Below are 57,671 nucleotides of genomic sequence, written 5' to 3' on the forward strand. Positions count from 1 at the left end.
ACCGGGACTTCAGGCACCCGGCATACCCGAAGGTATCCCGCGCACAGCCGCCATGACACAGGCATAAAAAAGCGCCCGTTTTCGGATGGTGGACGCTGTGCGTCTGAAGTTTAACCGGGCTGCGAAACCCGGTCGCTGATTTTTGCAGCGACGGCCAAAGGCTAGAGATCGCACGTCCGACGGACAACCTGAAAAACATGTGGGAAGGTTCTGAGTTTTCGTCACACCGTTAAACAACTCTGCTTTTCAGATCGCCTTCGCGAGCAGGCTCGCTCCCACAATTTGAGTTCGGGGCATTCAGATAGAAAACCGGGAGCCTATGAGGACGCCATCGCTGGCAAGCCAGCTCCCACAATTTCGGCCGCGCGCATTCAGGCAGAGATCGGTCGGCTGTCAGGCCGCCTTCGCGAGCAGGCTCGCTCCCACAATTTGGGCTCGGGGCATTCAGATAGAAAACCGGGGGCCTGACGGACGTCATCGCTGGCAAGCCAGCCCCCACAATTTCGGCCGCGCGCATTCAGGCAGAGATCGGTCGGCTGTCAGGCCGCCTTCGCGAGCAGGCTCGCTCCCACAATTTGGGCTCGGGGCATTCAGATAGAAAACCGGGGGCCTGACGGACGTCATCGCTGGCAAGCCAGCCCCCACAATTTCGGCCGCGCGCATTCAGGCAGAGATCGGTCGGCTGTCAGGCCGCCTTCGCGAGCAGGCTCGCTCCCACAATTTGGGCTCGGGGTAGTCTGATAGAAAACTTGGAGCCTGTCAGGACGCCATCGCTGGCAAGCCAGCTCCCACAATTTCGGCAGCGCGCATTCAGGCAGAGATCGGTCGGCTGTCAGGCCGCCTTCGCGAGCAGGCTCGCTCCCACCATTTGGGCTCGGGGCATTCGGATAGAAAACCGGGAGCCTGTCGGACGCCATCGCTGGCAAACCAGTTCCCACAATATCGGCCGCGCGCATTCAGGCAGAGATCGGTCGGCTGTCAGGCCGCCTTCGCGAGCAGGCTCGCTCCCACAATTTGGGCTCGGGGCATTCAGATAGAAAACCGGGAGCCTGTCAGGACGCCATCGCTGGCAAGCCAGTTCCCACAATATCGGCCGCGCGCAATCAGGCAGAGATCGGTCGGCTGCCAGGCCGCCTTCGCGAGCAGGCTCGCTCCCACAATTTGAGCTCGGGGCATTCAGATAGAAAACCGGGGGCCTGACGGAAGCCATCGCTGGCAAGCCAGCCCCCACAATTTCGGCCGCGCGCATTCAGGCAGAGATCGGTCGGCTGTCAGGACGTCATCGCGAGCAGGCTCGCTCCCACAGAAAAACAAAAGCCAAAGCCAAAGCCAAAGCCAAAGCCAAAGCAAAAACAGCCCACCCCCCGCCCCGCTTCGCTTCTCACCACTCAACAGGATGAGCGTTAGCTCGGCTGCAGCTCTTGATCTTGCCGTACCGGCCCCTTCGGCAGGCTGAGTGGAGGGATTGATCCGGGGGTGGGCGCGAAGCGCCGTTCGACGAAGTCGAATACATCGAAAGGAGGTGCAGCGAAGCAAACCGGAAGCGATGCCCCCGGATCAATTCCGGAACGAAGGAACCCCGAGCCCCAGCGAGCGGGCCGAACGCCGGGGCCCAGACCTTTGGTTCCTTTGGGGCGTTTGCCAAAGGGACTCGCTGTAAGAGCGAAACCGCCAGCGGCAACACCCGCAGAAACGGATATTCACCCAAAAACCCCACAGCATGGTCGGCCCAAAGGCCGCCAAGGCTCACCCCTCCCGACGCACCCGAAACCAAGCCGCATACAAAGCAGGCAAAAACAAAAGCGTCAGAGCCGTAGCCACAATCAACCCGCCCATGATCGCCACCGCCATCGGCCCGAAAAACACACTGCGCGACAACGGAATCATCGCCAGAACCGCCGCCAGCGCCGTCAACACAATCGGCCGAAAACGCCGCACAGTCGCCTCGATAATCGCCTGCCAAGGCTTCAAACCCGAGGCAATATCCTGCTCAATCTGATCCACCAGAATCACCGAATTGCGCATGATCATCCCCGACAGCGCGATCGTCCCCAGCATCGCCACAAACCCGAACGGCTGACGGAACACCATCAAAAACAACGTCACCCCGATCAACCCCAACGGCGCCGTCAAAAACACCATCGCCGTGCGCGAGAAGCTACGCAGTTGCACCATCAGCAACGTCAGCACCACAACGATGAACATCGGCACCCCGGCGTTCACCGACTTCTGCCCACGCGCCGAGTCCTCCACCGTACCGCCGACATCCAACAGATAACCGTCCGGCAATTCAGCGCGAATCGAATCCAGCGTCGGCATGATCTGCTTCACCAGCGTCGCTGGCTGCTCCTTGCCATAAATGTCCGCACGCACGGTCACGTTCGGCAGGCGATTACGGTGCCAGATGATGCCTTCTTCAAAACCATATTCGAGCGTGGCGACCTGCGACAACGCCACACTGCGACCGTTATCAGTCGGTACCGCCAGGCTCGGCAACAACGACAACTCAGTGCGCTCATGCACCGTGCCGCGCAGCAGAATCTCGATCAATTCGTTGTCTTCGCGATACTGACTGACGCTCGATCCGGTTAACGAACTTTGCAGGAATTTCGCCAGATTGGCGGTGCTCACCCCAAGTGCCCGAGCGCGATCCTGATCGATATTCAGGTATACAACCTTGCTCGGTTCTTCCCAATCCAGATGCACATTGGCCACATGCGGGTTCTCGCGAACCTTGGCCGCCACCTTGCGCGCCAGCACGCGGACTTCTTCGATGTGTTCACCCGTGACGCGGAACTGCACCGGATAGCCAACCGGCGGGCCGTTTTCCAAACGCGTGACTCGCGACCGCAGTGCCGGGAATTGCTCGTTGAGCGTGCTGATCAGCCAGCCCCGCAGCGCCTCACGCTCCTCGATGTTTTTCGCCAACACGACAAACTGGGCGAAGCTCGCCGCCGGCAGTTGCTGATCCAGCGGCAGGTAGAAACGCGGTGACCCAGTGCCGACATACGCCACATAGTTGTCGATACCGGCGTGCTCCTTGAGCATCGCTTCAAGGCGTTTGACTTCGCCAGTGGTATTGGCCAGCGACGCACCCTCGGCCAGTTTCAGATCGACCATCAATTCCAGCCGATTGGAGGCCGGGAAGAACTGCTGCGGCACGAAACGGAACAACACCACCGAGGCGATAAACAGCCCGACCGTCAACACAATCACGGTTTTGCGATGCGACACACACCACTCCACCACACGTCGAACCCGCTGATAGAACGGCGTGCCATACGGGTCTGCCTGACCATCGGCAGTGCCATGTTTAGCCGCATGAATTTTCGCCAGATCCGGCAGGAGTTTTTCCCCCAGATACGGCACGAACACCACCGCCGCCACCCATGAAGCGAGCAACGCGATCGTCACGACCTGAAAAATCGAACGGGTGTATTCGCCAGTACCAGACTGCGCCGTGGCAATCGGCAGGAAGCCTGCGGCGGTGATCAACGTACCGGTAAGCATCGGGAACGCGGTGCTGGTCCAGGCGTAGCTCGCCGCGCGAATGCGATCGAAGCCCTGTTCCATTTTGATCGCCATCATTTCCACGGCAATGATCGCGTCATCCACCAGCAGCCCCAACGCCAGCACCAGCGCACCGAGGGAGATCTTGTGCAGGCCGATGCCGAGGTAATACATGCAGGCGAAGGTCATCGCCAGCACCAGCGGGATGGTCAGCGCCACGACCATGCCGGTGCGCACGCCAAGGGAGAAGAAGCTCACCAGCAACACGATCGCCAGCGCCTCGACCAACACTTGAACAAACTCGCCGACCCCGGTTTTTACCGCTGCTGGCTGGTCGGAGACTTTGCGCAATTGCATGCCGACCGGAAGGTTTTTCTGGATCCGCGAGAACTCGCCTTCCAGTGCCTTGCCGAGCACCAGAATGTCGCCGCCGTCCTTCATCGCCACGGCCAGACCAATTGCGTCTTCAGCCATGAAGCGCATGCGCGGCGCCGGCGGATCGTTGAAACCGCGCCGCACGTCGGCAACATCGGAGATACGGAACGTTCGATCGCCAACGCGGATCGGGAAGTTCTTGATCTCGTCGACTGTCTGAAAATTCCCCGTGACCCGTAGCTGCAAGCGCTCGCTGCCCGTCTCGAAGAAGCCAGCAGTGGACACCGCGTTCTGCTCTTCCAGCGCCTGTTGCACCGCCGCCAGCGGCAAACCGAGAGTGGCGAGTTTGACGTTGGACAGCTCGACCCAGATCTTCTCGTCCTGCAAACCAAGCAAGTCGACCTTGCCGACATCCTTGACTCGTTGCAGCTGAATCTGGATGCGGTCGGCGTAATCCTTGAGCACGGCGTAGTCGAAACCGTCGCCGGTCAGCGCGTAGATATTGCCGAAGGTGGTGCCAAATTCATCGTTGAAAAAAGGCCCCTGAATGCCCGGTGGCAAGGTCTGGCGAATGTCGCCTATCTTCTTGCGCACCTGATACCAGAGCTCGGGAATGTCCTTGGAATGCATCGAGTCGCGAGCAATGAACGTGACCTGAGATTCGCCGGGACGCGAGAAGGAAACTATGCGTTCGTACTCGCCGGTTTCCATCAGTTTCTTTTCGATGCGCTCGGTCACCTGGCGCGACACTTCCTGCGCCGTCGCGCCCGCCCAGCGTGTCTGGATGACCATGGCTTTGAAGGTGAACGGCGGGTCTTCGCTCTGGCCGAGCTTGGTGTAGGACAACGCACCGACGATGGCCAGCAAAAGCATCAGGAACAGTACGATCTGGCGATTACGCAGCGCCCATTCAGAAAGGTTGAAGCGCATCGGGGCTTACTCCTTGTCCGCCAGATTGACCACACGGTTGGAGCGATCAACGGGTCGCACCTGCTGCCCTTCGAGCAGTACATGCACACCAGCGGCGACCACCCAATCATTGGCGTTCAAGCCTTCGAGCACCGGCACGACTTTCTCGCCAAACGGGCCGACGCGCACCGGGGTTTTCTTCAATGTGTTGTCGGCGCCAACGACCCAGACATAGGTCGCGCCATTTTCAGCGGTCAGCGCCGAGAGCGGCACCGACAGCGACACGGCATCGGCCGATTGCACAAACACCCGGGCGCTCTGACCCAGTTCGGCCGGGACCTTGCCGCTGGTAAAGGAAATTCGCGCGGCGAAGGTGCGCGATCTTGGGTCGGCAGACGGCGACAGCTCACGAATCTGCCCGGCGAAGCGCTGATTCTGCTGGGTCCAGAGTTCCACCGACACCGGTTGCCCGACCTTGAAGCGGCCGAAGCTTTGCTCCGGCAGGCTGATCAGCACTTCACGTTCGCCATCGGTGGCGAGGGTGAACACGGTTTGCCCGGCGGCGACCACTTGCCCTACTTCGACCGAACGCTTGGCCACCACGCCATCCTGTGGCGCGCGCAGCACGGCGTAACTGGCCTGATTGGTCGAGACGTTGAATTCGGCTTTGATCTGTTTGAGGCGGGCTTCGCCGGAGCGGTAGAGATTTTCGGCGTTGTCGTACGCCGAGCGGCTGACCATCTGCCGATCCATCAGGGTTTTGTAGCGGTCGCGCTCGGCACGGACGAGGTTGAGATTGGCTTCAGCGGCGGAAACCTGAGCGCGGGTGGCTTCCAGTTGCAGGCGCACGTCCTGCGGATCGAGTTCGGCGAGGGGCTGATCTGCCTTCACACGCTGACCTTCATCGACCAGTCGTCGGCTGACTTTGCCTCCAATGCGGAACGCCAGATCGGGTTCGTAGCGAGCGCGCACCTCGCCCGGATAACTTTCCATCGCCTGCGCCGAAGGCTCTGGGTGCACCACCATGGCCGGTCGTACGGTGACTTGCGCCGCCTCTTCCTGGCCGCACGCGGACAATAAAAAAACCAGACTGACTGGCAATGCAAATGGCCACGTGAGGTGCAGTGCATGGCGGAACATGATGACGGACCTTTCGCTAATGGTGCTTGGAATAATTATACTGGCGGGTATGTTATTAATAGCAAACTCACCAGTCCAGTAATAAAAGCGAAGAATGTCGAACAATCTTTCAGCTCCAAACGGCCCGGGCCGCCCCAAGGATCTGGCCAAGCGCCAGGCCATCCTCGATGCGGCGAAAACTCTGTTTCTGAGTCACGGCTATGCCAACACCAGCATGGACGCGGTGGCCGCCGAGGCGGGGGTTTCTAAACTGACGGTCTACAGCCATTTCAACGACAAGGAGACACTGTTCTCTGCCGCCGTGATGGCCAAATGCGAGGAGCAATTGCCGCCGCTGTTCTTCGAATTGCCGGCCGGCATCGCCGTGGAAAAGGTGTTGCTGAACATTGCCCGAGGCTTTCATCAGCTGATCAACAGCGACGAATCGGTGAATCTGCATCGCCTGATCATGGCGCTGGGCAGTCAGGATCCGAAGCTGTCGCTGATCTTCTTCGAGGCAGGTCCGCAGCGCATGGTGCAGGGCATGGAGCGGCTGTTGACGCAGATCCATGACAGCGGCGCGCTGAGCATTGATCTGCCTCGCAATGCGGCGGAGCATTTTTTCTGCTTGATCAAGGGCGCGGGGAATTTTCGCTTGTTGTATGGCTGTGGTGAGCCGTTGGGTGAGGAAGCTTCAGAGAGCCACGTGCGGGAAGTGGTGGGGTTGTTTATGCGGGCGTATCGGCCCTGACTTTGCGGCGACTGGACTGACGCCATCGCTGGCAAGCCAGCTCCCACAGGGATCATCGTGTGACCAGTAGTGCACACTCCCCCCTTTGGGAACTGGGTGCGAGCACAACTTGTGTGCACAACCGCAAAAACCTGTGGGGACTGGGTGTGAACACAATTTGTGTGCACACCGCTAAAACCTGTGTGGCTTGCCAGCGATTGGCAGCGACTCGGTATTAAGGTTTGAGCGCTTTCTTGGGGTAGATGTCATACCGGCTGGACTTGCCATCCAGCGCATGACTCGGCTTGGGCCCCTCAATACACGGTGCCTTGCGCGGGCGCTTGACCACCACGCGGTGCGTCGCCAGCGCCAGCGCCGCTTCGAGCAACGCGGGCGCATCCGGATCATCGCCGACCAGCGGCCGGAACAGGCGCATTTCCTTCTTCACCAGTGCGGTTTTTTCGCGATGGGGAAACATCGGGTCGAGGTAGATCACCTGCGGCGGCTCGCCTTCCCAGTTGCGCATGACCTCGATGGAGTTGCCCTTGAGCAACGTCATCCGCGCCACGATCGGCGCCACATCGAAATCTTCCGCCGCCCGCGCCAGACCATCCTCCAGCAAGGCACCGATCAGCGGCTGACGCTCGATCAGGCTCATCTCGCACCCCAGACTGGCCAGCACGAACGCATCCTTGCCCAGACCCGCCGTCGCATCCAGCACCCGCGGGCGCACGCCTTGAGCGACGCCGACAGCCTTGGCGATCATCTGCCCGCTGCCACCACCGTACAACCGACGATGCGCCGCGCCACCCTCGACGAAGTCCACGCGCACCGGCCCCGGCGCGTCCGGGCCCAGTTGTTGCAGTTGCAAACCCTGCTCGCCGACCTGCAAGGCAAACTCGCCGTCGACCACTTCAAGCGGCAGGCCCAGGCGCTCGGCCCACTGCTCGGCTTGCGCTGCGTACGTCGGGCCGAGAGCTTCGACATGGATGCGGCAGGCCGCGGGTTGCTCAGTCATGGAAAACACGCTCAAAAATTTAAGGATCGGCAAAAACCGCCGATAACTCATTCAACGCGCATTTTGCCAGAGCTGAGCGTCAACCGAAAAAAATGTCAGGCATTCTTCCCACATCGATTGGCTACATCTCGCCCCATGGCGATTTCAGCCGTCATAACACTCAAGCACTGAGCGGCGTCAGCCACCTGTGGCAGGATTTCTTTGCCCAGGCGATGGCCGAACAGACGAGTGATGTGGTGCCGGCCTGCGGCACGTTTCCCCCGGTTGACCTGACCAGCCCAGAAGAACCGACCGTCGGCAGCGAACTGCACGCACACATCATCAGCCAGCGCGAATGCGATGTGGTTGAAACCCAGATGCGTCCGCCAGAGCCGCTGTTCCTGCCGATCGCCGAGTTCGAAATGGAGCTGCTGGACAAACCGTTCCCACCGTTCCCGCCAGAAGAAATCAAGGCTCAACAAGGGCAACAGGACTTCGACAGCAGTTGGGTTCGTCCGATCGTGATCAACAACGGTCAACCGATTCCGGAACCGGGTGCCGCGCCGCAGAAGCGTCCGCTGTATTTGCCGATTGCCGAGTTCGACCTGGACCTGCTGCAAAAGCCTTACCCGCCATTCCCGCCGGAAGAAATCGTCGAGCAGCAGAAAGCGCTGGACTTCGATAACGGCTGGGCACGCCCGATTGTTCTGCAGAACCTGCGCATCGCCGCTTAAACCTCAGCGACACACGCTCCAGCGCCCGACATCGACATGAAAGTGATTGCGATGGGCGGCGTTGTAATCCGGACTCAACACCACACTGAACGCCTCACAGGCGCCGTCGCGCACCTGACGCAGAAACTGTGCGTCCTGATTTTGCTTGGGCCAGTCTTTGAGCACGCTGACGGTCCGGCCATCGGCCAGCCGAAAACCGGCAATATCCAGTGCATCGGCACTGGCATGGCGGCTGAGCGCGCCACTCTCGCGGTTATAGATATTACGACAGGCAAAGCTGCCGAGGTGATCGAGACGCGCGACGTTCTGGCCGTAAATGGCCTGTGCAGCGGGTTGCAGCGAGTGCCGTTCGAACATCGCGTACGCGACTGCCAGCGGACAACTGGCGAGAAAGCTGCTGCTCAGCGCCACCTCGCCGCCCTGCACGCGCAAAGCGCCGATCAGCGGGCACTTGGCACCGGGGCTGTCGGACTGCGGCGTGACGCGCAATGCGGAACTGCGCAGTGCCTGGGCGCAGAGTTCGGGATCGCCGCGCAAGCGCATCAGCTTGTAGCCGGTCAGCCAGTTAGGCGGGGCTTTCACGTCCAGCGGCGCCCACGGATTAAATTGCGCCGGCACCTCCAGCCAACCACGCCAGACACTGATCGCAGCGCCGCCGATGCTCAGCAGAATAAACAGCGCAATCCAACGTCCCATGCTCAGCCTTTGAAAAACTGATTGGCTTTGGCGTACGGCATCGACTGCGAAGTGAAGCCGAAGGTGCCGGACTGCTGGATCTCTTCAGCCGCACGGAAAAACTCACCGAACGCCGCCAGTGCAAGTGCAGAACCGGTGCTGATCCGGCGCACGCCCATTTCTTCGAGTTGCTGCACAGTGAGTTTCAAACCGCCGGACATCAACACATTGACCGGTTTCGGCGCCACCGCCTGCACCACTGCAATCACCTCTTCGGCGGTGCGCAAACCCGGCGCATACAGCACGTCGGCGCCGGCCTCGGCAAAGGCCTGCAAGCGGCGGATAGTGTCGCTGATGTCGGGATTGCCGTGCAGATAGTTTTCCGCCCGCGCCGTCAGGAGAAAGGGAAACGGCAGCGTGCGCACCACGGCAACTGCGGCTTCGATGCGCGCCACAGCGTGTTCGAAGCAATAGATCGGCGCGTCTGCGCGGCCCGTTGCATCCTCGATCGAACCGCCAACCGCGCCGGCCTCTGCTGCACGCAACAAGCTCTTCGCGCACTCGGCCGGGTCGTCGGCGAAACCGTTTTCCAGATCCACCGCCACCGGCAAATCGGTCGATGCGACTATCGCCCGGACGTTGGCCAAGGTGTCATCCAGGCTCAAGGCACCATCGGCTTTACCCTGGGAAAACGCATAACCTGCGCTGGTGGTCGCCAATGCCTGATAGCCCAGGCTTGCAAGCATCTTCGCCGAGCCGGCATCCCACGGATTGGGAATGACAAAAATCCCAGGACGCTCATGCAGGGCCTTGAAGGCTTGGGCTTTACGGGCTTGTTCTGTAAGGGCTTGCGCGTCCATCGGCTGGCTCCTGGGCAGGAAAACGAATCTGCCTCAGAGCAGGCCAAGTTGCTCCGCGGCGGGCTCTCTGTATAGCTCAGGCAGAGATGGCAGGCCAGGCAAACGTTGCATCAGTTGTGCGTGAAAACGTTGCGCGAGCTTTGCTGCCAGCAGATTGTCGGCGGTGTGCAGGAAGATGTATGGCGTGCGGCCCTCTTCAATCCACTCGGCAATTTTCGCCACCCAAGGCACAAGAAACGGATCGTTGGCTTCCAGTTCCGGATGGCCGATAAAGCGCACTTGCGGGAACTGCGTGAACGCCGCCGGACGCGTCGGTACTCGTGGTTTTTTCGATTGTGCGTGGATGACCGAAGAGTCGGTCGACAGGCAGCTGAACAGCGCACGCGGATCGAGGCAGATACGCTCCACGCCCCGATCAAGCAGCAGACGATTGAGCAATCGCTCACTCTCGCCCTTGGCGAAGAACTGCTCGTGGCGCACTTCCACCGCCAGCGGGCAGTCCAGCGCATCGATGAATGCCGCCAGTTCCGGCAGCCGATGCGGTGCGAAACCTTTCGACAGTTGCAGCCACAGCGGCGATACACGCTCGCCGAGGGGTTTGAGTAATTGCAGGAAGGTTTCGGCGGCGGTCAGTTGTTCACGCAAATCGCCGCCGTGACTGATGTCGCCGGGGAACTTGGCGGTGAAGCGAAAATGCGCAGGCATGATCTCGGCCCAACGCTGCACGGTGGCGGGCGAAGGGCTGGCGTAGAACGTCGTGTTGCCTTCCACCGCGTTGAACACTTGGGAATAGAGGCTGAGGAAATCGGAGGTTTTTGCATCTACCGGGTAAAGATACTCGCGCCAGGCGTTTTCACTCCAGGACGGGCAACCGAGGTAGTAAGGCAGATCCATCAGATGTACAGATCGAGGCCCAGCACATCCGCGTCCCAATCCACAAAACCGGCGGTGCTGAGGTAGCTGGCCAGAGCCATCGCTACACTTTTCTTCATCGTTCGGTGGTAGATCATGTCTTGCTGACGGGCGGGCAGATTGGCCAGGCGTTGCGCAGAGGCTTTGGCAGCGCGGGCGGCCAGTTGCTCTTCAGTCGGGAATTCCAGCTCGCCGTCGATATCATCAACGGATTCGTCCAGCGCCGGATTGCCTTTGCGAGGCTTGCGCTTGATGGGGTAGGACTGAGTGGAAACGCCGTCTATACGCATAAAGTCATGCTCGGTATCAATGATGGCAATTTAGCGGCACTTGACCGACTTAGCAAACTGCCGAGTGATAACTAGAACACATAAAGAGCAAAAGGTTTAAAACGCGGGATCAGAAACTGACGATTGGCGCCTGGAAGATCAAAAGATCGCAGCCTTTGGCAGCTCCTACAGTTGGAATACGACCCCTGCAGGAGCTGCCGAAGGCTGCGATCTCTTAAAGGCTTAACGGGCTTTTGGAGTGGCCACTTTGTCGCGCAGGTAAACCGGTTGTGCATCATCCGCCGGGATCGCCTCACCACGCTCCCAGGCAAATCGCGCCAGCGTCAGCAGGTCTTCAGCGTGAGGCAGCATGCCGGCATCGGAGCCGGTCGGATTGACCGCGATGCGCTCGGCGTAACTCCAACCGGTGCCCGCACCGAACCAGTCGCCGCTGGCATCGGCCGGCAGTGCCGCGACTTCCGGCGGCAACACCGCTTCAGCTCCGACCAGACGCATCTCACCCGCCGTTTCGCGGTAGCAGCCCCAATACACTTCATCCATCCGCGCATCGATGGCCGTGGCCACCTGGCTCACGCCATGCTCACGAAATGCGCGCTGCGCGAGCACGGCAAGGTTGGACACCGGCAACACCGGACGATCCAGCGCGAACGCCAGCCCCTGCACCACGCCAATGGCGATGCGCACACCCGTAAACGCACCCGGGCCGCGGCCGAAGGCAATTGCGTCAACCGCTTGCAACGTGGTGCCGGCGTCGGCCAGCAATTGCTGGATCATCGGCAGCAGTTTCTGCGCGTGCAGGCGCGGGATCACCTCGTAATGGCTCGTGACCTTGCCGTCATGCAGCAAGGCAACGGAGCAAGCTTCAGTCGCGGTGTCCAGGGCCAGCAAGGTGCTCATCGATGTTTCCAAAACAGGTGGGAAAAAAGTGCGTCAGTATAAACAACTACGGCCCGCAAGCGGGCCGTGGATGATGCCGCCACTCAGACTTTTCAGCTCAGCGCTTCAAGCACCTTGGCGGTGATGGCTTCTACCGAACCAACGCCCGGGATGTGGCTGTACTTTGGCTTGCCGTTGGCAGCGGACAGCTTCTGATAGAAGTCCACCAGTGGCTTGGTCTGCGAATGGTAGACCGACAGGCGATGACGCACGGTTTCTTCGGTGTCGTCCTTGCGCTGTACCAGCTCGTCACCGGTGATGTCGTCTTTGCCGGCAACTTTTGGCGGGTTATAGACGATGTGGTAAACGCGGCCGCTGGCCTCGTGAACGCGACGACCGGCGATGCGTTGAACGATCTCTTCGTCTTCAACGGCGATTTCAACCACGGCGTCCAGTTCGACACCGGCGGTCACCAATGCTTCAGCCTGCGGAATGGTGCGCGGGAAGCCGTCGAACAGGAAACCGTTGGCGCAATCAGGTTGAGCGATGCGGTCTTGAACCAGTGCGATGATCAGGTCATCCGACACCAGGCCGCCGGCATCCATGATGCTCTTGGCTTGAACGCCCAGCGGAGTACCGGCCTTGACCGCTGCACGCAGCATGTCGCCAGTGGAAATTTGTGGAATGCCGAATTTCTCGGTGATGAACTTAGCCTGAGTACCTTTACCGGCCCCGGGAGCTCCCAGCAGAATGACGCGCATTAGATGTGCTCCTCAATTTTTTTATAAAAAGCTTTTACAAAACAAAGGCCTCGCCTCTTGGGACGAATCCTGAAAAATACGGGTCGTGGCCGCACAAACGGCCAAAGGCTGATCAAGATACACAGCAGGCTGCGCCCACACAAGACGCCAAAAGTCGGAGAAACCGACGCCCGCCGCGACTTTGGGACGCGGTGACCCAAGTCGCAACCCCATCATTAACTGTCGCTTGGCGAAACATTTGCTGAAAATATTCAGCAGCACCCGACGCATGCACCGGGTGCCCTGCCCCGCCGAAAAAACCTTAGCCGGTATTACGCAAACCGGCGGCAATCCCCGCCACAGACACCAGCAACGCCTGCTCCACAGGGCTGCCCTGCTCGACATTCTGCTGTCGCGAACGGGCGAGCAATTCGGCCTGCAATAGATGAAGCGGGTCGAGGTAGGTATTGCGCAGGCGGATGAATTCCAGGGTGTCCGGACTATGCGCCAGCAGCTGCGACTGCCCGGTCAGCCCTAGCACGACTGCGCACGCCTGCGACAATAGGTCGCGTAACTGCGCGCCCAACGGCAGCAGGTCCGGCTCGACCAGGCGCTGGTCGTAGGACAGCGCAATATCGGCGTCAGCCTTGGCCAGAACCATTTCCAGCATGTCGATGCGCGTACGAAAGAACGGCCATTGTTCGCGCATCTGCCCGAGCAATTCGCCTTCGCCACGCTCCAGCGCTTTGCTCAGCGCCGACTCCCAGCCGAGCCAGGCGGGCAGCATCAGCCGTGTTTGTGTCCAGCCGAAGATCCACGGGATCGCCCGCAGACTTTCGATGCCACCCGCGCGGCGCTTGGCCGGACGACTGCCCAATGGCAAGCGCCCCAGTTCCTGCTCCGGAGTGGACTGGCGGAAATACTCGACGAATTGCGGATTTTCCCGCACGACCTGGCGATAGGCGCTGACACCATCAGCGGCCAATTCGTCCATCAAGTGGCGCCATTCCGGTGTTGGCGGCGGCGGTGGCAACAGCGTCGCTTCGAGCACCGCCGCCAGGTACAGATTGAGGTTTTGCTCGGCGATGTCCGGCAGGCCGAATTTGAAACGAATCATTTCTCCCTGCTCGGTGGTGCGGAACCGCCCCGCTACCGATCCCGGCGGCTGCGACAGAATCGCCGCGTGTGCCGGACCACCGCCACGGCCGACAGTGCCGCCCCGACCATGGAACAACAGCAGTTCGACTTGCTGCTCACGGCAGATTTCCACCAGCCGTTCCTGGGCGCGATATTGCGCCCACGCCGCTGCGGTGGTGCCCGCATCTTTGGCGGAATCGGAGTAACCGATCATCACTTCCTGAGGACCTTGCAAGCGTGCGCGGTACCCCGGCAGCAGCAACAGACGCTCCATCACCGGGCCTGCGTTGTCGAGGTCGGCGAGGGTTTCAAACAATGGCACCACACGCATCGGCCGCAGCACGCCGGATTCTTTCAGCAGCAACTGTACGGCAAGTACGTCGGAGGCAGCGCCCGCCATCGAGATCACGTAGGAGCCCAGCGAAGCGCCGGGCGCGGCGGCGATCTCCTTGCAGGTGTTGAGTACTTCGGCGGTGTCGGCGGACGGCTTGAAATGCGTTGGCAGCAACGGTCGACGATTGCTCAGTTCGTGGGTCAGGAAGGTAATGCGTTGCTCTTCGTCCCAATCCTCGTAGCGACCAAGGCCCAGGTAATCGGTGATTTCAGTCATTGCCGAACTGTGCCGTGTCGAGTCCTGACGCACGTCGAGGCGCACCAGGAACAGGCCGAACGTCACCGCCCGGCGCAGACAGTCAAGCAATGGGCCGTCGGCGATCACGCCCATGCCGCATTCATGCAACGAGTTGAAACACAGCTCCAGCGGATCAAGCAGGTCACGATTGTTTTGCAGCACATCCGCTGGCGCCGGCGTCGGTGCGGTCAGCGCTGCATGGGCCCAGTTGCGCGTGGAGCGCAGGCGTTCGCGCAATTGCTTGAGTACCGCCCGATAGGGTTCGGCGCTGTCACCCGCCTGGGCCTTGAGTGCGTCGCTGGCCTGCTGCATCGACAACTCGGCAGCCAGATGATCGATATCGCGCAAGTACAAGTCAGCGGCCATCCAGCGCGCCAGCAGCAACACTTCACGGGTCACCGCAGCGGTGACATTCGGGTTGCCGTCACGGTCGCCGCCCATCCACGAGGCAAAGCGAATCGGCGCAGCCTCCAGCGGCAAACGCAGGCCTGTCGCGGCATGCAATGCCTGATCGGCCTTGCGCATATGGTTGGGAATCGCTTGCCACAGCGAGTGCTCGATGACCGCAAAACCCCACTTGGCCTCATCCACCGGCGTCGGGCGGGTGCGGCGGATTTCTTCGGTGTGCCAGGCTTCGGCGATCAGCCGCTGCAGGGTGTTGTGAATCTGCTCGCGTTCGGCGCTGGTCAGGTCGCGATGATCCTGTGCGGCGAGTTGCGCGGCGATGGCGTCGTACTTCTGGATCAGCGTGCGCCGCGCCACTTCGGTCGGGTGAGCGGTCAGCACCAGTTCGATTTCCAGTCGCCCAAGTTGACGGGCGAGGGATTCGGCGCTGTGGCCTTCGGTGCGCAAACGAGCGAGCAACTGCGGCAATACACGGGATTCGAACGGCGCGGGCTGCGACTCTTCGCGACGATGGATCAACTGATACTGTTCGGCGATGTTTGCCAGATTGAGAAACTGGTTGAACGCCCGCGCCACCGGGAGCAATTCGTCTTCGCTCAATTGATTGAGGCTGGCGCTCAGTTCTGCATCCATCGAGCCGCGGCGGTCGGCCTTGGCGCCCTTGCGAATCTGCTCGATCTTGTCGAGAAATTCCTCGCCGTACTGGTCTCGAATGGTATTGCCCAACAGCTCTCCGAGCAGGTGAACATCCTCGCGCAAGCGTGCATCAATATCGGTCATCAGCAGTTCTCCAGCGGTAATCCGGGCGGCCTAGAAACGAGTGCATGACTGAGAGAGTGCCGCTCTACAGCGCTTCTTACAAGCAGGCGACGAAGGGACTTTAAACCTTGTGGCCGAAAGCTAGTCTCAACAGTAAGCCGCATAAAGGCTTGCCGCCGGCCCCGCCGGACACTCACCCAAGCCTGCTACAGCAGGTGCGACATGAGGTCATCATGAAAATCCGTGAACTCGCCCAGCATTGGGAAGAAAACGCCAAGGGTCGCCTGACCGACACTGGCTACACGATTCATCTGGACGTCGAGGCCGCTGCGCGTCTGGCAGCGATTGCCGAGATGTACCCCAAACGCCACCCTGAAGAACTCCTCGGCGAACTGATCGGTGCAGCCCTTGAAGAGTTCGAAGCGAGCCTGCCGTATGTGAAAGGCTCGACTGTGGTTGCGACGGATGAGGAAGGTGATCCGTTGTATGAAGACGTCGGGCCAACGCCTCGCTTCCTGGCGCTGTCGCGGCGGCATTTACAGGATTTGTCATCGGCTGAAAACAAGCAGAAACACTGACGGAACAACACAAAACCTGTGGGCGCTGGCTTGCCAGCGATGGCGTCAGTTCAGTCCCTGACATACTGAATCTGATGACCTCATCGCTGGCAAGCCAGCTCCCACGGGGAACATATTTGTCCTTCAATACAGCGTCGCTTTCGTTCATTTCTTACGCCGCGCGTACCACTCCACCTCGCCAAAGTTCCCGCCCTAGAGCCTTGTCCATTCGGTCAAAACTTTTTTTGGCGATAGGCCATCTTTTCTGAACTTTTGAAAACCGCCGCCGGTCGGACCCTGTAACCACTCCTGGAACGAGCGTTTCAAAAACGCGCTGTTGCAAGACGCTTAAGGCTCCTCGACCAGGATGGATTCAGATGTATTCAGGAGATGCCTAATGGAGTTGAAGACCATGAAAAACCAAACCTCGTTTACCCACCTGCGCGGTCTGAAACTGGCCGCCCTGGCAATCGGCACCAGCTTCGTACTGGCCGGTTGCGCCGGTAATCCACCGACCGAGCAGTACGCTGTGACCCAATCTGCGGTCAACAGCGCCGTCAGCGCCGGTGGTACCGAGTTCGCTGCCGTTGAAATGAAGCAGGCGCAGGACAAACTCAAGCAAGCCGAAATCGCCATGCACGACAAGAAGTACGAAGAAGCTCGCACGCTGTCCGAGCAAGCTGAGTGGGACGCCCGCGTAGCAGAACGCAAAGCTCAGGCGGCCAAGGCTGAACTGGCTGTGAAGGATTCCCAGAAAGGTGTTCAGGAACTGCGTCAGGAAAGTCAGCGCACCGTGAAGTAAGCGCGCATCCCGACCGCAAAGCTGAAACTCTTACCGATAGAAAGGACGACAAATTATGCGTAAGCAACTGATGATTCCCGCTCTTCTGGCCGCAAGCGTTGCCTTGGCTGCCTGCTCCACCCCGCCTAATCCGAACCTGGAAAACGCTCGCACCAACTACGCCGGCCTGCAAGCCAACCCGCAGGCGAGCAAAGTAGCGGCGCTGGAAACCAAAGACGCCAGTGAGTACCTGGACAAGGCCGACAAGGCCTACCTGGACAAGCAAGACGCGGCCAAGGTCGATCAACTGGCTTACCTGACCAACCAGCGCGTGGAAGTGGCCAAGCAGACCATCGCCCTGCGTACCGCTGAAAACAATCTGAAGAACGCCGCTGCCCAACGTGCTCAGGCGCGTCTGGATGCTCGCGATCAACAGATCAAACAGCTGCAGGACAGCCTCAACGCCAAGCAGACCGATCGCGGTACGCTGGTGACTTTCGGTGACGTACTGTTCGCCACCAACAAGGCTGACCTGAAGTCCAGCGGTCTGGTGAACATCAACAAACTGGCCCAGTTCCTTCAGGAAAACCCTGATCGCAAAGTGATCGTCGAGGGTTACACCGACAGCACTGGCGCCGCCAGCTACAACCAGACCCTGTCGGAGCGTCGCGCCAACTCCGTGCGCACTGCACTGGTGAAAATGGGCGTTGATCCAGCGCGCATCGTCGCTCAGGGCTACGGCAAGGAATATCCGGTTGCCGAGAACGGCAGTGTTTCCGGCCGTGCGATGAACCGTCGCGTGGAAGTGACCATTTCCAACGACAACCAGCCAGTGATGCCACGTTCGGCTGTCAGCTCGAACTAAGCTTCACGCTGCAACGCAAAAGCCCCGCCTGACTCAGTCAGGCGGGGCTTTTGTTTGTGCGCCCAGTACGACTGCTCGTCTGGACCTGTCAGATATGACAGTAGGCGGTTTGAAACGAATCAGATACTAGTAAGGCTACACCCGACTCATGGGTATCAAGGGACATAACCATGCAAGTGCGCGTAGCTCTTTCATCGCTGTTGGCGGCGATAGTCTTATCAGGTTGCACTCAGTTAAATGAATCGCCTTCTGATTCCAGGCCGGGAAGCAGTTTTGAATATGGCGACAGGGACGCCATACCTAATGACATTCCCTTGCCAACGCCGGGCGTTAACCAACGCCCCATAGTAGGTAATAAAAAAATGTTGGTAACCGTCGTCCACTGGCAGGACGGTGACGGAGTAAGAAAAGATCTGAATGAAAAATTCACGCTATCCAACGATCCTGACTCGCTGCGTTCTTACCTCTACGCAGCTTCAGGGGGCAAGCTGGACCTTAGCGGCCAAGTAGTGGAGTTCACATCAGGTCGCCGTCCCGAGCTATGTAAGAGGGGTTCCCCCTTGCCTTTAAATCTGGCCCACTCCGAGGCAGTTAAAGCGGCATCCGCATTGGGAATAGATCGGAACAATTTCGACTATTTCATAAACATTATTGATTGCGGAGGAAGCGCGTCCGCCTGGGTACCCGGAAATACTATGGGGGTGTACGGCCAGGCAGGCGGCCCCCATGTATTCAAACATGAGTTCGGGCACAACCTCGGATATCACCATGGTTTCACATACAAGCGATGCAAGAAAAACGGTGATGCCGTGCTCGCGCCAACAGGATGTCAGACCATCCTATACGGTGACCTGGGCGATTCGGTCTCGGGCGGGGGAACACTTTATCCTGCGAATAATCGCTGGTACTCGGGCTGGCTGGATGACTCGCAAGCTGCCGTTGTCAACCGTACCGGGCTTTATCGTCTGGGCGTGCTTGGCGCAGAGGGGCCGCAACTCTATTTGATCAATCGTAAGGGCCTGCAGCCCGCTCAACTTGCGCTGGAATATCGTAAGCCGACCCGGTTCGATAACTTCCCACCCGGTGATAATAAAGTGAATGGTGTCTGGGTGAGATACACAACGATGACAGGCTCACTCGTGAATACCCAACTCGACGGCACTCCGGAGACGGCGACGACAGCAGATCCGTCTTTACTACCCGGGAAGATGTTGAGGGATGAACCCGCCGGAATAACTATCGAGGTATGCAGTGCCAACTTGGATGGAGCCACCGTTGCGATTGGGGTAAATCGAGAGGCTGGGAGTTGCGCGTGGCCAGAGTTAGCTGCCCCCGTTATTACTTCACCTGCGCAGGGAGCGCCAGCAATTCAAAATCCTGCCGTAGTTTCTGGTACTGCCAGACCCGGGGCTAGTATCGGAGGGGCGTACAGGGCATTGGGAGGCTGGTATGTGAGGAACTTCTCCGTTGTCGCCGACGCTAAAGGTAACTGGAGCACGACCTTGGAAAATCTCCAGGCTGGCAGCCACGTAGTATGGGTAAGCCAACAGATGGGTATCAGCGGGTCCCCCATTAGCGATCGCAGCTTCGTGATTGCGCCCTGAAACATCGGCTACTCCCCGATTTCACACATGAAAAAGGGGAGTACAACTCACCGCTTCGCTTACGGTTGCAGCTTCTGCGGAGTTTCTTCGCCCATGCAGCGCACGGCCCTCTTCTTGCTGTTGATCAACACGCCGCTCAGCCCTTTCTGTTCAGTATCGAACATTACCAACACACCATCGATGCACTGGGCCACCTGCGCCGCCGGCTCCAGCGATACTTTGTAGTCTTCGCCCGGCACGGTCTTGAGCATGGTGAAGTCGCTGAGCAACAAGGCATCTTCAGGCTTGGCGAAGTGCAGGTAGCCGTAGTACCACAGGGCGCCAACGGTGCCGAGGATGCTGCAGATACCCGTGATGATCAGCGGGATGGCGTTACGTTCTTCACTCATTGCGGACTCTCATCTTCAGAATTCGGGGGTTGCGGGTAATTGGGGATTTCGCCGAGACGGCGCAGGCCGTTGAAGTGCTCGGGGTCATCAAGATAGCGCAGCATCACCTGACGCCAGACCGGGTCGCCAAAGGTCTGCACATGACCGCCGCGCGTCAACTGCAATACGCGCGGAGGCGGCGCAGCTTGATACAGACGGATGCCATTGGATAGAGGCACCAGCGGATCATCAATGCTGTGGAAGATCAGTTTCGGCACGCCGTTGAGTTGCGGCATTGAATTGATTGCGCTGTCGCCATCCGGCACCAGCCACGACAGCGGCACCTGAAACGGCCAGGTCAGCCACGAAGTGCTGAGGGCATATTGGCCAACGCTGCGATAACTGGCGGGCACACCGTCGAGCACCAGGGCCTTGAGTTGCTTCTGCCGCTCGGGATGCTGCACCAGCCAATGCACGGCCATAGAGCCGCCGAGGCTTTGCCCGAGGAGAATCAGCGGCTTGCCTTTGATTTCGGGTGCCTTGTCCAGCCAGGCGAAGGCCGCATCGATGTCCTGATAAATCGCCGGCAAGCTGGGTTCACCCTCGGACAAGCCATAGCCGCGATAGTCCACCAGCAACACTTGATAGCCATTTTTCGGCAACCACCAGCTCCCGCCCAAATGCATCGGCAGATTCCCACCGTTGCCATGCAGGTGCAGAACCGTACCTTTGACCTCGACACCCGGTTTGGCCGGCAGCCACCACGCGTTCAGCTTGAGGCCGTCGGCGGTGGTCAGGGTGACGGTGCGGTATTCGAGCCTGGCTTTTTCCGGGGTGAAGATTTGGCCCGGCTCGGGATAGAACAACAGTGAGCTGCAACCACCAAGGGTCAGGAGCAGGCAGAAGATGCCGAGGATTCTCATCCGGTGAAACCTCGCGAATGTTCGGGTTGGAACACAATAATGGTGGCAATAAACAACCCTGAGGGAGCTGGCTTGCCAGCTCCCTCAGGATTTGCGTCAGGTCTAAAGGATGTTTGAGTAATCTGCCTCGATCCGATCCAGACTCAAATGATTAAGGAAGTTGGAGAAGCACATCCACGCCGACAAAGCATTCAAATCACGGAACTGGTCCGGCAGATATTTCGGCGCCACCACCAGCCCCTCATCCACCAATTGGCGCAAGGTGCGCATGTCTTCCAGGGTGGTCTTGCCGCAGAACAACAGGGGAATCTGCTCAAGCTTGCCCTTGCGCACGGCCAACTGAATGTAGTTGTAAACCATGATGAAGCCCTTGAGGTAGGACAAGTCTTTGGTGAATGGCAGACCCGTCGGCGTCGAGCCACGGAAAACCCGACTGGCGTTGCCATAGCTTTCCGCCATTTCAAAGCCCTGCTCACGGAAGAACTCGAACACCTGCAAGAAGTCCGCCCCCTCCTCGACCATGTGAATGGCGCGAGTACGGTTGGTCAGTTTGCGCAGACGGCTCGGGTAGGAAGCGAAGGTGATGATTTCCATCAGGATCGCCAGGCCTTCCTGAGTCACCGTTGACGACGGCGGGCCCTTGGAAAGAAAGGTGCAGATCGGCTGGTTCAAACCATTGAGCGTAGTACCGACGTGCACCAGCCCCTCGTGAACTTCGAGTGCGCGCACGTCGCGATCGTTGAACATCGCGTCGGTGCGGATCTTGATGTAGTCGGCGCCCGCCGCCGCGTCGGCAACGATACCGTCGGACTCGAACACGCGAATGGTTTCCTCGGCCTCGCCGAACACTTTGTTCAGACGGGTTTGCAGCAGGTGCACGGCGTCCTTGGCGGTGAGGGTTTTTGGCTCGTCCTTCAGGTCGCCACGGCCATCGATGTTGTTCAGATAGTCGGACATCATCAGGCCGAGGTCGGCCAAGGTCGGGTCACCGGCGTGGAATGCGTCGGATGCAGCACCGTACAACTCTTGGGAGATCAGACCGAAATCTTCGGTGCCGCGCGCTTCGAGCATACGCACCACCATGCGGTATTCCTTGCACATGCGCCGCATGATCTGCCCGACCGGGTTGAACTGGCCGAGCTGGCGAGTGATGTCGCGCTCGATGTTCTGGAATTCCAGTTTGACCTTGCTCGAATCGAACGCCAGCGGCCGGTTCAGGTAGTAGTCGCGATCCACCGCCGGCATTTCCTTGCCCTTGGCCTTGAGAAACCCCTTGCGGATGCTTTCGTCCCACTTGACCGCGTCAAGAACACGGATCGGCGTCTGCGCCAGCACAATGCGATCGGACAATATGCGTATCGACTGCTGGTAATCGTCCACCCGAAACTCCTGTAAAAAACGTGACTTACTGAATTATTTGGCGCCGGCCCTGCGCTGATAGCGCGCCGCTTCGACAAAGACATCGGAATTGGCCGGATCGTCGAGGTAAGCGAAGACTTTGTCGAGGTTGCTGTCGACCAGAACGCCATCGCCGTCATCGGTCTGGAAGGCCTGACCGTCAAGGGCTTTGTGCTGGATTGCCTGATTGATCTGCTCGAGATCGAGGTTGTACACCACCAGTTCATGTTTGTCGGTAAGTTCGAAACCGGCGATGGTGTAGTGGCCACCGAACTGCGCCGGCACTTTCGCCGACAGGTACCAGCGATTGCCACGATGCGAGACAGTGAACGGATAGGCTTCGCGCTCGCGGGGTTTGGCTTTGAAATAGGTGACGGCCTGATAGCGGTCGTTACCCAGACGGGTCAGCTCAAGGTTCATCGGCTCGCCCCAGGCATTGACGCTCGTCCACTTGCCGAGCAGGCCTTGGGGCGCCGGATCACTGGTGGACAAAGGCGACTTGAACGTCACCAGACAGCCACTGAGCAGCAGGAACGACAAGGCGATCAGCACGCCACGCCAGGCTTTCATTCGACACTCCCTATGAACCTGAATCACCTACCCCTGTAGGAGCTGCCGAAGGCTGCGATCTTTTGATCCTGATCTCAAAAAGCAAGATCAAAAGATCGCAGCCTTCGGCAGCTCCTACATTGGGATCGGCGTCAGACGAACCACATTGCGTTACACCGAAGCCAGCACCAAATGCATATACCGCGTCAGAATGCCCAGCATCTCTTCCTCGGCCAAAGGCTCGGCGTCGTTGAGCAGGCCCTGATATTCCATCCGTCCGATAATCGCCGTCAACACCTTGGCATCTTGCTGCGGTTCACGCGAGCCCAATACCTGAAACAACTGGCAGGTGCCCTGCAGCAAAATCTGCTGATGTGAGCGCACCAGAATCGCCAGGCGCGGGTTGAGCAGCGCTTCCTGACGGAATGCCTGCTCGGCCATCAAATGCTCGCGACGGTTGAGTAGCTGTCGTTGCACGTAATCGGCCATCAACCGCGCAATATTATCGGCCAGTTGCGAGCGCGACTCGGGACTGCCGTCGCCGCTGACGACCATATCGCGTAGCAGCCCTTCGTTGTTGTTCCACAGCTTGGCCATGTATTCGGCACTGCGTTCAACGTATTGGGCGAAGGTATCGGTGAGCAGGTCATCGATGTCCTTGAAGTAATAAGTGGTGGCCGAGAGGGGCACCGCCGCTTCGGCAGCCACGGCACGGTGGCGTACGGCGCGCACGCCATCACGCACGACAATGCGCATTGCCGCGTCGAGAATGTCCTGACGACGCTGCTCACTGCCCTGTCGGCTGGCCTTGCGACCCTGGTACTGAACACTTTCAGCGACCGCAGTGGCGATACCCGCTGCACCTTCTTGAGCGATTGCAACCATCACGACAGGCATTCCTCTGTTATTTGAAAAGTAACCAAACGATACATTTGTACCAGACGGGCAATAAAAAGCCGCCTGTTTTAGGCGGCTTTTTAACTGAAACGTTTACGCTTGCGGTCGCATGTGCGGGAACAGGATCACATCGCGAATCGACGGCGAGTTGGTCAGCAACATCACCAGGCGGTCGATGCCGATACCTTCACCGGCCGTTGGCGGCATGCCGTACTCCAGCGCGCGAACGAAGTCGGCGTCGTAGTGCATGGCTTCGTCGTCGCCGGCGTCCTTGTCGGCCACCTGCGCCATGAAGCGTTCGGCCTGATCTTCCGCATCGTTCAACTCGGAATAGGCGTTGGCGATTTCACGGCCACCGATGAACAGCTCGAAACGGTCGGTGACGTTCGGGTTGTCGTCATTGCGACGCGCCAGCGGCGACACTTCGAACGGGTACTGAGTAATGAAGTGCGGCTGCTCCAGCTTGTGCTCGACCAGTTCTTCGAAAATCATCACTTGCAGCTTGCCCAGACCTTCGAAGCCCAGCACCTTGGCGCCGGCCTTCTTGGCGATGGCGCGAGCCTTGTCGATGTCGTTCAGATCATCGGCGGTCAGCTCAGGGTTGTACTTGAGGATCGAGTCGAACACCGACAGGCGCACGAACGGCTCGCCGAAGTGGAACACCTTGTCGCCGTAAGGCACGTCGGTGCTGCCCAGAACCAGCTGCGCCAGTTCACGGAACAACTCTTCGGTCAGGTCCATGTTGTCTTCGTAGTCGGCGTAAGCCTGGTAGAACTCCAACATGGTGAATTCAGGGTTGTGACGGGTCGAGACGCCTTCGTTACGGAAGTTGCGGTTGATCTCGAAAACCTTCTCGAAACCGCCAACCACCAGACGCTTGAGGTACAACTCAGGCGCGATACGCAGGAACATTTCCATGTCCAGCGCGTTGTGGTGGGTTTCGAACGGCTTGGCCGCAGCGCCGCCGGGAATGGTTTGCAGCATTGGCGTTTCGACTTCGAGGAAGTCACGCTGCATCAGGAAGCTGCGAATGTGCGCAATCACTTGCGAACGTACGCGGAAAGTCTGGCGCACTTCTTCATTGACGATCAGGTCAACGTAGCGCTGACGGTAGCGTTGTTCGGTGTCGGTCAGGCCGTGGTGCTTGTCCGGCAGCGGGCGCAGCGACTTGGTCAGCAAACGCACGGTGGTCATTTCAACGTACAGGTCGCCTTTGCCCGAACGGGCCAGGGTGCCTTCGGCAGCAATGATGTCGCCCATGTCCCAGGTTTTCACCGCGGCCAGGGTTTCTTCGGACAGGGTCTTGCGGTTGACGTAGACCTGAATGCGACCGGTCATGTCCTGGATCACCATGAACGAGCCACGGTTGAGCATGATGCGACCGGCAACCTTGACCGGGATTGCAGCCTCTGCCAGCTCTTCCTTGGTCTTGTCCGCGTACTGTTTCTGCAACGCATCGCAGTAGTTGTCGCGGCGGAAGTCGTTCGGGAAGGCATTGCCCTTGGCGCGCTCGGCAGCAAGCTTTTCCTTGCGCAGGGCGATCAGGGAGTTTTCTTCCTGTTGCAGGGCTTGCGGATCGAGTTGTTGGTCGCTCATGTCTTTAGATATTCCATCAGGTTCGTTGCCCCCGGGCCTTGCAGCCCGGGGATCGCCAGCAGGGCTGGCTCCTACAGGGATCGCGTTGAATCAGCCGATCCTGTATTGCGTCTTTTACAGCCCCGATTTCAGGCTGGCTTCCAGGTATTCGTCGATGTCGCCATCGAGCACCTTGTCGCAGTCGCTGCGTTCGATGTTGGTCCGCAGGTCCTTGATTCGCGACGCGTCGAGCACGTAAGAGCGAATCTGGTGACCCCAGCCGATGTCGGACTTGGTGTCTTCCAGCGCCTGGGAAGCGGCGTTGCGCTTCTGCATTTCCTGCTCGTACAACTTGGCCCGCAGCATTTTCATGGCGGTGTCCTTGTTGGCGTGCTGGGAACGCTCGTTCTGGCAGCTGACCACGGTGTTGGTCGGTACGTGAGTAATACGTACGGCCGAGTCGGTGGTGTTTACGTGCTGACCACCGGCACCCGAGGAACGATAGGTATCGATCCGCAGGTCTGACGGGTTGATGTCGATTTCCACTTTGTCATCGATCTCTGGCGAGACGAAAACCGCGGAGAACGAGGTGTGGCGACGGTTACCGGAGTCAAACGGGCTCTTGCGCACCAGACGGTGCACGCCGATCTCGGTCCGCAGCCAGCCAAAGGCGTATTCGCCCTTGATGTGCACGGTCGCGCCCTTGATCCCGGCGACTTCACCGGCGGACAGTTCCATGATGGTCGCGTCGAAACCGCGTTTGTCAGCCCAGCGCAGGTACATGCGCAGCAGGATGTTGGCCCAGTCCTGGGCTTCGGTGCCGCCGGAACCGGCCTGGATGTCCAGGTAGGCGTTGTTCGGGTCCATCTCGTGGCTGAACATGCGGCGGAATTCGAGCTTGGCCAGGTTGGCCTCGAGACGGGCCAGTTCAGCGACGACATCGCCCACTGCGCCTTCGTCGTTTTCTTCGACAGCCATGTCGAGCAGGTCACGGCAATCGGCCAGACCGCCGTTCAATTCGTCGAGGGTATCGACGATTTGCGCCAGCGCGGAGCGCTCGCGGCCCAGCTCCTGGGCGTATTCAGGTTTGTTCCAGACACTCGGATCTTCAAGCTCGCGATTGACTTCAGTCAGACGCTCATGCTTTTGATCGTAGTCAAAGATACCCCCGAATAGTTTCGGAGCGCTCGGACAGGTCCTTGATGGTGTTCAGGATCGGGTTGATTTCCATGGCGGGCAACACTCGTTGGCGAACTTTTGAAAGCCGGCGAGTATAACGTAATCGGGCTGTAACGGCAGCCCGTCTGGCGGGGCGAATCGAGCATTAATGAACTGCAGGAGCTGCCGAAGGCTGCGATCTTTTGATTTTTTAAAGATAAAAGATCGCAGCCTTCGGCAGCTCCTACAGGGTTTGCATTTGTCGTGAGAGTCGGGTTACTCGATCCCGACCTGATTGCGCCCATTGTTCTTCGCCAGATACAACCCGCGATCCGCCGCCGAGATCAGCAACCGGCAGTCGCTGCCCGCCTGCGGCACCATGGTCGCCAGACCAATGCTGATAGTCAGGCTCGTCCCTTCGCTGGGCGCAATGTGTGGAATCTTCAATGAAGCCACGGTCTGGCGCAGTTTTTCCGCTACCAGCCGTGCGCCACCCGGCGAAGTATTCGGCAACACCAGCGCAAATTCCTCGCCACCGTAACGCGCCGGCAAGTCCGACGGACGCGCACTGGCATCTCGAATGGCCGTGGCGACCTTGCGCAAGGCTTCATCGCCTTCGACATGGCCGAACGTGTCGTTATAGGACTTGAAGTAATCAACGTCGATCATCAGCAACGACAACTGGCTCTGGTCACGCAACGAGCGGCGCCATTCCAGCTCCAGGTATTCGTCGAAGTGACGGCGGTTCGATAGCCCGGTCAGGCCGTCGGAGTTCATCAGGCGTTGCAGCACCAGGTTAGTGTCGAGCAGCTGCTGCTGACTGACGCGCAGCGCTCGATACGCCGCGTCCCGTTGCAGCAACGTCATGTAGGAGCGCGAGTGATAGCGGATGCGCGCCACCAGTTCGATGGTGTCTGGCAGCTTCACCAGATAATCGTTGGCCCCTGCGGAGAACGCCGCGCTCTTGATCAGCGGGTCTTCCTTGGTCGACAGGACAATGATTGGAATGTCCTTGGTCGCCGGGTGATTGCGGTACTCGCGCACCAGACTCAAGCCGTCCAGACCGGGCATCACCAGGTCCTGGAGAATGACCGTCGGCTTGATCCGCACCGCTTGCGCAATGGCTTGATGCGGGTCGGAGCAGAAGTGGAAGTCGATGTTTTCTTCGTTCGACAGCCCACGGCGCACGGCTTCGCCGATCATCGCCTGATCGTCTACCAACAACACCATGGCGGCATTTTCGTCGGTTTTAATGTCGTCGATCTGTAAGTCATTCATGGGCTGTCACCTGAGTACTGCGGAGGCCAGGATTGCGGATAAAACTGTTCATTTCGGGAAAATCTCCAGCAATCGTGGCGCTATCTTTTCCAGTGGGCGGATTTCTACGGCGGCATCGATCGCCGCGGCAGCCTTGGGCATGCCGTACACCGCACTGCTTTGCTGATCCTGGGCGATGGTCAAATAGCCCTGTTGGCGCATGAGCTTAAGCCCTTGCGCGCCATCTCGCCCCATCCCGGTCAATAAAACCCCGACCGCATCACCGTTCCAATAACTGACGACGCTCTCGAAAAACACGTCGATCGAAGGTCGGTAAATCTCGTTGACCGGCTCGGCGGTGTAGGCCAGCGTGCCGTTTTTCAATAAGCGAATATGGTGGTTGGTGCCGGCCAGCAGCACGACGCCGGCCTGCGGCGGTTCGCCTTCACGCGCCAGACGCACGTCCAGACCACTGGCGCTGGCGAGCCATTCGGCCATGCCCGCAGCGAACACCTGGTCAACGTGCTGCACCAGCACGATGGCCGCGGAAAAATTGCGCGGCAACCCCTTGAGCAAGACCTCCAGCGCCGCTGGCCCGCCAGCAGACGAACCAATCGCCACCAGCCGCTGGGGGGAGCCCGAACTGCGCTGGGGCATTGGCGCCGGCCGCGCGCGCGGGGTTTTCTCGCCGATCAGCCAGCCGATGTTGAGGATCTTGCGCAGCAGCGGTGCCGCCGCTTCCTGCGCATTGCCTGCGCCAATGGCCGGCGTATCAACCACATCCAGCGCGCCATGCCCCATCGCTTCGAAGACCCGGTGCACGTTCTGCTGGCGATCGACCGTCACAATGACGATGGCACACGGCGTCTCGGCCATGATCCGCCGGGTGGCTTCGACGCCGTCCATCACCGGCATGATCAAATCCATAAGAATCAGATCCGGCGTATTTTCCGCGCAGAGGCGCACCGCCTCGGCGCCGTTGTAGGCGACCCAGACCACCTGATGCGCCGGCTCGAAGGCCAATGCCCGGCGCAAGGCTTCCACCGCCATTGGCATGTCGTTGACGATTGCGATTTTCATGCCCGTGCTCCTCCGATGAGCTCGACCACTGCATCAAGCAGGGCGTCGTCATGAAAACTGGCTTTGGCTAAATAATAGTCGGCGCCGGCGTCCAGTCCACGGCGGCGATCCTCTTCGCGATCCTTGTACGAAACGACCATCACCGGCATTGATTGCAAACGGTTGTCGCGGCGCAACAAGGTCACCAGTTCGATTCCGTCCATACGTGGCATGTCGATGTCGGTAATCAGCAAATCGAAATTCTCCGAACGCAGCGCGTTCCAACCGTCCATGCCGTCCACCGCCACAGCCACGTCGTAGCCGCGATTGAGCAGCAGCTTGCGTTGCAGTTCGCGCACGGTCAGCGAGTCGTCGACCACCAGCACCCGCTTGCGCGCTGCCTCTGCGGCTTGGTTGCCATGACGGGCGATGCGCTCAAGGCGACCGGTATTGAGCAGTTTGTCGACCGAACGCAGCATGTCTTCGACATCGACGATCAGCACCACCGAACCGTCATCGAGCAAGGCGCCGGCGGAGATGTCCTGGATTTTGCCCAGACGCTCATCCAGTGGCAGTACGACCAACGTGCGCTCGCCAACGAAGCGTTCGACCGCTACGCCGTAAATCGCTTCGCGCTCACGAATCACCACGACCTTCAGGGTTTCGCTGCTGTTCTGACTGGCCGGGCGGTTCAACAACTGACTGGCAGCGACCAGCCCGACATGCCGGCCTTCGTGCCAGAAATGCTGACGACCTTCGACCTGAACGATGTCATCGCGCTCCAGGTCGCACATGCGTTCAATGTGCGCCAGCGGGAACGCGTAGGCTTCTTCACCGACCTCCACCACCAGGCTGCGCACCACCGATAGGGTCAGCGGCACTTCCAGATGAAAACGGCTGCCCTCGCCCGCCGTCTGCTCCAGCTCCACCGCGCCCCGCAACTGGCGCACCATGTGCTGCACGGCGTCGAGGCCGACACCACGGCCGGACACTTCGGTCACCGTGTCGCGCAGGCTGAAACCGGGCAGGAACAGGAAAGTCAGCAGCTCCTCTTCACTCAACTGCGCCGCTGTTTCAGCTGGGGATAATTGGCGCGCGACAATGCTGCGGCGGACTTTCTCCAGATCGACGCCGTTGCCGTCATCGCTCAACTCCAGCACCAGCAACCCAGCCTGATGCGAGGCGCGCAGGCGGATCAGGCCCTCCTCGGGCTTGCCACTGAGCAAGCGTTGTTCCGGGGTTTCGATGCCATGGTCGACCGCGTTGCGCAGCAGATGGGTGAGCGGTGCTTCGAGTTTTTCCAGCACATCGCGGTCGACCTGGGTTTTCTCGCCTTCGATTTCCAGTCGCACCTGCTTGCCGAGGCTGCGGCCCAGATCACGCACCATCCGCGCCTGACCGCTGAGCACGTCAGCAAAGGGACGCATGCGACAGGCCAGGGCCGTGTCGTAGAGCACTTGTGCACGCTGGCTGGCTTGCCAGGCGAACTCATCGAGTTCGGCGTTCTTTTCGGCCAGCAGCTGTTGCGACTCGGAAAGCAGACGCCGCGCATCCTCCAACGCTTCCAGCGCCTCAAGGCTGAGGGCATGCTCCTTGAGATGGACATTGAGGTTTTCCAGCGCGCGCAGGCCATTGTTCTGCATGCGCTTGAGACGCTGCATGGTGGCCAGATGCGGTTTGAGGCGCTGGGTTTCCACCAGTGATTTGCTCGACAGATCGAGCAGGCTGTTCAGGCGCTCGGCAGTGACGCGCAATACGCGCTCGCCCCCCTCAGCGGTCCGCCTGTTTTTGCGGGGTACTGGTACTGGTTCGGATGTTTCGACCAAGGCTTCCATGGAAGGCGCTGGCGCAGGTTCAACTGGCGAAGGCGCTTCAAGCTGCAACTCGGCCATGACGGGGGCGGTGACCGGAATCGGCGCGGCCGATGGGTCAAGCAGTTGCCCCATCAACGCCACATACGCTTCGATGTCTGCCGGTTGCGGCGCACTCGCTGGCGTCGCAATACGCATCAGCAAATCGGTGCCCTGCAATAACGCGTCGATGTGTTCCGGGCGCAGCAGTAACCGCCCCTCTTGGGCGCTGACCAGACAATCTTCCATCACATGGGCAACGCTGACGCCGCTGTCGACGCCGACGATCCGCGCCGCACCTTTGAGCGAGTGCGCCGCGCGCATGCATGACTCGAGGTGATCGGCCTGGGTCGGGTTGCGCTCCAGTGCCAACAGCCCTGCGCTGAGGACCTGGGTCTGGGCTTCGGCTTCCAGGCTGAACAGCTCAAGCAGCGAGGCGTCGCGCATTTGCTCGGGGGTCATGTGAGGCTCCGGGTCACGGCGGACAACAGCTGTTCTTCATTCAACCAACGCAGGCTGCGACCCCGCAATTGCAGCACGCCACGGGTGAATTTGGCACTGGCTTGAGTACCGGACTGCGAGGCGGCATCAAGAATTCGCTCGTCAATGGCATGAATGCCGTCGACTTCATCCACCGGCACGACCACCGGCCCGCCATCGGCGGCGATGATCAGCATGCGCGGCATGATCCGCGCGCCGGCCGCCGGTGCCGCGTTGCCATCCAGATCCAGCAATTCGACCAGCGACAAGCAGGCCACCAGTGCGCCGCGCACATTCGCCACGCCGAGCAAGGCGCGCGAACGCTGGTGCGGCAACGAGTGAATCGCCTGCATCGGCGCCACCTCAACGAGGCTGCGCGTGGCCAGTCCAAGCCACTCCTCACCGAGACGGAACATCAGCAGCGATCGGGTCTTCAGGTCGGTTTCGACCACCGCCGCCACCGGGTCGCGCTCGTCCTGCTGCAAGGCATAACGGTCGAGCAGCCGCGTGGCAGCGGCGGAATACACCGAGCAATTGCGGCAATGGATGTGTTCTTCCAGCAACGGGCACGACTTGTCACCGTGGATGCCGATGCGATTCCAGCAATCATCGATGGCCCGGGCGTCTTCGTGGGTGACGTTCAAGGTGTCGGCGATCATCGTTTTCGCTCACTGTCGGCGGTGCGGCCGCTGCGTGCGGCGCGTTCCTGCAATCGTCTGGCACCGACGCTGTCGCCCTGAGCCTGCAACAGGGCAGCCAGGTGCATCAACGCTTCGGGATGTTGCGGTTCGAGGTACAAGGCTTTGCGATAGAACCCCTGGGCTTCGAGCGTCAGGCCGGCGACATCGCTGAGCAGGCCCAGCCAATAGAACACCTGCGCCACGGGTTCGTGGCTGCGCAGGTATTGATCGCATGCGGCGCGAGCCTCGGCGCTTTTGCCTTCGTTGGCCAGCGCGGCGATGTTCGCCAACAAGGTGGCGGCGTCCGGATTCGCGCTTTTGCTCGTCACTGGCAGCGGTGTCGCCGCGGCAAACGGTCGATTGCGCACCGGCGGTGGCGGCGTGCTGCGTATCGGCTGGCTGACCGGTAACGCAACCGGCTTGGAAATCGGCATCGGTTCTGGCTGTGGATGACTTTGGCGACTGAACGCAAACGACTGCGCAATGCCAATCGAGCGCATGCCCAGACGCCCAAGCAAGCTGCCCTCGGCCGGACCGATAAACAGCACGCCGTCGACGTGGGTCAGGCGCTTGAGCACCTCGAAGACTTGCTGCTGGGTCGGCTGATCAAAGTAGATCAGCAAGTTGCGACAGAACACGAAATCGAAGGCTGGCTCGGTGGCCAAAAGCGTCGGATCGAGCACATTGCCGACCTGCAAGCGCACTTGCTCGCGCACGGTTTCGTTGACGCGATGACCGTCCTGCTCAGCGCTGAAATGACGGTCACGATAGTCCAGATCCTGCCCGCGAAACGAGTTCTTGCCGTACAGCGCCCGCCGCGCCTTATCCACCGACAGCGGGCTGACGTCCATGCCGTCAACCTTGAACTGATGCGGCTTAATTCCGGCATCAAGCAGCGCCATGGCAATCGAATAAGGTTCCTCGCCGGTAGAGCACGGCAGGCTGAGAATGCGCAACGCACGCATGTTGTTCAGCTCGGCGAGACGCTGGCGCGCGAGTTTGCCGAGTGTGGCGAAGGATTCCGGATACCGGAAAAACCAGGTTTCGGGGACGATCACCGCCTCGATCAGTGCCTGTTGCTCGTCCCGCGAGCCTTGCAACAGTTGCCAGTACTCGTCGGCGTGCGCCGCTTGCGAAAGCGTCGTGCGCTGGCGCACCGCGCGCTCAATGATCGCCGGGCCCACCGAGGTGACATCGAGGCCAATCCGCTCCTTGAGGAAGTCGAAAAACCGCTGATCGCTACTCATGACTGCGCCTCCAGTTGCGCCGGATCACGCGGCGGCGAGGGAAACAGCAACGTGCGCACGGCGTCATCGAGCAAGTCATCGACCCTCACCCACTGCACCAGACCCTGCGCATCTTCACGCACCGGGCCGAGGTATGGCGCCTCACGGTTGTCGAGGCCGTAGGGCTGAAAATCTTCCGGATTGCAACGCAAGGTGTCGGTGGCCTGTTCAAGAATCAGCCCAAGCCATTGTCCCGGTTGATCTTCGTCCGCACGGTAGTGAACCAGCACCAGTCGCGTACTGGTCCTCGCCTCGGCGGGTTTGCCAAACGTCAGCGCGCTGAGATCGATCACCGGTACCACCGCGCCGCGATAGGCGAACACCCCGGCAACCCAATGCGGCGCGTGGGCTATCGGTTTCAATGGCAGGCGTGGCAACACTTCCGCCACTTCGGTGGCGCGCAATGCGTAACGCTCGCTGCCGATGCGAAACAGCAGGAATAACGCCTGCTTCGCCATCTGCGCGGCGCTGCGTTTGGCGATGATTTCGCTCATCAGACTTTGAATCGCGAAACGCCGCTGCGCAGCCCGACGGCTACCTGGCTCAGTTCGTCGATGGCGAAACTGGCCTGACGCAGCGACTCGACGGTCTGGCTGCTGGCATCGCCCAACTGCACCAGCGCATGGTTGATCTGCTCGGCGCCGGTGGCCTGAGCCTGCATGCCTTCATTGACCATCAACACCCGCGGCGCCAGTGCCTGTACCTGATGAATGATCTGCGACAGCTGCTCGCCAACCTGCTGCACTTCGGACATGCCGCGGCGTACTTCTTCGGAGAACTTGTCCATGCCCATCACCCCGGCAGACACCGCCGACTGGATCTCACGAACCATTTGTTCGATGTCATAAGTCGCCACAGCAGTCTGATCCGCCAGGCGTCGCACTTCGGTGGCGACCACGGCAAAACCGCGACCGTATTCACCGGCCTTCTCCGCTTCAATGGCGGCGTTGAGCGACAGCAGGTTGGTCTGATCAGCGACCTTGACGATGGTCACCACCACCTGATTGATGTTGCCGGCCTTCTCATTGAGAATCGCCAGTTTCGCGTTGACCAGATCAGCAGCGCCCATTACCGAGTGCATGGTGTCTTCCATGCGGGCCAGGCCCTGCTGACCGGAACCGGCGGCCACCGACGCCTGATCGGCAGCGGTCGACACTTCAGTCATGGTGCGCACCAGATCGCGCGAAGTCGCGGCAATTTCACGGGACGTTGCGCCGATTTCCGTGGTCGTGGCAGCGGTTTCGGTGGCGGTGGCTTGTTGTTGCTTGGAGGTGGCGGCGATTTCAGTCACCGACGTGGTCACCTGCACCGACGAACGTTGGGCCTGGGAAACCAACGCGGTGAGCTCCGTCATCATGTCGTTGAAGCCGGTTTCCACCGCACCGAATTCGTCTTTGCGGTCAAGATTCAAACGGCCGCTCAAGTCGCCGGTCCGCATGATTTCGAGGATTTTCACGATGCGGTTCATCGGAGCCATGATCGCGCGCATCAGCAGCAAACCGCAGGCACCGGCCGCCAGTACGGCGACCAGCAGCGAGATGAGCATGCTGACCTTGGCAGCCGCTACTGCGTCGTCGATATTGGCCATGGCTTGATCGGCGACGGTTTTGTTCTCGCCGATGATGTCGTTGAGCTTCATCCGTCCGCTGTACCACGCCGGGGTCAGCTTCTCGTTGAACAGTTTGAGCGCATCGGCTTCCAGGTTGCGTCCGTGCAGGTCCAGCACCTGATCCTGAATCTGCATGTAGGCGTCGTGGTACTTCTCGAACGCGGCGAACTCGGTACGGTCCTGCTCGGTGGCCATGGTTTTGCGGTAGTTGGCCATTTGTTCTTGCAGGCGGTTTTCGAACGCCTTGTAATCCGCCGCATCCTCGCTGGAAATCCCTTGCCCTTCCTTTAGCCCGAGAAGTTCTTGTGTCTGCAAGTAACTATCGACCCACGCACCACGGATCATCGAGCTGTAATAAACCCCGGGAATCGCATCATCGCGGACGCTGTTTTCACTGGCTTCGATCTTCAACAGCCGCGAATACGAGAGAACTACCATCAAAAACATGATGGCGATAATCACCGCAAAGCTCGCCAAAATGCGTTGGCGCAACGTCCAGTTCTTCACAGTGATTCCTCGTGCCTAAGTCGAAATGCGGGGAGTATAGCCGAGGGTGGTGTCTCATTAATAAGACGCTTTTTAACCCCCTGACCTTTGGACGTTAAGCACAACAGGCTCTGGCTTGGGACTTTCCAGTAACCGGAAGATGGCTGACCAGTGACGGAACGGCAAAAAATGGTGCCGGATTGGTCATTTGTTGAAAACCCGCGTTTCCGGCCAATGCTATCAATGAGCCATACTGCGCAAGAAGTTGCGCAGTTGGTCGTAATATTTCATGGGGCAATTGCCCTGCAGGCCATGCCTTTCGGGGCCTGCAGCCAAGTGCGCAAGAAGTTGCGCAGTACTGCGCAACTTCTTGCGCACTTTTGCCCTCGCTCCCCAGTGAAAAACCCTCACAATCGCAGGCCAGAGCACTTTGCCCCCCGCCCTCCGGGGACTTCGCAAAACCTGGCACGCTCCTTGATAACAGTCAGGCACCCACCGGGCGATTTCGCCTCCCGGGCACCTTAAATTTATCCGCAAGGAGAGCACCCCATGGCAACACCAGCGTACATGTCGGTTACCGGCGAAAAACAAGGCCTGATCACTGCAGGCGCATTCACCGCTGACTCCGTTGGCAACACCTACCAGGAAGGCCACGAAGACCAGGTCATGGTTCAGGCTTTCAGCCACGACGTGATCATCCCGCGTGACCCGCAATCCGGTCAGCCAACCGGTCAGCGCGTTCACAAGCCAGTTGTGATCACCAAGGTCTACGACAAGGCTTCGCCTCTGCTGCAAGCCGCTCTGACTTCCGGCGAGCGCATGAGCGAAATCGTTATCCAGTGGTTCCGTACTTCGGCTCAAGGTACTCAAGAGCACTACTACACCACCAAACTGGAAGACGCGATCATCGTCGCCATCAACAACAAAATGCACAACTGCCAGGATCCAGGCAACTCGCACTTCACCCACCTGGAAGAAGTGCAGTTCACCTACCGCAAAATCACCTGGACCCACGAAGTATCCGGTACTTCGGGTTCCGATGACTGGCGTGCTCCAGTCGTTTAATTACGGCTGATCGTTACAAGCATCGGCCAGCTCTGCTGGTCGATGTTGTTTACGCCCCTCCAGAATTTCGCGTACGTTGACCCGCTTTTGCGGGCGTCGACGAGCGCCGCTGCACAGCACGAGGAACAAGGGATGTTCGCGCCGGCCAATGAAACCCACTTTGCCCTGACCATCGAAGGTCTTTCCGCTGATTTCCAGGTGTTTACCCTGCAAGGTCGGGAAGCCATCAGCCAGCCTTTTGTGTTCGAGGTGGAGCTGGTCAGTGAAAAACCGTCGCTGGACCTCGAAACCCTGCTGCACAAACCGGCCTTCCTGCAACTGTCGCCCGATGGCAGCGGCATCCACGGCCAGATCTACCGCGCCGCGCAAGGTGACTCCGGCAAACGCCTGACCCGTTATTCGGTGACCCTGCGCCCGCAACTGTCGTACCTGACGCACCGCGTCAATCAACGCATCTTCCAGAACCTCACGGTGCCGAAAATCATCGGCCAAGTGCTGGAAGAGCACGGCATCCAAAGCAACGCCTACGAATTCAAGACCGGCTCGATCTACCCCGAGCGCATCTACTGCGTGCAATATGATGAATCGGACCTGCATTTCATCCAGCGCCTGTGCGAAGAAGAAGGTATTCATTACCACTTCCAGCACAGCGCCACGGCGCACAAACTGGTGTTCGGCGATGACCAGACGGTGTTCCCGAAACTCAAGCCTGTGGCCTATCAGCAAGACTCCGGCATGGTCGCGAGCGACCCGGTAATCAAACGCTTCGACCTGCGCCTGGAAACCCGCACCAGCCGCACCACCCGCCGCGATTACGACTTCGAAAAACCGCGCATCACCCTCGAAAGCGAAAACCGCGGCGATGCCGTGCCCGACCTCGAGGACTACGACTACCCTGGCCGCTTCATCGACCGCGAACGCGGCAAACACCTGGCCAAACGCGCCCTCGAACGCCACCGCAGCGACTTCCAACTGGCCGAAGGCAAGAGCGATCAGCCGTTGCTGGTCAGCGGCCACTTCCTCGCACTGACCGCGCACCCGAAAGCCAAGTGGAACGACCTCTGGCTGCTCACCGAAGTCCTCCACGAAGGCAAACAGCCGCAAGTGCTGGAAGAGTCGGTGACCAGTGACATCACCGCGCTGAAAGACGATTTCCATCAGGGCTACCGCAACCGTTTCCAGGCCACCCCGTGGGACGTGCCAAACCGCCCGCCCCTGCGCCACCCGAAACCGCGCATCCTCGGCAGCCAGAGCGCAGTCGTCACCGGCCCCAAAGGTGAAGAAATCCACTGCGACCAGTACGGCCGCGTCAAAGTACAATTCCATTGGGACCGCGAAGGCCAGGCCGACGACAAAACCAGCTGCTGGCTACGCGTCTCTAGCGCCTGGGCCGGCGCCCAGTACGGCGGCATCGCCATCCCGCGCATCGGCATGGAAGTGCTGGTCACCTTCCTTGAAGGCGACCCAGACCAGCCACTGATCAGCGGCTGCCTGTACCACAAGGAAAACACCGTCCCGTACGCACTGCCGGCCAACAAAACCCGCAGCACCTTCAAAACCCTGAGCTCAATGGGTGGCGGCGGCTACAACGAACTGCGCATCGAAGACAAGAAAGGTCAGGAACAAATCTACCTCCACGCCCAGCGCGATTGGGACGAGAACGTCGAGCATGACCAGAAGATTAGGGTCGGCAACGAGCGTCACGACACCGTTGAAAAGAACAGCTACACGGAATTCAAGGCCGAGGAACACCACACGGTTTATGCCGATCGCAAAGTTGAGGCGCGGGCGAATGATCACCTGACGGTGGGTGTGAATCAGCACATCAAGATTGGTACTGGGCAGTTCATTGATGCGGGGCAGGAGATCCACCTGAGCAGTGGTATGAAAGTCGTGATGGAAGCCGGCGCCGAATTGACCCTGGTCGGTGGCGGTAGTTTTATCAAGATTGATGCCGGTGGCGTGACCATGAGCGGGCCGGTGATCAATATGAACTCCGGCGGTGGACCGGGTAGCGGCACGGGCGCTGCGCCGTTGTTGCCGGGGCCGTTGAAGCAGGCGGATGCGGATAAGGCTGGCACAGTGTTAGTGCCCGCCATGCTCAACCCGTTTGTACGGAAAAGCGTTCAAGGCCTCCCCCTTGTTCCGATCTGTGGAAAGCAAGCCAATGGCGCTTGCTCGCGAGAGGTTTGCCCATGTCTGAATGGTTAAGTCACTTTCTTGAACAACCCGTGGTCACCACGCCAGCAGGCAGCGCTGCAAGCCGCTCCTTGTATTGCATCATCGACAGCGTCCGGCAGCCTCGCGCTCTGGAACAGCTCTATCAGCAGGCCGACATAGGCGAAGTCGAAAAACTTTTCCAGGGCACACCTTTCGCCGAAATGAATGAAGTCAGTCCACTATGGCTGCAATTGAAGCCGGGAGGCGCCGCCGCAGCCAAGGCCGTTGAACTGTGCCGCGCAAACCGCGCGGGCATTCTGCTGACCTCTCAGGACACACCGGAAAACGCCCTCCTGCATGCCCGTCGACTTTTACGAATGAACAGCAAATCCTACGGCGACTCACTGGCACGCTTTTACGATCCGGCATTCTGGAGTGCTCTGGCGCTGACTGTTCCTGCCCAAGCTCTATTGGGTCCTTGGCAAAGCGTCTATACACCTCCCGCGCATATTGACGATATGAACTGGCGCATCTGGGAACAAACTCAAGAATTCGATGCCTCTACTGGCGATCACAGGTATCCGCTGCAACTTCAGGAAACGACATTGGTTGCGTTCGATGAGGTGCGTTGGTGGTACTGGATTCGAGCCCGCGAAGCCGAATCAGCCAACAATCTGCCGAATGAAGAACTGCCGGGCGTGTCCGAAAATTTGCAACTGCTGGTGGATCACGGCATTGAAGAGGGACGCCACCTTGAGCGTCTCTTGCCGCAGTTGAACCAAAGCCCGTTGCGAGCGCGAGCCGACGTAATGAACGTGCTGAGCAGCGATATGCCGGCATTCGAGAAAGTACAACGACTGGAAGTTTGAAATGACAGGTACGTCCGAACAAGCATCTACCCCAGAACAACCACCTGTTGTTATCCCGGCTGACCAACCAAAGTCATCAGCCGACTCAGAAACGTTCTGCAAGGACAAGAAGCCGGGTTGCAGCAGCAGCTATGACGACATCATCTACGTCACCGGCCAGCGTCGGTTCTGGCTGTTGCCCAAGCGCACGTCCGAGAAGCTGAAAGAAAGCGTCAACCTGCTCAAGCAAAAAACCGTCGACGCAGACAAAGCCACGCGCATGAGCAACATCGCCGATGCCGGGCTGATGGACTACTTCCTCACGCCCAGCCCGGAGGCTTTTCTCGAAGCAGACGACCGTAGCAGTTACCTGGCGTCGAAATCGGCAATCCCCGAAGACACGGCTAAAAAAGCGCAGTGCCGCAAGGATTGGGACGCAGCAAAAGCCAAGGGTGACAGCGACGCGACGATGCATGCTGAGCGCGAGTTGTTCGCAGCTCAGCAACGCATCGATAAAAACAAAAAGAACATGGAAACGCTGGAAAAGGTCTCCGACACCAGCGCAGAGAAGTTGGGGTACAAGCGAGAAAACGGGGTTTTCTACACGCCGCGCGCCTTGAAGGCTCGCGAGGCCATCGACAAGTACATTAAAGAACGTGACAAGGCAAAAGCTCACGGCTACAAAATGTTCGATCCCGGCAGCAAAAAAATTGCCTCGGCGTGGGAGCACCTGAAAGACTACAAGGCGCTTCACAAAAAACTGATTGAAACCGGCGAGATCGACGAAAAGAAACTCAAGGGTGTGCAGATCAACATCCTCGCACTGAAAGACCTGATGTCCCCATACATCAATGCCATCGTGGAACTCGCCGAATGCGGGGTGGCGGTTCCCGAATTCGCACTCAGCCCTGATGACCAGTACGCAGGTACCGAGGATTTTCAGGCATTCATCGAGCTGACAAACAAACGCGATGAGCTTGAGAAAAAAATCGAAGCGCGTTATTCCCAATGGGTCTCGGCTACCGGTGGCAAGTCAGCGCCACCCGGAGTGCTGTTTGTCAGCTTGCAAAAGCAGTGGTACGACCTGAATGACGAGGCAGAGCGGATTCAGACCACCGCCGAAGCACGCGTTCGAGCACTCAAACCTCCCCGCCTGTTTCTCTGGGACGCGGAAAGCTACAAGCCAAAACCCCTCGAACGTCTGGCCAAAACCAACATTCCGCTGCGCGAACTCAGCAGTGCTTCTTCCACATCGATCCTTAACCACATCAGCCTGAAACATCTGGCTCAAGCGGGTGGCAACGCGTTCCAAGGCCAACTTAAAGAGCTGGCGACCAGTTTGCCCAAGTCGATTGCCAAAGAAGCAGACGATGATCGGGTGTTCAGTGATTGGCTGGAACAGGAAGGCGCGCTGCAGTTCGATGAGAAAGGCCCATGGTTCGATGAGCATGGTCTGTTCCTGCCAGAAAAATTTTTCGCTGCGCTGGAAGCCAAAGGCTACAAAGTCGAAAGCATCAAAGCCGAAGCCAAGAAAAAAAGCTGGGGCGAAAACCTCAAAGCCATGGTTTTCGAAGATAAACAGCTTCGTAACCTCATGCTTTTTGACAACAGCCCGCAGGCCCAACTGGTGCGCTGCCTGCTACCGGAAGGTGCCAACCTGCTGACCGAAGTCAAAATGGAAGGGCCAACATTGAAAAGTGGCAGTCCCCAACTCGCCAACGTTGAGGTCGCGCTGGATGTGGCTGCATGGCGAGGGGAAGTGACCTTGCTGAAATTCGAGTATCCCAAACGGGCCAAGGCCGAGCCTTGGACCGCTCAATACACCGCCCACGACGGCAGCGTTCGCAGCGTCAACTTCGGCAAGCTATCCCTTGATCTGGAGGCCAAGGCCTGGGGATTCGCCGGTGCGAGCCTCATGCTGTCGCGCGATCTCACCCTCGATCAAAAAACCGGTTACACCAGCCTTGTCGGTGTGGACCTTGCCGAGAAATCCGGCGACCTCGCCAAGTACGAGATATTCGCCGGCGCCCAGGCCGGATGCAAAGTCACCGGCAAACTGTTCTGGTGCCCACCACCCAGCGTCCTCCCCCCTGCCCCAGTACCCAATCGCGTATTAGCCAACCAATGGCGCCCATTGGCCAAACTGGAAGTCGAAATGGCGGTTGCACTCGGCGCAGGCATCTCGGGCGATATGCACCTTCGCATGCAAAACGGACACCTTTTGCTGTCGATCAAGGGCTCGCTGGTCTGGGGCGCGGGGGTTAAAGGTTATTTGACCTTTGAGGTAGGCTACGACAGCATCGTTGCATTGACGGAACTGGTGCGACAGGAAATGGCCGCGAACCAATACAAGGATCTAGATTGGGTAGATAAGGAAGCCTCAGCCTATATGGAAAAACTGAGCTTCCTCGGCGCCACAGGTATTGATGTGGTATTTGCGTACGTGCGTGGGTATGCAATTGTTAAAGAGATTTTTGATGCGCTGACCGAAGGGGATCGGGGTGGGCAGATTGCTTACACTCTCGTTCTAGATAACGAACAGCAAGCAATGCAGGATTGGGTATACAACCTACTCCCTCAAGCTTTCGGCCCCCTACTGATGACACTTAGTTCTACACCCAGAGCTTTTTCAGTACAGGCCGAACAAGAAAATAGAAGTTTCAACGAAGAAGAGGCACAACAGCTACAACAGCGGGCAATTGAACGCTGTTTAAATTGGATATCTTCAAAGCCTGATGCAAACAAGCAATTTGAAGAGTCTATTATTTGCATGAATCGGGACGGTACCCGACCGACGCAAGCTGGTTTTTCATATTGCAAGAACAAACTTAATCTTGATTCATTTATGGCAGAACCTGTGATGCCTCTTGACAATACAAGCATTCGCGCACGCGCCCGATATCGTGATCACGCATCAAAACTCGGCGCCCGCATAAATAGTTTGTGCGAATATAGTACAACTTATAAAGGACCTGCATTCGCCCCAACAAAAAACATTAAAGCAACCTATAAGGGTCCTAACATTGACCAATAAAATCATTACATTCTTTCTTTTTTCAATTTTTTTTTCTGGTTATGCCGTTGCTGAAATCACGCCAGAGCAACAGATAGCAAAAGAGCAAGGCCTAGCACTCTTTCAGCAAAATAATTGGCATAAATCCCAACTTTTACTAGAGGATGCAGCAACAGCCGGCGACCAGACCGCACAGTATTATCTAGGTGAAGCAATACGCTTGAGTAAGCGTTACACAACTGCCGAAGCAAAAAAATGGTACGAAGCAGCAGCTGAACAGGGCAATCTTTATGCAATGCTGCGCCTGAGCAATAAAGATGATCTTTGCAGTGAATTAGGAAGCTGCGACGGTCGGAGCGCAGGGGAATGGCGAGACCAAGTTTTAAAATTAGCCCGCGAGCGCGCTGAAAAAGGCGACACAGAGGCGATGACTGTTTTATTCATAACCAAACAAGGTCTTAAATGGTTAGAAAAAGCTGCGGAAGCAGGAGATCACATAGCACAAAATACTCTTGCGGGAGTTTACAAAGACGGAGATGGATGGTTCTTAGTCCCTGGCAGTCGAGATAAGGCTGTTGATAAATGGTACAAATTATCCGCTGAAGGTGGTTACCCACGAGCCATGTATCTTTATGCCAACTACTTATATACGCACGGCGGAAAAAAAGAAGAAATGGCCTACTGGCTGAGAAAATCCGTTGAAGGTGGATATATTAATGCAATCGGCACCTACGCACTTAGCGTAGCTCATATCCCAGATGACTTAGGGTATCCTCAAGATTTAGTGCAGGCGTATGGGCTTGCCTATTTACTTTCAAAGCTTGAAGGCGGTGGAATTGCTTCCGAAGATGGAAAAGAAATTCTTCCTGAAATTGCCGAAAAAATGACAGAAGATCAAGTTAAGCAAGGTGTGGCATTCGCCAGAGATTGGGAAAAAACGCGCCCTCCGCTTTCGTATTACGTTCCGATTTATGGCTATTGAAAGTAATAAACAAGCACCAACCAAATGTAAAAGGTCTTATTCAATAATTAAGATAATCAAAGAACTCCACCTAAGAACCATGTATTGATTAAGAAACTATTTTTCGGCGCGCTAACTTCAGTCATCTTATGCAGTTCCGCTGCCGCCGAATTAACAGCTTCGCAAAAAACAGCGAAAGATTCCGGCATTGCGTTGTTTCGCCAAAGTGATTGGTATGATTCTCAGCCGCCTCTAAATATAGCGGCAGAGGCGGGAGACTCAGAAGCGCAATACTATTTGGGAGAAGCGATTTTTCTCAGCAATCGCTATACAACTGCCGAAGCCGAAAAATGGTACGAAGCCGCAGCCGAGCAGGGCAGTCTTTACGCGATGCTTCGACTGAGCAATGAAGAAGATTTGTGCGGAGCTATGGGTACCTGCTCCGGAAAGACCGCAGCAGAATGGCGGGAGCAAGTTTTAGAAAAAGCAGGCGAGCGAGCGGAGAAAGGTGATACAGAGGCAATGACTGTTCTATTTAAGGCCGGCCAGGGTCTGTCGTGGCTAGAGAAAGCAGCTGAAGCGGGTGACAGTTATGCCCAACAACTGTTGGCTAGCGCTTATAAAAGTGGCGCTGGATGGTTCTTGATTCCGGGCAGTAGAGAAAAAGCAATAATCAAATGGTTTAAAGCATCATCTGAAGGTGGCAACCCAAGAGGCATGTTCCTCTATGCGAATTATTATATGACCATAACGGCAGTAAAGAAGATATAGCATACTGGGTCAAAAAAGCAGCGAAACACAGCCACATAGATGCAGTGGGCACCTACGCATACAAAGTTTCAGACCCATCTAACGAACTAGGTTACCCAGAAAACCTGGCTGAAGCTTATGGCTTGACGCTTTTACTTTCGAAACTCGAGGCAGGTACAGCACCTGAAGATGCGAACAGACTGCTCCCAGAATTAGAAAAAAAATGAGCCCTGAAGAAATAAAAAAAGCAACGGAGTTCTCTAAAGACTGGGAAAGATCTCACGCGCCTTTATCTTATTTTGATCCCATTTACGGGTACTAGTCATACCGCTACAATCAAAGAAAAACAAACAAAACAAAGGAGATGGATTTATTTAATAACAACTACAATTAAATGGACCCATCCTATTTTGCTGCCTCTTTTTAACCGCTTCAGCACCATAAACACGACCTCAAAGCCATTCACAACGGATCTAACATTGATCAATCGAGCAATTTTCAGCTTCCTTATATTCCTTTTCTTATCCAACGCTTTCGCTGGACAACTGACAGAGTCCGAAGAAAAATCCAGAGACAAGGGAGTTATTCTTTATCAACAAGGAGCATGGACTTCCTCGCAACCGTTTTTGCGAGTTGCGGCCGAGGCCGGCGATAGAAAGTCTCAATATTTTCTGGGCGAGGCGATACGACTGAGTAATCGATACATGACGAAGGAAGCCAGATACTGGTACGTAGCTGCGGCAGATCAGGGCGACCTATACGCCATGCTTCGTCTAAGTAGTAAAAGTGATTTCTGCAATGCAATGGACGACTGTGCAACCAAAACTAGTGAAGAATGGAGAGCCCGAGCTTTAAAAATTGCTCGTGAGCGTGCAGCCGAAGGAAACACAGAAGCAATGGTTGTAATGTTTACAGCTAATCAAGGCTTGGATTGGCTAGAAAAGGCTGCGGAGTCAAAAGACAGCTTTGCTCAACAACTTCTCGCTAGCGCTTATCAAAGGGGACAAGGTTGGTTCATCGTTCCGGGCAGTCGCGAGAAAGCAATTAAAAAATGGTTTAAGGCGTCAGCGGAAGCAGGTTTCCCACCAGGCATGTATCTCTATGCAAATTACCTATATGAACATAACGGGGACATGTCAGAAATAGGATACTGGCTTAGAAAAACAGCCGAAGCTGGACATATAGACGCATTGGTTAGTTATGCCCTCAACATTGCTCACATCCCTGATACTTATGGTTTCCCTCTAGACCTAGTGAAGGCTTACAGTTTTACCTACTTGGTATCAGAACTTAAAGGAGGGGGGGCTTCACCAAGAGAGGCCAGAATAAACCTTCCTCAGATTGCAGAAAAAATTAATGCTGAAGAAATAAAACAGGGAATCGCACTTTCTAAAGAATGGGAAAACAATCACCCCCCTCTTTCTTACTATGCTCCCATTTACGGCTACTAAGCTGTTTCGCTGAAGGGTAGATTTGCAAAACGCAGAATTTCATCAGCACAAAATTGCAAAAAAATCGCAGCCCAAAGCTGCGATTTTTTCTTTCGTACCGTTTACACAGCAGCCAACCGCACCTGCTTCTCCAACTCCACCTTCAACCCCGGCTCCAGCTTCAGCTGCCGCGCCAGTTCATCCAGGTAGCTCTTCTCCATGAAGTTCTCCTCGTCCACCAACATCACGCTGGCGATGTACATCTCAGCCGCCATCTCCGGCGTGCTTGCCGCGCGGGCGACGTCGGCGGGGTCGAGGGGTTTGTTGAGTTCGGCGTGTAACCAGTGTTGCAGTTCCTGATCGTTGTCGAGTTTGGTGAATTCGCCTTCGATCAGTTGGCGTTCGCGGTCGTCGATATGGCCGTCAGCTTTGGCGGCGGCGACGAGGGCCTTGAGGATCGCCTGGCTGTGCAGCTCGACCTGCGCTGGAGGCAAGCGGTCGAGGGTCTGGGGTTCGCCTTGTGGCGCGGTGCCTTTTTGCGCGTTCCAGTTGCCGTAAGCCTTGTAGGCCAACACGCCCAGCGCGGCGAGGCCGCCGTAGACAGCGACTTTGCCGCCGACATTACGCGCCTTTTTACTGCCGAGCAGCAGACCCATGGCGCCCGCCGCCAATGCACCACCACCCGCGCCTGAGAGCAGACCGCCAAGGCCACCGCCGCCGGAAGATCCGCCAAGCAAGCCACCCAGGCCACCGGCCGCCGATTTGTTCTGCGAGCCACCGGCCTTGTTCTGCAACAAATCCTGGCCGGATTTGAGTAGTTGATCGAGCAATCCACGGGTGTTCATGTTCCGCCTCCAAACTGGGGATATCAGGACTTATAAGGCCCTCAGCCTAGTTCGAAAGTGCCCTGGAGAGACTTACAAGTGTGCTTCCAGATGTTGCTCAGTGTGGCCAGGCCATTCGTGAAAATAGATATACACTCAGGCCAATCTATAAAAACCGCCCACTGGGTACCCTTCTCATGATGACCCTGCGTCAGATCCGTCATTTCATCGCCGTGGCCGAGACCGGCTCGATCTCTGCCGCTGCGCAAACCGCGTTTATTTCCCAATCGACCCTGACCTTGGCGATCCAGCAACTGGAAGAAGAAATCGGCGTCAGCCTGTTCAGCCGACACGCCAAGGGCATGACGCTGACGCATCAGGGACATCAATTCCTACGCCAGGCGCACCTGATTCTGGCGACTGTGGATAACGCCAAACGCAGTCTGCAACAGAGCACCGATCAGGTTGCCGGGCAGTTGATCATCGGTGTGACCAGCCTTGTCGCTGGTTATTACCTCGCGGATTTGGTCACCCGGTTTCAGCGTGCTTATCCAAATGTCGAGATACGGGTGATGGAGGACGAACGCCCCTACATCGAGCATTTGCTGGTCAGCGGCGAAATCGACGTCGGCGTGTTGATCCTCTCCAACCTCGAAGATCGCCACGCCTTGCAGACTGAGGTTCTGACTCATTCGCCGCACCGTTTATGGCTTCCGGCCCAGCATCCGCTTCTGGAGCACGACAGCATCAATCTCGCCGATGTTGCCCGCGAACCGTTGATTCAACTCAACGTCGACGAGATGGATCGCAACGCCCAACGCCTATGGCGCGGCGCCGGACTGCAACCGAAGATCACCCTGAGAACCGCTTCAACCGAAGCGGTGCGGAGCCTTGTAGCGGCCGGTTTGGGTGTATCGATCCAGCCGGACATGACCTACCGCCCATGGTCACTGGAAGGCGACATCATCGAAGCGCGGCCAATTGCCGACCTCAACCAGACCCTTGATGTCGGCCTGGCCTGGCGCCGAGGCGCCGCACGACCTGCTCTCGTCGACCCCTTCCTCACCGTGGCCCGCGAACAACCCCACGGCGGACGCAAGCCATCTATTTAATCGAATGCCACCTTCAGTATTTAGAATTTGTCGCCCCCGGCGCCGCGCACTAGTCTTGCTGCATCTATAAGACGGTCGGCTCCCGGTGACACAGGGAGCAACAATGGCCATACAAGAAAAGAGAGCTCGCAAAATGGCTGGCGCGCAGACCCCGATGTGTACCGCGTTGTTGATCGACGGTGAGCTGGTCGCCGGTGAAGGCTTTGTCGAGCCGATCCTCAACCCGGCCACCGGTGAAATCCTCACGCACATCGCCGAAGCCAGCACCGAACAGGTCGAAGCCGCCATCCTCGCGGCTCACCGGGCGTTCGCCGAATGGTCGCGGACCACGCCGCAGCAACGCTCCAATCTGCTGCTGGACATCGCCAACGCCGTCGAAAAACACGCCGATCACCTCGCCCGCCTTGAATCGTTGAACTGCGGCAAGCCGTTGCATCTGGCTCGTCAGGACGATTTGACTGCGACCGTCGACGTGTTCCGTTTTTTCGCCGGAGCCGTGCGCTGCCAGACCGGCCAGCTCAGCGGTGAATACCTGCCGGGTTACACCAGCATGGTGCGCCGCGATCCGATTGGCGTCGTCGCCTCGATTGCGCCGTGGAACTACCCGATCATGATGGCCGCGTGGAAAATCGCCCCGGCCCTCGCTGCTGGCAACACGCTGGTGTTCAAGCCATCCGAACACACGCCGCTGTCGATCCTCGCACTGGCCCCTGCGCTCGCCGAAATCCTGCCGCGCGGGGTGATCAACATCATCTGCGGCGGTGGCGAAGGCGTCGGCAGCCATTTGGTCAGTCACCCGAAAATCCGCATGGTCTCGCTGACCGGCGATATCGTCACCGGGCAGAAAATCCTTCAGGCCGCGGCGAAAACCCTCAAACGCACACATCTTGAACTCGGCGGCAAGGCGCCGGTAATTGTCTGCAACGACGCGGACATTCAAGCCGTCGTCGAAGGCGTGCGCACTTACGGTTACTACAACGCCGGGCAGGATTGCACCGCTGCTTGCCGGATCTACGCCCAGGCCGGCATCCACGACAAACTGGTCGCCGAACTCGGTGCCGCCGTCAGCAGCCTGCGCTTCGCAGGCAAACGCGATGCCGACAACGAAATAGGCCCGCTGATCAGCACGCGTCAGCGTGATCGCGTGGCCAGTTTCGTTGAACGCGCCCTCGGTCAGCCGCACATCGAGCGGGTGACCGGCGCGGCGGTGCATTCCGGTGCCGGTTTCTACTATCAACCAACGCTGCTGGCCGGTTGCAAGCAGAGCGACGAAATCGTCCAGCGCGAAGTGTTCGGCCCGGTGGTGACCGTGACCCGTTTCGACGAACTCGCCCAAGCCGTCGACTGGGCCAACGACTCCGAATACGGCCTCGCCTCGTCGGTGTGGACACAGAATCTGGACAAGGCGATGCAGGTCGCCGCGCGTCTGCAGTACGGCTGCACCTGGATCAACAGCCATTTCATGCTGGTCAGCGAAATGCCCCACGGCGGGCTGAAACGTTCAGGTTATGGCAAAGACTTGTCCAGCGACTCGCTTCAGGACTACAGCGTGGTGCGGCACATCATGGCCCGCCACGGCCAGCATCTCTGACTACGCTAATAACAAGCCGCCAACGGCATGCTTCACCGCGTTCACAACTGCCCCGACCATAATTTAAAGAAGAGGGTTCAACCATGTTCGTGCACAAGACCGCACTGCTCAGTGCAATCACCACGGCCCTGCTGGCCAGCGCCAGCCTGCAAGCGGCAGAACCGCTGAAGGCTGTCGGCGCTGGTGAAGGTCAGTTGGATATCGTCGCCTGGCCGGGCTACATCGAACGTGGCGAGAGCGACAAGGCCTACGACTGGGTGAGCGGTTTCGAGAAGGAAACCGGCTGCAAGGTCAACGTGAAAACCGCCGCGACCTCTGACGAAATGGTCAGCCTGATGGCCAAGGGCGGTTACGACCTGGTCACCGCGTCGGGTGATGCGTCGCTGCGGTTGATCGTCGGCAAGCGTGTGCAACCGATCAACACCGCGTTGATCCCGAACTGGAAAACCCTCGACCCACGCCTGAAAGATGCGCCGTGGTACGTGGTCAACAATCAGACTTACGGCACCCCGTACCAGTGGGGGCCGAACGTGCTGATGTACAACACCAACGTGTTCAAGACTGCGCCGACCAGCTGGAATGTGCTGTTCGACGCGCAGAACCTGCCGGACGGCAAAGCGAACAAGGGCCGTGTGCAGGCGTATGACGGACCGATCTACATTGCCGATGCGGCGCTGTACCTGAAATCGGCCAAGCCTGAATTGGGCATCAGCGACCCGTATCAACTGACCGAGGCGCAGTACAAGGCTGTGCTGGATCTGTTGCGCGCGCAGCAGCCGCTGATCCACCGCTACTGGCACGACACCACAGTGCAGATGAGCGACTTCAAAAACGAAGGCGTGGTCGCCTCCAGCGCCTGGCCATATCAGGTCAACGGCCTGATCAACGAGAAGCAGCCAATCGCTTCGACCATCCCGAAAGAAGGCGCCACCGGTTGGGCCGATACCACCATGTTGCACGCCGAGGCCAAGCATCCGAACTGCGCCTACAAGTGGATGGACTGGTCGCTGCAACCGAAAGTCCAGGGTGATGTGGCGGCGTGGTTTGGCTCGTTACCGGCCGTGCCGGCGGCGTGCAAGGAGAGCGAATTGCTTGGCGCCGAGGGTTGCAAGACCAACGGTTTCGACCAGTTCGACAAGATCGCCTTCTGGAAAACCCCGCAGGCCGAGGGCGGCAAGTTTGTGCCGTACAGCCGCTGGACACAGGACTACATCGCGATCATGGGCGGTCGTTAAGCTCGAGAACAGCTCGGTCAAGCTCCCTTCCCCCCCGCCCCCCGGGGGGATAGGGCGCTAAAAAGCAGATCGCATTCACCGTTAGATATTTCAGCTTTTTCAGAAGTCCAGGCAGGGCCGCTGCGACGGCTTTCGCCTTTTTGGAGCACCGCACCATGACGCTTGCAGTCCAGTTCACCAATGTTTCTCGGCAGTTCGGCGAAGTTAAGGCCGTTGACCGGGTTTCCATCGATATCCAGGACGGCGAGTTCTTTTCCATGCTCGGCCCTTCCGGCTCCGGCAAAACCACCTGCTTGCGCTTGATCGCCGGGTTCGAACAACCAAGCGCCGGTTCGATTCGCATTCACGGCGTCGAAGCGGCGGGTTTGCCACCGTATCAACGTGACGTAAACACTGTGTTTCAGGATTACGCGCTATTCCCGCACATGAACGTGCTCGACAACGTCGCCTACGGTTTGAAGGTCAAAGGTGTCGGCAAAACCGAGCGCCACAAACGCGCTGAAGAAGCCTTGGACATGGTCGCGCTCGGCGGCTACGGCGCACGCAAGCCGGTGCAGTTGTCCGGTGGTCAGCGCCAGCGCGTGGCCCTCGCCCGCGCCTTGGTCAATCGTCCGCGAGTGCTGCTACTCGATGAGCCGCTCGGCGCGCTGGATTTGAAACTGCGCGAGCAAATGCAAAGCGAACTGAAGAAGCTGCAACGCCAGCTCGGGATCACCTTCATCTTCGTCACCCACGATCAGACCGAAGCGCTGTCGATGTCCGATCGCGTCGCCGTATTCAACAAGGGTCGCATCGAACAGGTCGATACGCCGCGTAATCTGTACATGAAACCGACCACCACTTTCGTCGCCGAATTCGTCGGCACGTCGAACGTGATTCGGGGTGAACTGGCGCGGCAGATCAGCGGCCATCCGCAGCCGTTTTCGATTCGTCCGGAACATGTGCGTTTCGCCGAAGGCCCCTTGGCCAGCCATGAAATCGAAGTCAGCGGTTTGCTCCACGACATCCAGTATCAGGGCAGCGCCACGCGCTATGAATTGACCCTGGAAAACGGCCAGACCCTGAGCATCAGCCACGCCAACAACCAGTGGATAGACAGCAGCGCACAGCATCAGACCGGTCAACGCCTTAGCGCCCGCTGGGCGCGGGAAGCGATGATCCCGCTGCACGATACCGTGACGAGTGGGGTGTGAAATGAGCACGCTCGCGATGACTCAATCGCCGCCATTGCGCAGGTTTTCCAACCTGCTCTACCGCAAGCCGAACCTGTATTTGTCAATGCTGCTGGTGCCGCCGCTGCTGTGGTTCGGTGCGATCTATCTCGGCTCGTTGCTGGTGCTGTTGTGGCAGGGTTTCTACACCTTCGACGACTTCACCATGGCGGTCACTCCTGACCTGACGCTGGCGAACTTTGCCGCGCTGTTCCAGCCGTCGAACTTCGACATCATCCTGCGCACGCTGAGCATGGCCATCGTCGTTTCGATTGCCAGCGCCATCCTGGCATTCCCGATTGCCTACTACATGGCGCGCTACACCACCGGCAAGACCAAAGCGTTTTTCTACATCGCGGTGATGATGCCGATGTGGGCCAGTTACATCGTCAAGGCTTACGCGTGGACGTTGTTGCTGGCCAAGGGTGGCGTGGCGCAGTGGTTCGTTCAGCACCTGGGGCTGGAACCGGTTTTGCAGTTCATCCTCGGGTTTCCTGGCGTGGGCGGCAGCACCTTGTCGACCTCGCATCTGGGGCGGTTCATGGTGTTCGTCTACATCTGGTTGCCGTTCATGATCCTGCCGATTCAGGCTTCGCTGGAGCGCCTGCCGCCGTCGTTATTGCAGGCTTCGGCCGACCTTGGCGCCAAGCCGCGCCAGACCTTCATGCAGGTGATTCTGCCGCTGTCGATTCCGGGGATTGCCGCCGGATCGATCTTCACGTTTTCCCTGACCTTGGGCGACTTCATCGTGCCGCAACTGGTGGGCCCGCCGGGCTACTTCGTGGGCAGCATGGTGTATGCGCAGCAAGGTGCGATTGGCAACATGCCGATGGCCGCCGCGTTTACGTTGGTGCCGATTGTGTTGATTGCCATCTACCTGTCCATCGTTAAACGACTGGGGGCCTTCGATGCACTCTGAGCGCGCTTCACTGGGCCTGCGCATCGCAGCCTGGGGCGGGTTGGTGTTTCTGCACTTCCCGATCCTGATCATCTTTCTTTACGCCTTCAACACCGAAGAGGCCGCGTTCAGTTTTCCGCCGAAGGGCTTCACGCTGCACTGGTTCAGCGTGGCGTTTTCGCGAACGGACGTTCTGGAATCGATCAAGTTATCGCTGCAAATCGCAGCCATCGCCACCTTGATCGCGATGGTCCTCGGCACGCTCGCCTCGGCGGCTTTATACCGCCGCGATTTCTTCGGCAAACAGGGTATTTCGTTGATGCTGATCCTGCCGATCGCGCTGCCCGGGATCATCACCGGGATCGCGCTGCTGGCGACCTTCAAGACGCTGGGGATCGAACCGGGAATGTTCACCATCATCGTCGGCCACGCGACCTTCTGTGTGGTGATCGTTTACAACAACGTCATCGCCCGCCTGCGCCGCACTTCGCACAGTTTGATCGAGGCTTCGATGGATCTGGGCGCCGATGGTTGGCAGACGTTTCGCTACATCATCCTGCCAAACCTCGGCTCGGCGTTGCTGGCCGGCGGCATGTTGGCGTTTGCGCTGTCGTTCGACGAAATCATCGTTACCACGTTTACCGCCGGTCATGAACGCACGTTGCCGTTGTGGCTGCTCAACCAGCTCAGCCGCCCACGGGATGTGCCGGTGACCAACGTCGTCGCCATGCTGGTGATGATGGTGACCATGCTGCCGATCCTGGGCGCGTACTACCTGACGCGGGGTGGTGAGAGCGTGGCGGGGAGTGGCGGCAAATGAATCCCTGACAGACACCACCGTCCCCTGTGGGAGCGAGCCTGCTCGCAAAGAGGCCGTCGCATCCAGCATTGATGTCGACTGATACACCGCTTTCGCGAGCAGGCTCGCTCCCACAGTTTCAATCCGGTTTCGGCAGAAAAATAATAGATTCGAAGAGGACAACAGACATGCAAACCAAACTCTTGATCAACGGCCAATTGGTCAACGGCGAAGGCCCCGCCCAACCGGTGCTCAACCCCGCGCTCGGCGAAGTGCTGGTGGAAATCAACGAAGCCAGCGAAGCCCAGGTCGATGCCGCCGTGCGTGCCGCCGACAATGCCTTCGCCGAGTGGTCGCAAACCGCACCGAAAGACCGTTCGCTGCTGCTGCTCAAACTCGCCGACGCCATCGAAGCCCACGGCGAAGAACTGGCCAGACTCGAGTCCGACAATTGCGGTAAACCCTACAGCGCCGCGCTCAACGACGAGATCCCGGCAATTGCCGACGTGTTCCGTTTCTTCGCCGGCGCCAGCCGTTGCATGAGCGGTTCGGCCGGCGGCGAATACCTGCCCGGCCACACCTCGATGATCCGCCGCGACCCGGTCGGTGTGATCGCCTCCATCGCGCCGTGGAACTACCCGCTGATGATGGTCGCCTGGAAAATCGCCCCCGCCCTCGCAGCCGGTAATACCGTGGTGCTCAAGCCGTCGGAACAAACCCCGCTGACCGCGTTGCGTCTGGCCGAACTGGCGTCGGAAATCTTCCCGGCGGGCGTACTCAATCTGGTGTTTGGCCGTGGTCCTACGGTCGGCAGTCCGTTGGTCACACATCCAAAAGTGCGCATGGTCTCGCTGACCGGGTCCATCGCGACCGGTTCGAACATCATTTCCAGCACCGCCGACAGCGTCAAACGCATGCACATGGAACTGGGCGGCAAGGCGCCGGTGATCATCTTCGACGATGCTGATATCGATGCGGCGGTTGAAGGCATTCGCACCTTTGGTTTTTACAACGCCGGGCAGGACTGCACCGCCGCGTGCCGGATCTACGCCCAGCAAGGCATTTACGACAAATTCGTCGAGAAGCTCGGCGCGGCAGTCAGCAGCATCAAGTACGGCTTGCAGGATGATCCTTCTACCGAACTGGGGCCGCTGATTACTGCACAGCATCGTGATCGTGTCGCATCGTTCGTCGAACGTGCCGTTGCCCAACCGCACATTCGCTTGATCACGGGCGGCAAGGCTGTGGACGGAAATGGTTTCTTCTTTGAACCGACGGTGTTGGCTGACGCGCAACAGGACGACGAGATTGTCCGCCGCGAAGTGTTCGGGCCGGTGGTGTCGGTGACCAAATTCACCGATGAAGCGCAGGCGCTGGAATGGGCCAACGATTCGGACTACGGCTTGGCGTCCTCCGTTTGGACAGCTGATGTAGGACGCGCCCATCGGATGTCGGCACGGTTGCAGTACGGCTGCACCTGGGTGAATACGCACTTCATGCTGGTCAGCGAAATGCCCCATGGCGGTCAGAAACTGTCCGGTTACGGCAAGGACATGTCCATGTATGGGCTGGAGGACTACACCACCGTTCGGCATGTGATGTTCAAGCACTAAGCCTTTAAAAGCTTCGCGAGCACCGCGGTTTTAGGACGGAACCGGCACTGCGCACCACCAGGATCCCAAAACAATAACTACCGAACCGGGCGGCGCTCCCAAAGCCCCGCCACGGCCTCGGCCATCCGAAATCTGCCGATTTCACGGAGCAAACACACATGAGTGCATCACCCGACCTCTCAGTTGCCGTCGCCGACAGCGATGCCGAACAACTGCGCAAACTCGGCTACACCTCCAACTTCAATCGCAGCATGAGCCTGTGGGAAAACTTCGCGCTGGGCTTCACCTATCTGTCACCGGTCGTAGGGGTTTATACCCTGTTCGGCCTATGCCTCGCCGCTGGTGGCCCGCCGATGTTCTGGGCCTATTTGCTGGTTGGTTGCGGCCAGTTGCTGGTGTGCCTGATCTTCGGCGAAGTGGTTTCGCAGTTCCCGATTTCTGGCGGCGTTTACCCATGGGCGCGCCGACTGGTCGGCAAGAAATGGGCGTGGATGGTCGGCTGGATCTACTCCATCGCACTGTGCGTCACCATTGCTGCCGTTGCAGTCGGTGCTGGCCCGTACCTGGCAGCCATGCTGGGATTTGAGCCGAGCAACAACACCAACATCGTCATCGCCCTGGTGCTGACGTTGTTCGCCACGCTGGTCAACCTCAGCGGCACCAAAGTACTGGCGCGCATAGCCATGTTCGGCTTCCTCTGCGAACTGGTCGGCGCGGTGATCGTCGGTGTTTACCTGCTGGTCTTCGAGCGTCACCAGCCGCTCAGCGTGCTGTTCAACACCTTCGACATCAGCATCGATGGCTCGTACCTGCCGGCGTTCCTCACTGCCTCGCTGGCGGGGATGTTCCTCTACTACGGCTTCGAGGCCTGCGGCGATGTTGCCGAAGAAACCCCTAACCCGAGCGCAAAAATCCCGGTGGCCATGCGCATGACCATCTACATCGGTGGCATCGCTGCGATGTTTGCCTGTCTGGCGCTGATCCTCGCCGTACCGGACATGCAAGCGGTGATCAACGGCACCGACAAAGACCCGGTCACCACCATCCTCAACAACGCGTTCGGCCCGGTCGGCTCGAAAGTAGTGATGGGTGTAGTGATGATTTCCTTCATCTCGTGCGTCATCAGCCTACAGGCTGCAGCGAGTCGTCTGCTGTACTCCTACGCCCGCGATGAAATGGTCATCGGCAGCCGACTGCTGAAAAAGATCTCTCCTACGACCCAGGTGCCGGTCGCTGCGCTGTTCGTATCCGGCGTCCTGCCGGCCCTGATCATCGCCCTCGGTTTCTTCCTGCAAGACGCCGTGGCGACCATCGTCAGTTTCGCGGCAATCGGCATCTACCTCGCGTTCCAGATGATCGTGCTGGCCGCGCTGTACGCGCGTAGCAAAGGCTGGAAACCCAGCGGCAAATTCACCCTCGGCGCGTGGGGCTGGCCGGTGAACATCGGCGCGCTGGTGTATGGCGTTGGCGCGATCATCAACATGGCCTGGCCACGTACGCCGGATGCGGCGTGGTACGTGAACTATGCGATGGTGCTGAGCACCGCGATCGTGATTGGGTTGGGCTTGTTGTACATGTGGATTGGCAAGCCGTATGACCATGGTAAGGCGCCGGCTGGGGATGCCTGGAAGGTGAGTCGCTAAGAGTTTTTGACCTCGGCACCGACTAGGTGCCGGGGTTCAGGAAAGCCGAGAAAAATCATCAAAAAGAAAGCTCTGCCTGATCGTGCTTCAACGAGGAAATACGGTCGAACAACTTTATTTTTTCGTTGGCTTTTTGCTTGGCGTGATCGGACACGAAAGTAATCAACTCTTCGAGCTGATTGACGTCTCCGACCACTTTGAATTCCTTTTCCTTGTTGACGAAAACAAGCGACTTTTTCTTTCTCGACAACAATTCAATGACGTTGCTGAGCGTGCCGGTGCTCTTTGCATCCCAGATCATCAAGCCGTAGTCAGCCGCTTCGGCCATGACTACGTCTTTCTCAGTGAAGAAGGCTCTCGTTCCTTTGGAATGTTGGGAGTCGACTGTTCTGGCGGGCCACTGCCCAAGGTTATTCCGCGTCGTTGAACCGCTGCAGAACACCGTGGTTCTGGATCGTTCGAGGCTCAACAGGTACTCCTGAATGGAGATATCGGCGCCCCCTGCATCACCCACCACCACTTCAAAATCCGACGCAACGATATTATTGATGCGCTCTTTAACCTTCGGATCAAGGTTCTTGATGTTGAAAGAGCCGGCAATAAATACAGTTGTCATTGAGTTCACATCCAACAAAAAACCTGTGGCGAGGGAGCTCGCTCCCTCGCCACAGGTTTACTGCGCAAGTTGATTGATCTGCGTGCTGTAAAAGCCAAATGGCTTTCACAGAGTTAGAACCGCGAAACACTCCTCATCGCGTCCACCAGATAGCGCATCGCTATCCGGTCGCTCTCCGAAAGCTCTCGATAACGTTCCACCAGTTTCAGCTCGTCGGAGCTGAGCCGGCGTCTTCTGCGGCCGCTGCCCAGGCAGGGAAAGATGCCTAACATGTCGGTGATGCCTTGTATTTTTTCCATGGACGATGTCCTTCTCTAATACGTCAAAGAACTGCTAAACCACCACATCGCCCTGCCCCTTTCAGCAGCGTCGAGTGCCCCACCGGTCTGAGCGTTCGCGACCGGTCATGCCCATAGAATAGAAATTAATTCGGCGCTGGAAAGGGTTATTTAGAGTAATTAGTCGAGAAAAGCAGATATGTCGTATAAATCAGAAAGCGCTGTCGGAAAAAATACAGACATGTCTTGTTTCATTGCCAGCCGACGTCTTGTAATCAATCATTTCTGCTCGACAATCGAACGGTTTAAGCTATCCGGCATCTGTTTATAGTCCGTTGCGTTTGGTCGAAGGCTTGCCCGAACCGTTTTTTATGATCCAGCACGTGCCAGGAAAGGCGCGGGATTGCACACGACAGGTTGTATTTATGCACCGCAGGAATTTGCTCAAAGCGTCCATGGCCATTGCGGCTTACACCGGTCTTTCGGCCACCGGCCTGCTGGCCAGCCGTGCTTGGGCTGCCAATGGTGGCGCCGCCGATGGCGAGGCGCAGTCCTTCGATTTCGAAGCGCTGAAGCGTCAGGC

49 protein-coding genes (1 of these 49 only partly in view) are annotated in these 57,671 nt (G+C 58.3%); 22 read left to right on the plus strand and 27 right to left on the minus strand.

The window, feature by feature from the left end; all coding sequences use genetic code 11:
• Positions 1-1,746: 1,746 nt before the first annotated feature.
• Together AB4P92_RS09700 and AB4P92_RS09705 are read right to left on the minus strand one after the other, a co-directional pair.
• Positions 1,747-4,815, minus strand: coding sequence for an efflux RND transporter permease subunit (locus tag AB4P92_RS09700; protein ID WP_395599296.1), 3,069 nt, complete (start codon positions 4,813-4,815; stop codon positions 1,747-1,749).
• A 6-nt stretch (positions 4,816-4,821) separates the two neighbouring features.
• A complete protein-coding gene (locus AB4P92_RS09705) occupies positions 4,822-5,934 on the minus strand; it encodes an efflux RND transporter periplasmic adaptor subunit (protein WP_200613766.1) in 1,113 nt (370 codons plus the stop codon).
• Positions 5,935-6,028: 94 nt separating this feature from the next.
• Here AB4P92_RS09705 and AB4P92_RS09710 point away from each other — a divergent pair, with 94 nt between their 5' ends.
• Positions 6,029-6,664, plus strand: a complete 636-nt coding sequence (locus AB4P92_RS09710) for a TetR/AcrR family transcriptional regulator (RefSeq protein WP_042560793.1) — start codon at positions 6,029-6,031, stop codon at positions 6,662-6,664.
• 214 nt (positions 6,665-6,878) lie between these two features.
• Here AB4P92_RS09710 and AB4P92_RS09715 read toward each other — a convergent pair whose 3' ends face one another.
• The gene (locus AB4P92_RS09715) at positions 6,879-7,661 is read right to left on the minus strand and encodes a class I SAM-dependent methyltransferase (RefSeq protein WP_115146447.1); all 783 of its coding nucleotides are present in this window, start codon (positions 7,659-7,661) and stop codon (positions 6,879-6,881) included.
• Between the two features lie 92 nt (positions 7,662-7,753).
• On the opposite strand from AB4P92_RS09715, the gene AB4P92_RS09720 reads away from it, so the two are divergent.
• Positions 7,754-8,374, plus strand: a complete 621-nt coding sequence (locus AB4P92_RS09720; protein ID WP_395599297.1) for an energy transducer TonB — start codon at positions 7,754-7,756, stop codon at positions 8,372-8,374.
• 3 nt (positions 8,375-8,377) lie between these two features.
• Here AB4P92_RS09720 and AB4P92_RS09725 read toward each other — a convergent pair whose 3' ends face one another.
• The 7 genes from AB4P92_RS09725 to ppc all read right to left on the minus strand — a co-directional run bounded on the left by AB4P92_RS09725 (position 8,378) and on the right by ppc (position 15,680).
• On the minus strand, positions 8,378-9,070 hold the full coding sequence (locus AB4P92_RS09725; protein WP_395599298.1) for an extensin family protein: 693 nt from the start codon (positions 9,068-9,070) through the stop codon (positions 8,378-8,380).
• A gap of 2 nt (positions 9,071-9,072) precedes the next feature.
• A complete protein-coding gene (locus AB4P92_RS09730) occupies positions 9,073-9,909 on the minus strand; it encodes an oxaloacetate decarboxylase (protein ID WP_395599299.1) in 837 nt (278 codons plus the stop codon).
• A 33-nt stretch (positions 9,910-9,942) separates the two neighbouring features.
• On the minus strand, positions 9,943-10,803 hold the full coding sequence (locus AB4P92_RS09735; RefSeq protein WP_042560797.1) for a DUF72 domain-containing protein: 861 nt from the start codon (positions 10,801-10,803) through the stop codon (positions 9,943-9,945).
• Positions 10,803-11,111, minus strand: a complete 309-nt coding sequence (locus AB4P92_RS09740) for a hypothetical protein (protein WP_042560798.1) — start codon at positions 11,109-11,111, stop codon at positions 10,803-10,805. The genes AB4P92_RS09735 and AB4P92_RS09740 overlap by 1 nt, the downstream gene beginning before the upstream one ends.
• Before the next feature lie 222 nt (positions 11,112-11,333).
• On the minus strand, positions 11,334-12,008 hold the full coding sequence (gene tsaB / locus AB4P92_RS09745; RefSeq protein WP_395599300.1) for a tRNA (adenosine(37)-N6)-threonylcarbamoyltransferase complex dimerization subunit type 1 TsaB: 675 nt from the start codon (positions 12,006-12,008) through the stop codon (positions 11,334-11,336).
• 92 nt (positions 12,009-12,100) lie between these two features.
• Positions 12,101-12,748, minus strand: a complete 648-nt coding sequence (adk, locus tag AB4P92_RS09750; RefSeq protein WP_042560800.1) for an adenylate kinase — start codon at positions 12,746-12,748, stop codon at positions 12,101-12,103.
• Positions 12,749-13,049: 301 nt separating this feature from the next.
• Positions 13,050-15,680 carry a phosphoenolpyruvate carboxylase gene (gene ppc, locus AB4P92_RS09755; RefSeq protein WP_395599301.1) on the minus strand — a complete coding sequence of 877 codons (2,631 nt, stop codon included), beginning with the start codon at positions 15,678-15,680 and terminating at the stop codon, positions 13,050-13,052.
• A gap of 212 nt (positions 15,681-15,892) precedes the next feature.
• Here ppc and AB4P92_RS09760 point away from each other — a divergent pair, with 212 nt between their 5' ends.
• The 4 genes from AB4P92_RS09760 (at position 15,893) to AB4P92_RS09775 (ending at position 19,466) form a co-directional block, all read left to right on the plus strand.
• Entirely contained in the window at positions 15,893-16,237 is a 345-nt protein-coding gene (locus AB4P92_RS09760) for a hypothetical protein (protein WP_047299892.1), read from the plus strand.
• Positions 16,238-16,613: 376 nt separating this feature from the next.
• Positions 16,614-17,018, plus strand: coding sequence for a DUF4398 domain-containing protein (locus AB4P92_RS09765; protein ID WP_042560872.1), 405 nt, complete (start codon positions 16,614-16,616; stop codon positions 17,016-17,018).
• 55 nt (positions 17,019-17,073) lie between these two features.
• Positions 17,074-17,862, plus strand: coding sequence for an OmpA family protein (locus AB4P92_RS09770; protein WP_042560873.1), 789 nt, complete (start codon positions 17,074-17,076; stop codon positions 17,860-17,862).
• 170 nt (positions 17,863-18,032) lie between these two features.
• The gene (locus AB4P92_RS09775; RefSeq protein WP_395599302.1) at positions 18,033-19,466 is read left to right on the plus strand and encodes a transposase; all 1,434 of its coding nucleotides are present in this window, start codon (positions 18,033-18,035) and stop codon (positions 19,464-19,466) included.
• Positions 19,467-19,525: 59 nt separating this feature from the next.
• Here AB4P92_RS09775 and AB4P92_RS09780 read toward each other — a convergent pair whose 3' ends face one another.
• The 14 genes from AB4P92_RS09780 to AB4P92_RS09845 form a co-directional block, all read right to left on the minus strand.
• Positions 19,526-19,855 carry a hypothetical protein gene (locus AB4P92_RS09780; RefSeq protein WP_042560875.1) on the minus strand — a complete coding sequence of 110 codons (330 nt, stop codon included), beginning with the start codon at positions 19,853-19,855 and terminating at the stop codon, positions 19,526-19,528.
• The gene (locus AB4P92_RS09785; RefSeq protein WP_042560876.1) at positions 19,852-20,757 is read right to left on the minus strand and encodes an alpha/beta hydrolase; all 906 of its coding nucleotides are present in this window, start codon (positions 20,755-20,757) and stop codon (positions 19,852-19,854) included. The genes AB4P92_RS09780 and AB4P92_RS09785 overlap by 4 nt, the downstream gene beginning before the upstream one ends.
• A 102-nt stretch (positions 20,758-20,859) precedes the next feature.
• Positions 20,860-22,137 (minus strand): flavohemoglobin expression-modulating QEGLA motif protein, encoded by a 1,278-nt coding sequence (locus AB4P92_RS09790; RefSeq protein WP_042560877.1) that lies wholly within the window; start codon positions 22,135-22,137, stop codon positions 20,860-20,862.
• A gap of 33 nt (positions 22,138-22,170) precedes the next feature.
• The gene (locus AB4P92_RS09795; protein WP_200613791.1) at positions 22,171-22,725 is read right to left on the minus strand and encodes a hypothetical protein; all 555 of its coding nucleotides are present in this window, start codon (positions 22,723-22,725) and stop codon (positions 22,171-22,173) included.
• 150 nt (positions 22,726-22,875) lie between these two features.
• On the minus strand, positions 22,876-23,589 hold the full coding sequence (locus AB4P92_RS09800) for a TetR/AcrR family transcriptional regulator (protein ID WP_115146368.1): 714 nt from the start codon (positions 23,587-23,589) through the stop codon (positions 22,876-22,878).
• 105 nt (positions 23,590-23,694) lie between these two features.
• Positions 23,695-25,197 (minus strand): lysine--tRNA ligase, encoded by a 1,503-nt coding sequence (gene lysS / locus AB4P92_RS09805; RefSeq protein ID WP_047299888.1) that lies wholly within the window; start codon positions 25,195-25,197, stop codon positions 23,695-23,697.
• 114 nt (positions 25,198-25,311) lie between these two features.
• Positions 25,312-26,407, minus strand: a protein-coding gene (gene prfB / locus AB4P92_RS09810) for a peptide chain release factor 2 (RefSeq protein ID WP_115146367.1) whose coding sequence is annotated in 2 segments (ribosomal slippage) — positions 25,312-26,334 and positions 26,336-26,407 — 1,095 coding nt in all. Because the reading frame shifts where the segments join, the coding sequence is not laid out codon by codon here.
• A gap of 203 nt (positions 26,408-26,610) precedes the next feature.
• Positions 26,611-27,612: a PleD family two-component system response regulator gene (locus AB4P92_RS09815; RefSeq protein ID WP_042560882.1), complete on the minus strand. Its 1,002-nt coding sequence runs from the start codon at positions 27,610-27,612 to the stop codon at positions 26,611-26,613.
• Between the two features lie 48 nt (positions 27,613-27,660).
• Positions 27,661-28,671 carry a chemotaxis response regulator protein-glutamate methylesterase gene (locus AB4P92_RS09820; RefSeq protein ID WP_042560883.1) on the minus strand — a complete coding sequence of 337 codons (1,011 nt, stop codon included), beginning with the start codon at positions 28,669-28,671 and terminating at the stop codon, positions 27,661-27,663.
• Entirely contained in the window at positions 28,668-30,962 is a 2,295-nt protein-coding gene (locus AB4P92_RS09825) for a hybrid sensor histidine kinase/response regulator (protein ID WP_395599303.1), read from the minus strand. The genes AB4P92_RS09820 and AB4P92_RS09825 overlap by 4 nt, the downstream gene beginning before the upstream one ends.
• The gene (locus AB4P92_RS09830) at positions 30,959-31,639 is read right to left on the minus strand and encodes a chemotaxis protein CheW (RefSeq protein WP_115146365.1); all 681 of its coding nucleotides are present in this window, start codon (positions 31,637-31,639) and stop codon (positions 30,959-30,961) included. The genes AB4P92_RS09825 and AB4P92_RS09830 overlap by 4 nt, the downstream gene beginning before the upstream one ends.
• On the minus strand, positions 31,636-32,907 hold the full coding sequence (locus AB4P92_RS09835) for a CheR family methyltransferase (protein WP_047299885.1): 1,272 nt from the start codon (positions 32,905-32,907) through the stop codon (positions 31,636-31,638). The genes AB4P92_RS09830 and AB4P92_RS09835 overlap by 4 nt, the downstream gene beginning before the upstream one ends.
• Positions 32,904-33,440, minus strand: coding sequence for a chemotaxis protein CheW (locus AB4P92_RS09840; RefSeq protein ID WP_042560888.1), 537 nt, complete (start codon positions 33,438-33,440; stop codon positions 32,904-32,906). Before AB4P92_RS09840 ends, AB4P92_RS09835 begins: the two co-directional genes overlap by 4 nt.
• Positions 33,440-35,062, minus strand: coding sequence for a methyl-accepting chemotaxis protein (locus AB4P92_RS09845; RefSeq protein WP_042560889.1), 1,623 nt, complete (start codon positions 35,060-35,062; stop codon positions 33,440-33,442). The genes AB4P92_RS09840 and AB4P92_RS09845 overlap by 1 nt, the downstream gene beginning before the upstream one ends.
• Before the next feature lie 528 nt (positions 35,063-35,590).
• On the opposite strand from AB4P92_RS09845, the gene AB4P92_RS09850 reads away from it, so the two are divergent.
• The 7 genes from AB4P92_RS09850 (at position 35,591) to AB4P92_RS09880 (ending at position 45,289) form a co-directional block, all read left to right on the plus strand.
• Positions 35,591-36,106: an Hcp family type VI secretion system effector gene (locus AB4P92_RS09850; RefSeq protein WP_007919523.1), complete on the plus strand. Its 516-nt coding sequence runs from the start codon at positions 35,591-35,593 to the stop codon at positions 36,104-36,106.
• Between the two features lie 132 nt (positions 36,107-36,238).
• Positions 36,239-38,317, plus strand: coding sequence for a type VI secretion system tip protein TssI/VgrG (tssI, locus tag AB4P92_RS09855; protein WP_395599304.1), 2,079 nt, complete (start codon positions 36,239-36,241; stop codon positions 38,315-38,317).
• Positions 38,302-39,135: a DUF4123 domain-containing protein gene (locus AB4P92_RS09860; protein WP_395599305.1), complete on the plus strand. Its 834-nt coding sequence runs from the start codon at positions 38,302-38,304 to the stop codon at positions 39,133-39,135. Before tssI ends, AB4P92_RS09860 begins: the two co-directional genes overlap by 16 nt.
• 1 nt (position 39,136) lies before the next feature.
• On the plus strand, positions 39,137-42,148 hold the full coding sequence (locus AB4P92_RS09865) for a hypothetical protein (RefSeq protein ID WP_395599306.1): 3,012 nt from the start codon (positions 39,137-39,139) through the stop codon (positions 42,146-42,148).
• The gene (locus AB4P92_RS09870; protein ID WP_395599307.1) at positions 42,138-43,109 is read left to right on the plus strand and encodes a tetratricopeptide repeat protein; all 972 of its coding nucleotides are present in this window, start codon (positions 42,138-42,140) and stop codon (positions 43,107-43,109) included. The genes AB4P92_RS09865 and AB4P92_RS09870 overlap by 11 nt, the downstream gene beginning before the upstream one ends.
• Positions 43,110-43,193: 84 nt before the next feature.
• Positions 43,194-43,859 carry a tetratricopeptide repeat protein gene (locus AB4P92_RS09875; RefSeq protein ID WP_395599308.1) on the plus strand — a complete coding sequence of 222 codons (666 nt, stop codon included), beginning with the start codon at positions 43,194-43,196 and terminating at the stop codon, positions 43,857-43,859.
• 458 nt (positions 43,860-44,317) lie between these two features.
• Positions 44,318-45,289, plus strand: a complete 972-nt coding sequence (locus tag AB4P92_RS09880) for a tetratricopeptide repeat protein (protein WP_395599309.1) — start codon at positions 44,318-44,320, stop codon at positions 45,287-45,289.
• A 101-nt stretch (positions 45,290-45,390) separates the two neighbouring features.
• Here the strand turns inward: AB4P92_RS09880 and AB4P92_RS09885 are convergent, their stop codons facing one another.
• Positions 45,391-46,113, minus strand: a complete 723-nt coding sequence (locus AB4P92_RS09885) for a tellurite resistance TerB family protein (RefSeq protein ID WP_210624653.1) — start codon at positions 46,111-46,113, stop codon at positions 45,391-45,393.
• A 176-nt stretch (positions 46,114-46,289) separates the two neighbouring features.
• On the opposite strand from AB4P92_RS09885, the gene AB4P92_RS09890 reads away from it, so the two are divergent.
• From AB4P92_RS09890 to AB4P92_RS09925, 8 genes are all read left to right on the plus strand, one after another.
• Positions 46,290-47,204 carry a LysR family transcriptional regulator gene (locus AB4P92_RS09890; protein WP_047299877.1) on the plus strand — a complete coding sequence of 305 codons (915 nt, stop codon included), beginning with the start codon at positions 46,290-46,292 and terminating at the stop codon, positions 47,202-47,204.
• Between the two features lie 133 nt (positions 47,205-47,337).
• The gene (locus tag AB4P92_RS09895; protein ID WP_042557849.1) at positions 47,338-48,795 is read left to right on the plus strand and encodes a gamma-aminobutyraldehyde dehydrogenase; all 1,458 of its coding nucleotides are present in this window, start codon (positions 47,338-47,340) and stop codon (positions 48,793-48,795) included.
• Positions 48,796-48,878: 83 nt separating this feature from the next.
• Positions 48,879-50,030: a putative ABC transporter substrate-binding protein YdcS gene (ydcS, locus tag AB4P92_RS09900; protein WP_395599310.1), complete on the plus strand. Its 1,152-nt coding sequence runs from the start codon at positions 48,879-48,881 to the stop codon at positions 50,028-50,030.
• 155 nt (positions 50,031-50,185) lie between these two features.
• Entirely contained in the window at positions 50,186-51,223 is a 1,038-nt protein-coding gene (locus AB4P92_RS09905) for an ABC transporter ATP-binding protein (protein WP_047299875.1), read from the plus strand.
• Between the two features lies 1 nt (position 51,224).
• Complete coding sequence (locus tag AB4P92_RS09910) at positions 51,225-52,160, plus strand: ABC transporter permease (RefSeq protein WP_395599311.1); 936 nt, start codon at positions 51,225-51,227, stop codon at positions 52,158-52,160.
• Positions 52,150-52,959, plus strand: a complete 810-nt coding sequence (locus AB4P92_RS09915; RefSeq protein WP_047299874.1) for an ABC transporter permease — start codon at positions 52,150-52,152, stop codon at positions 52,957-52,959. Before AB4P92_RS09910 ends, AB4P92_RS09915 begins: the two co-directional genes overlap by 11 nt.
• Before the next feature lie 167 nt (positions 52,960-53,126).
• Positions 53,127-54,551 (plus strand): gamma-aminobutyraldehyde dehydrogenase, encoded by a 1,425-nt coding sequence (locus tag AB4P92_RS09920; RefSeq protein ID WP_042557844.1) that lies wholly within the window; start codon positions 53,127-53,129, stop codon positions 54,549-54,551.
• 158 nt (positions 54,552-54,709) lie between these two features.
• Positions 54,710-56,194, plus strand: coding sequence for an APC family permease (locus AB4P92_RS09925; RefSeq protein ID WP_047299872.1), 1,485 nt, complete (start codon positions 54,710-54,712; stop codon positions 56,192-56,194).
• Between the two features lie 58 nt (positions 56,195-56,252).
• On the opposite strand, the gene AB4P92_RS09930 is transcribed toward AB4P92_RS09925, so the two are convergent.
• A complete protein-coding gene (locus AB4P92_RS09930) occupies positions 56,253-56,810 on the minus strand; it encodes a hypothetical protein (protein WP_395599312.1) in 558 nt (185 codons plus the stop codon).
• A 113-nt stretch (positions 56,811-56,923) separates the two neighbouring features.
• On the minus strand, positions 56,924-57,109 hold the full coding sequence (locus AB4P92_RS09935; RefSeq protein WP_042557842.1) for a hypothetical protein: 186 nt from the start codon (positions 57,107-57,109) through the stop codon (positions 56,924-56,926).
• Positions 57,110-57,513: 404 nt separating this feature from the next.
• On the opposite strand from AB4P92_RS09935, the gene AB4P92_RS09940 reads away from it, so the two are divergent.
• On the plus strand, positions 57,514-57,671 hold the start of the coding sequence (locus tag AB4P92_RS09940) for a glucan biosynthesis protein D (protein WP_042557841.1). 1,471 nt of this gene lie beyond the right edge of the window; the window shows 158 of its 1,629 coding nt (coding positions 1-158); it begins with the start codon at positions 57,514-57,516; its stop codon lies beyond the right edge, outside the window.

This window comes from Pseudomonas sp. A0308 (genome assembly GCF_044218815.1).
Classification (GTDB): domain Bacteria; phylum Pseudomonadota; class Gammaproteobacteria; order Pseudomonadales; family Pseudomonadaceae; genus Aquipseudomonas; species Aquipseudomonas iridis.

Bases quoted from the DNA above. Each gene is read 5' to 3' on its own strand.
- AB4P92_RS09700 (WP_395599296.1), bottom strand. From the start codon at position 4,815: ATGCGCTTCAACCTTTCTGAATGGGCGCTGCGTAATCGCCAGATCGTA.
- AB4P92_RS09705 (WP_200613766.1), bottom strand. From the start codon at position 5,934: ATGTTCCGCCATGCACTGCACCTCACGTGGCCATTTGCATTGCCAGTC.
- AB4P92_RS09710 (WP_042560793.1), top strand. From the start codon at position 6,029: ATGTCGAACAATCTTTCAGCTCCAAACGGCCCGGGCCGCCCCAAGGAT.
- AB4P92_RS09715 (WP_115146447.1), bottom strand. From the start codon at position 7,661: ATGACTGAGCAACCCGCGGCCTGCCGCATCCATGTCGAAGCTCTCGGC.
- AB4P92_RS09720 (WP_395599297.1), top strand. From the start codon at position 7,754: ATGTCAGGCATTCTTCCCACATCGATTGGCTACATCTCGCCCCATGGC.
- AB4P92_RS09725 (WP_395599298.1), bottom strand. From the start codon at position 9,070: ATGGGACGTTGGATTGCGCTGTTTATTCTGCTGAGCATCGGCGGCGCT.
- AB4P92_RS09730 (WP_395599299.1), bottom strand. From the start codon at position 9,909: ATGGACGCGCAAGCCCTTACAGAACAAGCCCGTAAAGCCCAAGCCTTC.
- AB4P92_RS09735 (WP_042560797.1), bottom strand. From the start codon at position 10,803: ATGGATCTGCCTTACTACCTCGGTTGCCCGTCCTGGAGTGAAAACGCC.
- AB4P92_RS09740 (WP_042560798.1), bottom strand. From the start codon at position 11,111: ATGCGTATAGACGGCGTTTCCACTCAGTCCTACCCCATCAAGCGCAAG.
- tsaB (WP_395599300.1), bottom strand. From the start codon at position 12,008: ATGAGCACCTTGCTGGCCCTGGACACCGCGACTGAAGCTTGCTCCGTT.
- adk (WP_042560800.1), bottom strand. From the start codon at position 12,748: ATGCGCGTCATTCTGCTGGGAGCTCCCGGGGCCGGTAAAGGTACTCAG.
- ppc (WP_395599301.1), bottom strand. From the start codon at position 15,680: ATGACCGATATTGATGCACGCTTGCGCGAGGATGTTCACCTGCTCGGA.
- AB4P92_RS09760 (WP_047299892.1), top strand. From the start codon at position 15,893: ATGAAAATCCGTGAACTCGCCCAGCATTGGGAAGAAAACGCCAAGGGT.
- AB4P92_RS09765 (WP_042560872.1), top strand. From the start codon at position 16,614: ATGGAGTTGAAGACCATGAAAAACCAAACCTCGTTTACCCACCTGCGC.
- AB4P92_RS09770 (WP_042560873.1), top strand. From the start codon at position 17,074: ATGCGTAAGCAACTGATGATTCCCGCTCTTCTGGCCGCAAGCGTTGCC.
- AB4P92_RS09775 (WP_395599302.1), top strand. From the start codon at position 18,033: ATGCAAGTGCGCGTAGCTCTTTCATCGCTGTTGGCGGCGATAGTCTTA.
- AB4P92_RS09780 (WP_042560875.1), bottom strand. From the start codon at position 19,855: ATGAGTGAAGAACGTAACGCCATCCCGCTGATCATCACGGGTATCTGC.
- AB4P92_RS09785 (WP_042560876.1), bottom strand. From the start codon at position 20,757: ATGAGAATCCTCGGCATCTTCTGCCTGCTCCTGACCCTTGGTGGTTGC.
- AB4P92_RS09795 (WP_200613791.1), bottom strand. From the start codon at position 22,725: ATGAAAGCCTGGCGTGGCGTGCTGATCGCCTTGTCGTTCCTGCTGCTC.
- AB4P92_RS09800 (WP_115146368.1), bottom strand. From the start codon at position 23,589: ATGGTTGCAATCGCTCAAGAAGGTGCAGCGGGTATCGCCACTGCGGTC.
- lysS (WP_047299888.1), bottom strand. From the start codon at position 25,197: ATGAGCGACCAACAACTCGATCCGCAAGCCCTGCAACAGGAAGAAAAC.
- AB4P92_RS09815 (WP_042560882.1), bottom strand. From the start codon at position 27,612: ATGAATGACTTACAGATCGACGACATTAAAACCGACGAAAATGCCGCC.
- AB4P92_RS09820 (WP_042560883.1), bottom strand. From the start codon at position 28,671: ATGAAAATCGCAATCGTCAACGACATGCCAATGGCGGTGGAAGCCTTG.
- AB4P92_RS09825 (WP_395599303.1), bottom strand. From the start codon at position 30,962: ATGACCCCCGAGCAAATGCGCGACGCCTCGCTGCTTGAGCTGTTCAGC.
- AB4P92_RS09830 (WP_115146365.1), bottom strand. From the start codon at position 31,639: ATGATCGCCGACACCTTGAACGTCACCCACGAAGACGCCCGGGCCATC.
- AB4P92_RS09835 (WP_047299885.1), bottom strand. From the start codon at position 32,907: ATGAGTAGCGATCAGCGGTTTTTCGACTTCCTCAAGGAGCGGATTGGC.
- AB4P92_RS09840 (WP_042560888.1), bottom strand. From the start codon at position 33,440: ATGAGCGAAATCATCGCCAAACGCAGCGCCGCGCAGATGGCGAAGCAG.
- AB4P92_RS09850 (WP_007919523.1), top strand. From the start codon at position 35,591: ATGGCAACACCAGCGTACATGTCGGTTACCGGCGAAAAACAAGGCCTG.
- tssI (WP_395599304.1), top strand. From the start codon at position 36,239: ATGTTCGCGCCGGCCAATGAAACCCACTTTGCCCTGACCATCGAAGGT.
- AB4P92_RS09860 (WP_395599305.1), top strand. From the start codon at position 38,302: ATGTCTGAATGGTTAAGTCACTTTCTTGAACAACCCGTGGTCACCACG.
- AB4P92_RS09865 (WP_395599306.1), top strand. From the start codon at position 39,137: ATGACAGGTACGTCCGAACAAGCATCTACCCCAGAACAACCACCTGTT.
- AB4P92_RS09885 (WP_210624653.1), bottom strand. From the start codon at position 46,113: ATGAACACCCGTGGATTGCTCGATCAACTACTCAAATCCGGCCAGGAT.
- AB4P92_RS09890 (WP_047299877.1), top strand. From the start codon at position 46,290: ATGATGACCCTGCGTCAGATCCGTCATTTCATCGCCGTGGCCGAGACC.
- AB4P92_RS09895 (WP_042557849.1), top strand. From the start codon at position 47,338: ATGGCTGGCGCGCAGACCCCGATGTGTACCGCGTTGTTGATCGACGGT.
- ydcS (WP_395599310.1), top strand. From the start codon at position 48,879: ATGTTCGTGCACAAGACCGCACTGCTCAGTGCAATCACCACGGCCCTG.
- AB4P92_RS09905 (WP_047299875.1), top strand. From the start codon at position 50,186: ATGACGCTTGCAGTCCAGTTCACCAATGTTTCTCGGCAGTTCGGCGAA.
- AB4P92_RS09910 (WP_395599311.1), top strand. From the start codon at position 51,225: ATGAGCACGCTCGCGATGACTCAATCGCCGCCATTGCGCAGGTTTTCC.
- AB4P92_RS09915 (WP_047299874.1), top strand. From the start codon at position 52,150: ATGCACTCTGAGCGCGCTTCACTGGGCCTGCGCATCGCAGCCTGGGGC.
- AB4P92_RS09920 (WP_042557844.1), top strand. From the start codon at position 53,127: ATGCAAACCAAACTCTTGATCAACGGCCAATTGGTCAACGGCGAAGGC.
- AB4P92_RS09925 (WP_047299872.1), top strand. From the start codon at position 54,710: ATGAGTGCATCACCCGACCTCTCAGTTGCCGTCGCCGACAGCGATGCC.
- AB4P92_RS09930 (WP_395599312.1), bottom strand. From the start codon at position 56,810: ATGACAACTGTATTTATTGCCGGCTCTTTCAACATCAAGAACCTTGAT.
- AB4P92_RS09935 (WP_042557842.1), bottom strand. From the start codon at position 57,109: ATGGAAAAAATACAAGGCATCACCGACATGTTAGGCATCTTTCCCTGC.